This is a genomic window from Streptomyces sp. NPDC089919 (assembly GCF_040684615.1).
GTDB lineage: Bacteria > Actinomycetota > Actinomycetes > Streptomycetales > Streptomycetaceae > Streptomyces.
Genome location: NZ_JBFBGK010000083.1, coordinates 1 through 41124, shown reverse-complemented (window position 1 = coordinate 41124; position 41124 = coordinate 1). Strand labels below are relative to the sequence as shown.

At 74.2% G+C, this 41124-nt stretch carries 41 protein-coding genes; 24 read left to right on the top strand and 17 right to left on the bottom strand.

Going from position 1 to position 41124, the window contains the following annotated elements:
* The first annotated feature begins 525 nt into the window (after positions 1 to 525).
* On the top strand, positions 526 to 1173 hold the full coding sequence (locus AB0O40_RS27705) for a TetR family transcriptional regulator (RefSeq protein ID WP_365047269.1): 648 nt from the start codon (positions 526 to 528) through the stop codon (positions 1171 to 1173).
* Positions 1174 to 1332: 159 nt separating this feature from the next.
* Here the strand turns inward: AB0O40_RS27705 and AB0O40_RS27700 are convergent, their stop codons facing one another.
* Together AB0O40_RS27700 and AB0O40_RS27695 are read right to left on the bottom strand one after the other, a co-directional pair.
* Positions 1333 to 1806 (bottom strand): nitroreductase family deazaflavin-dependent oxidoreductase, encoded by a 474-nt coding sequence (locus tag AB0O40_RS27700; RefSeq protein WP_365047266.1) that lies wholly within the window; start codon positions 1804 to 1806, stop codon positions 1333 to 1335.
* The gene (locus tag AB0O40_RS27695) at positions 1806 to 3089 is read right to left on the bottom strand and encodes an acyl-CoA dehydrogenase family protein (RefSeq protein ID WP_365047263.1); all 1284 of its coding nucleotides are present in this window, start codon (positions 3087 to 3089) and stop codon (positions 1806 to 1808) included. The genes AB0O40_RS27700 and AB0O40_RS27695 overlap by 1 nt, the downstream gene beginning before the upstream one ends.
* Before the next feature lie 144 nt (positions 3090 to 3233).
* Between AB0O40_RS27695 and AB0O40_RS27690 the strand changes: the two genes are divergently transcribed.
* Entirely contained in the window at positions 3234 to 4403 is a 1170-nt protein-coding gene (locus tag AB0O40_RS27690) for an acetyl-CoA acetyltransferase (protein ID WP_365047260.1), read from the top strand.
* 59 nt (positions 4404 to 4462) lie between these two features.
* Positions 4463 to 4942, top strand: a complete 480-nt coding sequence (locus AB0O40_RS27685) for a GNAT family N-acetyltransferase (RefSeq protein WP_365047258.1) — start codon at positions 4463 to 4465, stop codon at positions 4940 to 4942.
* Here the strand turns inward: AB0O40_RS27685 and AB0O40_RS27680 are convergent.
* Positions 4905 to 5405: an anthrone oxygenase family protein gene (locus AB0O40_RS27680; protein ID WP_365047255.1), complete on the bottom strand. Its 501-nt coding sequence runs from the start codon at positions 5403 to 5405 to the stop codon at positions 4905 to 4907. The two genes, AB0O40_RS27685 and AB0O40_RS27680, sit on opposite strands and share 38 nt — an antisense overlap.
* Positions 5406 to 5532: 127 nt before the next feature.
* Between AB0O40_RS27680 and AB0O40_RS27675 the strand changes: the two genes are divergently transcribed.
* Positions 5533 to 6237 (top strand): pyridoxal 5'-phosphate synthase, encoded by a 705-nt coding sequence (locus AB0O40_RS27675; protein ID WP_365047253.1) that lies wholly within the window; start codon positions 5533 to 5535, stop codon positions 6235 to 6237.
* Positions 6238 to 6256: 19 nt separating this feature from the next.
* On the opposite strand, the gene AB0O40_RS27670 is transcribed toward AB0O40_RS27675, so the two are convergent.
* Both AB0O40_RS27670 and AB0O40_RS27665 read right to left on the bottom strand, forming a co-directional pair.
* Positions 6257 to 6649, bottom strand: coding sequence for a Zn-ribbon domain-containing OB-fold protein (locus AB0O40_RS27670; protein ID WP_365047281.1), 393 nt, complete (start codon positions 6647 to 6649; stop codon positions 6257 to 6259).
* 92 nt (positions 6650 to 6741) lie between these two features.
* Positions 6742 to 7194 carry a DoxX family protein gene (locus AB0O40_RS27665; protein ID WP_365047251.1) on the bottom strand — a complete coding sequence of 151 codons (453 nt, stop codon included), beginning with the start codon at positions 7192 to 7194 and terminating at the stop codon, positions 6742 to 6744.
* A gap of 180 nt (positions 7195 to 7374) precedes the next feature.
* Between AB0O40_RS27665 and AB0O40_RS27660 the strand changes: the two genes are divergently transcribed.
* The 4 genes from AB0O40_RS27660 to AB0O40_RS27645 all read left to right on the top strand — a co-directional run bounded on the left by AB0O40_RS27660 (position 7375) and on the right by AB0O40_RS27645 (position 12617).
* Complete coding sequence (locus AB0O40_RS27660) at positions 7375 to 8568, top strand: NAD(P)/FAD-dependent oxidoreductase (protein ID WP_365047248.1); 1194 nt, start codon at positions 7375 to 7377, stop codon at positions 8566 to 8568.
* 281 nt (positions 8569 to 8849) lie between these two features.
* Complete coding sequence (locus AB0O40_RS27655) at positions 8850 to 11084, top strand: acetate--CoA ligase family protein (RefSeq protein WP_365047245.1); 2235 nt, start codon at positions 8850 to 8852, stop codon at positions 11082 to 11084.
* 44 nt (positions 11085 to 11128) lie between these two features.
* Positions 11129 to 11953: an enoyl-CoA hydratase-related protein gene (locus AB0O40_RS27650; RefSeq protein WP_365047243.1), complete on the top strand. Its 825-nt coding sequence runs from the start codon at positions 11129 to 11131 to the stop codon at positions 11951 to 11953.
* Positions 11954 to 12053: 100 nt separating this feature from the next.
* Positions 12054 to 12617, top strand: a complete 564-nt coding sequence (locus AB0O40_RS27645) for a MarR family winged helix-turn-helix transcriptional regulator (RefSeq protein ID WP_365047240.1) — start codon at positions 12054 to 12056, stop codon at positions 12615 to 12617.
* 15 nt (positions 12618 to 12632) lie between these two features.
* Here the strand turns inward: AB0O40_RS27645 and AB0O40_RS27640 are convergent, their stop codons facing one another.
* Positions 12633 to 13169 carry a DUF4232 domain-containing protein gene (locus AB0O40_RS27640; RefSeq protein ID WP_365047238.1) on the bottom strand — a complete coding sequence of 179 codons (537 nt, stop codon included), beginning with the start codon at positions 13167 to 13169 and terminating at the stop codon, positions 12633 to 12635.
* 152 nt (positions 13170 to 13321) lie between these two features.
* Here AB0O40_RS27640 and AB0O40_RS27635 point away from each other — a divergent pair, with 152 nt between their 5' ends.
* Both AB0O40_RS27635 and AB0O40_RS27630 read left to right on the top strand, forming a co-directional pair.
* Entirely contained in the window at positions 13322 to 14659 is a 1338-nt protein-coding gene (locus AB0O40_RS27635) for a helix-turn-helix transcriptional regulator (protein ID WP_365047235.1), read from the top strand.
* Between the two features lie 132 nt (positions 14660 to 14791).
* Positions 14792 to 15391 (top strand): flavin reductase family protein, encoded by a 600-nt coding sequence (locus tag AB0O40_RS27630; protein ID WP_365047278.1) that lies wholly within the window; start codon positions 14792 to 14794, stop codon positions 15389 to 15391.
* Here the strand turns inward: AB0O40_RS27630 and AB0O40_RS27625 are convergent.
* The 4 genes from AB0O40_RS27625 to AB0O40_RS27610 all read right to left on the bottom strand — a co-directional run bounded on the left by AB0O40_RS27625 (position 15381) and on the right by AB0O40_RS27610 (position 21795).
* Positions 15381 to 18551: a hypothetical protein gene (locus AB0O40_RS27625; RefSeq protein WP_365047233.1), complete on the bottom strand. Its 3171-nt coding sequence runs from the start codon at positions 18549 to 18551 to the stop codon at positions 15381 to 15383. The two genes, AB0O40_RS27630 and AB0O40_RS27625, sit on opposite strands and share 11 nt — an antisense overlap.
* Before the next feature lie 64 nt (positions 18552 to 18615).
* On the bottom strand, positions 18616 to 19683 hold the full coding sequence (locus AB0O40_RS27620) for a Zn-dependent alcohol dehydrogenase (protein ID WP_365047230.1): 1068 nt from the start codon (positions 19681 to 19683) through the stop codon (positions 18616 to 18618).
* Positions 19680 to 20873 (bottom strand): acyl-CoA dehydrogenase family protein, encoded by a 1194-nt coding sequence (locus tag AB0O40_RS27615; RefSeq protein ID WP_365047227.1) that lies wholly within the window; start codon positions 20871 to 20873, stop codon positions 19680 to 19682. Before AB0O40_RS27615 ends, AB0O40_RS27620 begins: the two co-directional genes overlap by 4 nt.
* Positions 20874 to 20883: 10 nt before the next feature.
* Complete coding sequence (locus AB0O40_RS27610) at positions 20884 to 21795, bottom strand: SDR family oxidoreductase (RefSeq protein ID WP_365047225.1); 912 nt, start codon at positions 21793 to 21795, stop codon at positions 20884 to 20886.
* Between the two features lie 155 nt (positions 21796 to 21950).
* Here AB0O40_RS27610 and AB0O40_RS27605 point away from each other — a divergent pair, with 155 nt between their 5' ends.
* The 3 genes from AB0O40_RS27605 (at position 21951) to AB0O40_RS27595 (ending at position 23580) form a co-directional block, all read left to right on the top strand.
* Complete coding sequence (locus tag AB0O40_RS27605; protein ID WP_365047275.1) at positions 21951 to 22877, top strand: cyclase family protein; 927 nt, start codon at positions 21951 to 21953, stop codon at positions 22875 to 22877.
* A gap of 153 nt (positions 22878 to 23030) precedes the next feature.
* Positions 23031 to 23291 carry a hypothetical protein gene (locus tag AB0O40_RS27600; RefSeq protein ID WP_365047222.1) on the top strand — a complete coding sequence of 87 codons (261 nt, stop codon included), beginning with the start codon at positions 23031 to 23033 and terminating at the stop codon, positions 23289 to 23291.
* Positions 23292 to 23385: 94 nt separating this feature from the next.
* Positions 23386 to 23580 carry a DUF397 domain-containing protein gene (locus tag AB0O40_RS27595; RefSeq protein WP_365047220.1) on the top strand — a complete coding sequence of 65 codons (195 nt, stop codon included), beginning with the start codon at positions 23386 to 23388 and terminating at the stop codon, positions 23578 to 23580.
* 28 nt (positions 23581 to 23608) lie between these two features.
* Here the strand turns inward: AB0O40_RS27595 and AB0O40_RS27590 are convergent, their stop codons facing one another.
* The gene (locus AB0O40_RS27590; RefSeq protein ID WP_365047217.1) at positions 23609 to 24001 is read right to left on the bottom strand and encodes an ATP-binding protein; all 393 of its coding nucleotides are present in this window, start codon (positions 23999 to 24001) and stop codon (positions 23609 to 23611) included.
* Positions 24002 to 24258: 257 nt separating this feature from the next.
* On the opposite strand from AB0O40_RS27590, the gene AB0O40_RS27585 reads away from it, so the two are divergent.
* The 5 genes from AB0O40_RS27585 to AB0O40_RS27565 all read left to right on the top strand — a co-directional run bounded on the left by AB0O40_RS27585 (position 24259) and on the right by AB0O40_RS27565 (position 27117).
* Positions 24259 to 25119, top strand: a complete 861-nt coding sequence (locus tag AB0O40_RS27585) for a helix-turn-helix transcriptional regulator (protein ID WP_365047215.1) — start codon at positions 24259 to 24261, stop codon at positions 25117 to 25119.
* Positions 25120 to 25124: 5 nt separating this feature from the next.
* The gene (locus AB0O40_RS27580; protein WP_365047212.1) at positions 25125 to 25316 is read left to right on the top strand and encodes a DUF397 domain-containing protein; all 192 of its coding nucleotides are present in this window, start codon (positions 25125 to 25127) and stop codon (positions 25314 to 25316) included.
* A 232-nt stretch (positions 25317 to 25548) separates the two neighbouring features.
* Positions 25549 to 26004: a hypothetical protein gene (locus AB0O40_RS27575; RefSeq protein ID WP_365047209.1), complete on the top strand. Its 456-nt coding sequence runs from the start codon at positions 25549 to 25551 to the stop codon at positions 26002 to 26004.
* On the top strand, positions 25989 to 26465 hold the full coding sequence (locus AB0O40_RS27570) for a carboxymuconolactone decarboxylase family protein (RefSeq protein WP_365047206.1): 477 nt from the start codon (positions 25989 to 25991) through the stop codon (positions 26463 to 26465). Before AB0O40_RS27575 ends, AB0O40_RS27570 begins: the two co-directional genes overlap by 16 nt.
* 136 nt (positions 26466 to 26601) lie before the next feature.
* Positions 26602 to 27117, top strand: a complete 516-nt coding sequence (locus AB0O40_RS27565; RefSeq protein ID WP_365047203.1) for a lamin tail domain-containing protein — start codon at positions 26602 to 26604, stop codon at positions 27115 to 27117.
* Between the two features lie 100 nt (positions 27118 to 27217).
* Here AB0O40_RS27565 and AB0O40_RS27560 read toward each other — a convergent pair whose 3' ends face one another.
* The gene (locus AB0O40_RS27560; RefSeq protein ID WP_365047202.1) at positions 27218 to 28036 is read right to left on the bottom strand and encodes a hypothetical protein; all 819 of its coding nucleotides are present in this window, start codon (positions 28034 to 28036) and stop codon (positions 27218 to 27220) included.
* A gap of 185 nt (positions 28037 to 28221) precedes the next feature.
* Between AB0O40_RS27560 and AB0O40_RS27555 the strand changes: the two genes are divergently transcribed.
* From AB0O40_RS27555 to AB0O40_RS27545, 3 genes are read left to right on the top strand one after another with little or no spacing between them, the layout of a single operon-like run.
* Positions 28222 to 29538: a prenyltransferase/squalene oxidase repeat-containing protein gene (locus AB0O40_RS27555; protein WP_365047199.1), complete on the top strand. Its 1317-nt coding sequence runs from the start codon at positions 28222 to 28224 to the stop codon at positions 29536 to 29538.
* On the top strand, positions 29535 to 31031 hold the full coding sequence (locus AB0O40_RS27550) for a class I SAM-dependent methyltransferase (RefSeq protein WP_365047197.1): 1497 nt from the start codon (positions 29535 to 29537) through the stop codon (positions 31029 to 31031). Before AB0O40_RS27555 ends, AB0O40_RS27550 begins: the two co-directional genes overlap by 4 nt.
* The gene (locus AB0O40_RS27545; protein ID WP_365047194.1) at positions 31028 to 31990 is read left to right on the top strand and encodes a hypothetical protein; all 963 of its coding nucleotides are present in this window, start codon (positions 31028 to 31030) and stop codon (positions 31988 to 31990) included. The genes AB0O40_RS27550 and AB0O40_RS27545 overlap by 4 nt, the downstream gene beginning before the upstream one ends.
* 260 nt (positions 31991 to 32250) lie before the next feature.
* Here AB0O40_RS27545 and AB0O40_RS27540 read toward each other — a convergent pair whose 3' ends face one another.
* The 4 genes from AB0O40_RS27540 to AB0O40_RS27525 all read right to left on the bottom strand — a co-directional run bounded on the left by AB0O40_RS27540 (position 32251) and on the right by AB0O40_RS27525 (position 36372).
* On the bottom strand, positions 32251 to 32700 hold the full coding sequence (locus AB0O40_RS27540; RefSeq protein WP_365047191.1) for an ATP-binding protein: 450 nt from the start codon (positions 32698 to 32700) through the stop codon (positions 32251 to 32253).
* Positions 32701 to 33102: 402 nt separating this feature from the next.
* A complete protein-coding gene (locus AB0O40_RS27535) occupies positions 33103 to 34011 on the bottom strand; it encodes an acyl-CoA dehydrogenase family protein (protein WP_365047188.1) in 909 nt (302 codons plus the stop codon).
* Between the two features lie 4 nt (positions 34012 to 34015).
* Complete coding sequence (locus AB0O40_RS27530) at positions 34016 to 35170, bottom strand: acyl-CoA dehydrogenase family protein (RefSeq protein WP_365047185.1); 1155 nt, start codon at positions 35168 to 35170, stop codon at positions 34016 to 34018.
* A complete protein-coding gene (locus AB0O40_RS27525) occupies positions 35170 to 36372 on the bottom strand; it encodes an amidohydrolase family protein (protein ID WP_365047182.1) in 1203 nt (400 codons plus the stop codon). Before AB0O40_RS27525 ends, AB0O40_RS27530 begins: the two co-directional genes overlap by 1 nt.
* Positions 36373 to 36535: 163 nt before the next feature.
* On the opposite strand from AB0O40_RS27525, the gene AB0O40_RS27520 reads away from it, so the two are divergent.
* Positions 36536 to 38071, top strand: coding sequence for an AMP-binding protein (locus tag AB0O40_RS27520; RefSeq protein ID WP_365047179.1), 1536 nt, complete (start codon positions 36536 to 36538; stop codon positions 38069 to 38071).
* A gap of 25 nt (positions 38072 to 38096) precedes the next feature.
* On the opposite strand, the gene AB0O40_RS27515 is transcribed toward AB0O40_RS27520, so the two are convergent.
* Positions 38097 to 38621 carry an EF-hand domain-containing protein gene (locus tag AB0O40_RS27515; RefSeq protein WP_365047176.1) on the bottom strand — a complete coding sequence of 175 codons (525 nt, stop codon included), beginning with the start codon at positions 38619 to 38621 and terminating at the stop codon, positions 38097 to 38099.
* 289 nt (positions 38622 to 38910) lie between these two features.
* Here AB0O40_RS27515 and AB0O40_RS27510 point away from each other — a divergent pair, with 289 nt between their 5' ends.
* Together AB0O40_RS27510 and AB0O40_RS27505 are read left to right on the top strand one after the other, a co-directional pair.
* The gene (locus AB0O40_RS27510) at positions 38911 to 39495 is read left to right on the top strand and encodes a sigma-70 family RNA polymerase sigma factor (RefSeq protein WP_365047175.1); all 585 of its coding nucleotides are present in this window, start codon (positions 38911 to 38913) and stop codon (positions 39493 to 39495) included.
* Positions 39496 to 39738: 243 nt separating this feature from the next.
* Positions 39739 to 40899: a zf-HC2 domain-containing protein gene (locus AB0O40_RS27505; RefSeq protein ID WP_365047272.1), complete on the top strand. Its 1161-nt coding sequence runs from the start codon at positions 39739 to 39741 to the stop codon at positions 40897 to 40899.
* Positions 40900 to 41124 lie beyond the last annotated feature (225 nt).

The following is a 41124-nucleotide window of genomic DNA, read 5'->3' as shown; positions in this document are numbered from 1 at the left end:
GGCCGGGGCCCGCCCCCCCAACCCGCCCCCCCCCCCCCCCCTTTGCGCTCCGGCCGCGCCGGGGACATCCCAGCCCCGCCGGCGTTTGAGGCGCGGCTCCCGGGCCCGCGCCCGGCCGCTGCGCGGAGCCAGACCCCACCCCGCCCCTTCCCGAAACCGGTGGGCAGCCGCCCCCGGAGCCCCCGCACCGCCGCTCCGCGACGATCGCCTCAAACTCCCCCAGCTACCGCTGGGAGGTGCCCCCAGCGCGGCTGGTAGGGGGACAGCGGGGCTCCGCCCCGGACCCCGCGCCTCAAACGCCGGCGAGGCTGGCAAGGGGGACAGCGGGGCTGCGCACAAGCCGCACCGCCGCTCCGCGACGGTCGCCTCAAGCGCCGGCGGGGCTGGTAGGCGGGGCTGCGCACAAGCCGCAGCGGCGGGCGGCCGCGGTCGGGTGCAGCCCGGGGTGGGCCACAGAAGGGGGAGGGGGTCCCCATTTGCAGGCGGCCGAATCGCGCGCCGATCACCCGTCGGTAAGCTGACGGCATGACAGGACAAGTACGTACCGTCGACGGCCGCGTGGCCGGTCGGCGCGGACAGGCGACGCGGCAGAAGCTGCTCGACTGCCTCAGCGAGATGCTCAGCTCCTCGCCGTACCGCGACGTCAAGGTCATCGACGTCGCCCGCAAGGCCGGGACCTCGCCCGCGACCTTCTACCAGTACTTCCCCGACGTCGAGGGCGCGGTACTGGAGATCGCGGAGCAAATGGCCACCGAAGGCGCGCAGTTGACCGCCCTGGTCGAGGGCCGCAACTGGGTCGGCAAGGCGGGCTGGCAGACCTCGGAGGAACTGGTCGAGGGCTTCCTCGACTTCTGGCGCCGCAACGACGCCATCCTCCGCGTGGTCGACCTCGGCGCCGCCGAGGGCGACAAGCGCTTCTACAAGATCCGCATGAAGATCCTGAACTCCGTCACCAACTCCCTGACGGAGTCGATGAAGGAGCTCCAGGCCAAGGGCAAGGTCGACAAGGACCTCAGCCCGGCCGCGATGGCCGGCTCCCTGGTCGCGATGCTCGCCGCGGTGGCCTCGCACCAGAAGGGCTTCCAGACCTGGGGCGTCAAGCAGGCCGAGCTCAAGCCGAACCTCGCCCTGCTGGTCCACCTCGGCATCACGGGCAAGAAGCCGACGAAGTAGCCGACGAAGAGCCGGCCGGGGCCCGGGGAGAGCCCGCGGCGCCGGCCCACCGGCACATCCTGTCTGCACGGCGGCGGACCACACGGGGGTCCGCCGCCGCGGTGCATCCCGGCCCGGTTCCCCCGTACGGCCGACCGCCCCCGCAGGTACCGCCCCCGCTCAGCGCCGTTCCAGCCGGAAGAGCCGGATCTCGCGCTCGATCCGCGCCTGGTACGTGGCGTACGGGGGCCAGAACTTCAGTACCGCCGCCCACGCCTCGGCCCGCTCCTCCCCCGCCAGCAGGCGGGCCCGGACCGCGATGTCCTGGCCCTTCCAACTCACGTCGGCGTCGGGGTGCTTGAGCAGGTTGGCGGTCCAGGCCGGATGGCCCGGACGGCCGAAGTTGGAGCCGATCAGCAGCCAGGTGCCGGCCTTCTCCTCCGGCATGCAGGCCAGCGGGGTGGTGCGCGGCTGCCCGCTCTTGGCGCCCTTGGCGGTGAGGATCACCCCCGGCAGCATCTGGGCGCTCAGCATGACCTTGCCGCGGGTGAGCCGGTGCACCGCGCGGTCCATGGCGGGGATGAAGTGCGGGGCGATCCTGGCGAACGTACGCGTGGAGGAGACCTTCTGCATCAAGCGGACACCGGGGGGCATCAGACCGCCACTTCCTGGTCGAGTCGGGGGGTGTTCGGGGGGACGTCCGGGGCGGACCCGGCGGGGGTCCGGGCGGCCCGGGCGGCGGGACCGGCGGGGACGGCCGCCGCACCGGCCGGGGCGAAGAGCCCGGCCCGCTCCGCCGCGTGGCCGCGGAGCCGGTGGACGGGGCCGAAGAGCAGTTCGTCGGCGGCGGCCCGCTTGAAGTAGAGGTGTGCCTCGTGTTCCCAGGTGAAGCCGATGCCGCCGTGCAGCTGGACCGCCTCGCCCGCCGCGGTGCGCAGCGCCTCGAGCCCCTGGGCCAGGGCGAGGGTGCCCTGGTGCGGGTCCCAGGCCGCGTAGTAGGCGGCCGACCGGGCCGCCTGCACCTGTACGTAGACGTCGGCCAGCCGGTGCTTGACCGCCTGGAAGGAGCCGATGGGGCGCCCGAACTGCTCGCGGGTGCCGACGTGTTCGAGGGTCCGGGCGAGGGCCTGGGCGGCCGCGCCGACCGCCTCGGCGGCGAGTACCGCGGCGGCGAGCCGGCCGGTGGCGGCGAGGGCGGCGCAGACCGCGGCCTCGTCGTCGGCGCCGAGGAGTTCGGCGGGGACCTCGCGCAGTTGGACGCGGCCCTGGGGGCGGGTCTCGTCGAGGGCGGTCTGCCGGGTGCGGACCAGGCCGGGGGCGTCCGCGCGGACCAGGAAGAGGAGGGTGCGGCTGCGGGCGAAGCCGCCGGTGTGGGCGGCGACCAGGAGGAGTCCGGCGCTGTGCCCGTCGAGGACCTGTTCGGCCTCGCCGTAGAGCCGCCAGCCGCCCTCCGCCATGTCCACCCGGGCCTGCACCCCGCCGGCCCGGCCGCCGCCGGCCCATTCGCCGGGGACGTTCTCCCCGGTCAGGGCGAGGGCGGTGGCCAGCGCGGTGCCGGGTACCGCGAGGGTCGCGGTGAGCTCCCCCGCGGCGATCCGGGGCAGCAGCCCGGCCCGCTGGGCGGGGCCGGCGAGGGCGGCGAGCAGCGGCGCGGCGAGCACGGCGGTGGCCAGCAGCGGCGAGGGGGCCAGGGCCCGGCCGGTCTCCTCGCAGGCCAGCGCGAGGTCGGCCGGGCCGCCGCCGACCCCGCCGTCCGCCTCGGGCAGCGCGAGCCCGGCCAGGCCCAGGTCCCGGGCGAGCCGCCGCCAGAGCCCCGGGTCGTACCCGGCGCCGGTCAGGGCCGCGGCCCGGACCTCCTCCGGTCCGCTGCGTTTGGCCAGCAGCTCCCTCAGTGTGCGGCGGATCTCGTCCTGTTCCGCGGTGAAGGCGGCGTCCATCGGCGGGGCTCCTCCCGTATCTGACGGCGCGTCATATTAGGTCCCCCTCCCCGAAATACCCATACCCCCGCCGGGCCTTCTCCCGGAGCCGGAGCGGGTCCCGAGGCTGCCGCGGCCGACCATATCTGATGTACCGTCAGATTCATGTCTGTGCCCTCACGCAAGGTCGCCGTCGCCGGCGTCGCCCTGTCCGACTGCGGACGGGTGGACGAGGCCACCCCCTACGCCCTGCACGCCCAGGCCGCCCGCCGGGCCCTCGCCGACTCCGGGCTGGACCGCTCGGTCATCGACGGCTTCGCCTCGGCCGGCCTCGGCACCCTGGCCCCCGTCGAGGTGGCCGAATACCTCGGGCTGCGTCCCACCTGGGTCGACTCCACCTCCGTCGGCGGCGCCACCTGGGAGGTCATGGCCGCCCACGCCGCCGACGCCATCGCCGCCGGCCACGCCAGGGCCGTGCTGCTGGTCTACGGCTCCACCGCGCGCGCCGACATCAAGGCCCGCCGCCGCACCTCGAACCTCTCCTTCGGTTCCCGGGGCCCGCTCCAGTTCGAAGTCCCGTACGGCCACACGCTGGTGGCCAAGTACGCGATGGCCGCCCGGCGCCACATGCACGAGTACGGCACCACCCTGGAACAGCTGGCGTCGGTGGCCGTCCAGGCGCGCGCCAACGCCGCGACCAACCCCGACGCGATGTTCCGCACCCCCGTCACCGTCGACGAGGTGCTGTCCGGCGACATGATCGCGGACCCCTTCACCAAGCTGCACTGCTGCATCCGCTCCGACGGCGGCTGCGCGGTCCTGCTGGTGGCCGAGGACCTGGTCCCGGACACCGCCAAGGCACCGGTCTGGGTGCTGGGTTCGGGTACCGCCGTCTCGCACACCACGATGTCGGAGTGGCCCGACTTCACCGTCTCGCCCGCGGCGGTCTCGGGCCGCCTCGCCTTCGAGCGGGCCGGGGTGCGGCCGGCCGAGGTGGACGTGGCGCAGATCTACGACGCCTTCACGTACATGACGCTGGTGACCCTGGAAGACCTCGGCTTCTGCGCCAAGGGCGAGGGCGGGGCCTTCGTCGAGAAGGGCCGGCTGCTGCGGGACGGCGAACTGCCGGTCAACACCGACGGCGGCGGCCTGTCGGCCTGCCACCCCGGGATGCGGGGACTGTTCCTGCTGGTGGAGGCGGTACGGCAGCTCCGCGGCGAGGCCGGCGAGGGCCAGGTCCGCAAACCCGGCGGGCGCCTGCCCCGGCTGGCCGTGGCCTCCGGCACCGGCGGCTGGTTCTGCTCCTCCGGCACCCTCGTCCTGGGCCGGGACTGACCCCGGGCCGCGCCCCTATTCGGTTGACGGCGCGCGCCGGCGGGCGCTTGGGTGCGGCCATGAGTGACGACGAGGTACTGCGGTTCGCCCGCCCGGACGGGGACCCCGGCCTGGAGGACTGGCGGCGGGTGCACAACGAGATCGTGCCGCCCGACGCCCTCACCCTCGACGAGGTGCGGGAGCGCAACGGGCGCTACCACCTGGAGGTGGCCTACCTGGGCGAGGTGGCGGTCGGCTGCACGACCGTGCGGCCGCCCGCCGCGGGAACGGGCACGGCCACGGTGATCGCCCGGGTGCTGCCGCCGTACCGGGGGCGCGGCTTCGGCGAGCGGCTGTACCGGCGCGGGCTGGCACGGGCCCGGGAGCTGGGCGCCGGGACGGTCGAGACCGTGGTCCTGCTCTCCAACCCGGCCGGGCTGTCCTTCGCGCTGAGCCGCGGCTTCACCGAGTTCGACCGGTACCTGCTGCCCGGGGACACGGTCCCGTACGCCGAGCTGCGGCTCAGCCCGCGCTGGGACGACGCGCCACCAGCGCCATGATGAAGCAGGCCGAGGAGGCCAGCGAGGCGACGGTGCGGACGTGGTTGCCGGCCGTCCAGACGCGTACGTAGTCCAGCCAGGGCTGCACGCTGCCGGGGGAGGCCGGGTCGAGCGCGGCGAGGGCGTCGTTGCGGGGGATGTGGAAGGCCATGGTCCAGATGAACGAGCCGATCAGGTACGCCAGCGCGCCCGCCAGCAGCCACCAGGAGCCGGCGTCGGTCCGGTGGGTGAGGGCGTAGATCCCGGCGGCCAGGGCCAGGGCCGCGCCACCCATGAAGGCGCCCAGGAAGAGCGGGTTGATGACGGCGACGTTGACCGACTGCATCGCCGCGATGCCGTCCTTGGGGGGCAGCGCGGAGAAGGCCTTCATGACGCCGGTGGAGAAGGCGTAGAAGATGCCGCCGACGGTGCCGGCGGTGAGGGCGGAGGTGAGTGCCAGCGAGAACGCGACCTTGTTTTCCATGTCCCCCATCCCACCGCCCGGACCCCCTTCGGGCCCATACGCGAAGCTCTCGGTCCGCTACGCGTTCGTCCCCGGGCGCCGTGGCCGGAGCCCGCCGCTGCCGCCGCTCTCGGCTTAGATGGCCGGTATGAGCCCCGATCCCACCGCCACCACCGCCCGTCCCGCCGGGACCGACGACTTCCACTCGCTCCTGCACTCGCTGCGGGTGTGGGACGTGGAGCTGCCCGGCTTCGACCCGGCGGCCGCGCCGGCGGCGCCGCTGCCGTTGTTCCGTGACTGGTTCACGCACGCCGCGCGGGCCGGGCAGACCGAGCCGCACACCATGTCGCTGGCGACCGTGGACGCCGACGGCCGCCCCGACGTGCGGACGGTGATGCTGCACGACGCCGACGAGCACGGCTGGCACTTCGCCTCGCACTCCGTCAGCGCCAAGGGCCGGCAGCTGGCCGCCGCCCCCGAGGCCGCCCTCGGCTTCTACTGGCCGGCGGTGGGGCGCCAGGTACGGGTCCGCGGCTCCGTCACGGCCGCCGGGCCGGTGGCGAGCCGGGCCGATCTGGCCGTGCGCTCCCGCGGGGCGCTGGCCGCCGCGCTGACCGGGCGGCAGAGCGCCGTCCTCGGCTCGCTGGACGAGCTGGCCCGGGCCTCGGCCGCGGCCTGGGAGCGGGCCGGGGCCGAGCCGGCGGCGCCCGCCCCGACCTGGACCGCGTACCTCCTGGCACCGCGGGAGGTCGAGTTCTTCCAGGGCGACGCCCAGCGCCGGCACGTCCGCCTCCGCTACCGCCGCCCGGCCCCGGACGCCACCGCCTGGACCCGCGAACTCCTCTGGCCCTGAGTCCGGTCCCGCCCCCTGCCTACTCCCCCGCCGGCCGGAAGACCGGGACGGTGACCTCCTCGGTCTCCCGGCGGAAGGCGACCTCCAGGGGCATGCCGACGCGCAGCGCCTCCGCCGGGCAGTCGACCAGCTCGGTCATCATGCGGGGGCCCTCCGCGAGGTCGACCACGGCCGCGACGTACGGCACCCGGCCGCCGAAGGGCGGCAGGTCGTTGCGGTGCACCACGGACCAGGTGTAGAGCACCGCCCGGCCGGTGGCCGGCTCCCAGGCGACGTCCTCGCTCCAGCAGTGCGGGCAGAACTCCCGCGGGTAGTGGTGCGCCCGCCCGCAGGCCCCGCAGCGGCGCAGCAGCAGCCGGCCCTCGGCCGCCGCCGTCCACCAGGGCCGGGTGAAGGCGTCCACGTCCGGCAGGTCGAAGCGCGGCCCGGCCGCCTGCGCAGCACCGGCACCGGCAGCCGCACCGGCTCCACCGGCCCCGGCGGCGGCCCCCGCCCCCGCCCCGCTCACAGGAACAGCCCGATCGCCTCGTCCAGCGACCAGACCTGCCAGCTCATCGCGAAGAGCGCGACCAGCGAGATCAGGACCATCATGGCGTTCTGCCCCTGCTCGGCCCAGTCGTGGATCATCAGCACCAGGTAGAGCAGGTTCAGCAGCAGGCCGCCGACCAGCGCCACCGGCGTCAGGAAGCCGAGCACCAGGCCCAGCCCCAGGGCGAGTTCGGCGTACACCACCACGTACGCCATCAGCCGGGGCCGCGGCTGCACCACCGTCGCGAAGCCCGACCGCACGAACCCCCAGCGGTGCTTGCCGGCCACGTCCGCCGCCCAGGCGATGCCCGTGCCGCGTTCGAACCAGCCCTTCTTGTCCTTGTGCCGCCAGCTCTCCAGCCACCACAGGCCGAGCCCCATGCGGAGTACGGCCACCCACTCGGCGCCGCTGAGCGCGATGCTGCGCACCGGCTCACCACCTCCCTCCACCACTTATCTGACGGTACGTCAGTTCAGCGGATGCGGAGCCACCGCACAACCCCCCGTCACGGCCCTTCCGGGACCCCGCCCCGCCCCGTGATCGATTCGCAACCGATTCCCTTCTTGACCGAGACCCATCAACGCTGCGTGCCGATACGCTCACACCCCATGCTGGAAACCGCCCCCTCCGACGACCGCACCGAGCCCCGCCCCGTCTACGTGATCGGCGCCGGGCCCGGCGGGCTGGCCGTGGCGGCCGCCCTGGGGGCCCGGGGCGTGCGGGCCGTGGTGGTCGAGAAGACGGCGGAGGTGGGCTCCTCCTGGCGGCGCCACTACGACCGGCTGCGGCTGCACACCACCCGCCGGCTCTCCGCCCTGCCGGGCCTGCGGATACCGCGCCGGTTCGGCCGCTGGGTGGCCCGCAACGACGTGGTGCGGTACCTGGAGAAGTACGCCGAGTACCACGAGCTCGAGCTGATCACCGGTGTCGAGGTGACCCGGATCGACCCGGCGCCCGGCCCGGACGGCGGCTGGCTGCTGCACGCGACCGGCGGCCGGGAGCTGACCGCCTCGGCCGTGGTGGTGGCCACCGGCTACAACCACACCCCGCACCTGCCCGAGTGGCCCGGGGCGACGGAGTACCCGGGCACGCTGGTGCACGCGAGCGAGTACCGCGACGCCGCCCCGTACGCCGGGCAGGACGTGCTGGTGGTCGGCGTCGGCAACACCGGCGCCGAGATAGCCGTCGACCTCACCGAGGGCGGTCCCGGGCGGGCCGCGGGCCGGGTCCGGCTGGCCGTGCGCACCGCGCCGCACATCGTGCGCCGCTCCACCGCCGGCTGGCCGGCCCAGCGGACCGGCATCCTGGTGCGCCGGCTGCCGGTGCGGCTGGTGGACCGGCTCGGCGCCCTCACCGCGAAGCTGTCGGTGCCGGACCTGGCGCCGTACGGGCTGCCCCGGCCCGACACCGGCCTCTACAGCCGGGTCAAGCAGGGCGCGGTACCGGTGCAGGACGTCGGGCTGATCGCCGCCGTGAAGGCCCGGGCCGTGCTGCCGGTGGCGACCCTGGAGTCCTTCGACGGGGCCGAGGCGGTCCTCGCCGACGGCACCCGGATCACCCCGGACGCGGTGATCGCGGCCACCGGCTACCGGCGCGGGCTGGAGGGGCTGGTGGGACACCTGGGCGTCCTGGACGAGCGCGGGCTGCCCCGCCGCAAGGGGGCCCGCCCCGCCGCAGAAGGGCTCTTTTTCACCGGTTACACCAACCCCATCAGTGGAATGCTGCGGGAGCTGGCCCGGGACGCCGAGCGCATCGCCCGGGTCCTGGCCCGCACCCGGAGCACCGGCGGGCCCCGCACCTGACGGCCGCCGTCCCGCCCGTACAGCGCCACCGCACCGGCTCCGCACCGCGCCGCCGTACCACCCGTACAGCGGCTTCGCACCACCCGGGTCCGGCCGCTCCGGCGACCGCCGCCGAAATCCGGACCCGCCCACCCTGTTCCTGACAGGCCGTCAGTTCAGTAATCTGACTACACGTCAGCTTCCTTGTCCGGTACGGGTCTTCCCATGGCCCGCAGCGACAGGAGCGGCGTACGCGTACGGCCTCAGTCTTGGCGAGTCATCGAGCAGGAGCGGGCGGAACGATGCTTGGATCTACTCACGGCACCTTCACCACCGACTTCCGCGCCCGTGTCGAGGCCTGCGGGGAGCAGCCCCGCAAGGCCGTCCACTCCACGGCCCCGGCCCCGGCCGGCGCGGCCGCGGACCTGGACGTCAGCGGGCGCCCGCTGCACTCCGACGTGCCCGACCTGGACCGGTTCTTCCGGCCCGAGTCGGTGGCCGTCATCGGTGCCTCGGACGCCGAGGGCAGACCCAACACCGGCATCACCCGCCAGCTGATCGCCTGGTCCGAGCGGGTCGGCGCGCGCCTGCACCCGGTGCACCCGGCGCGGCAGACCGTTTTCGGACGGCCCTGCGTCCCCAACGTCGCGGCGCTGCCCGAGCAGGTCGACCTGGCCGTCCTGCTGGTCGCCGACCCGCTGCCGGTGATCGAGGAACTGGCCGAGGCCAAGGTGAAGTTCGCGGTGGCCTTCGCCTCCGGCTTCGCCGAGACCGGCGAGGAGGGCGCGGCGGCCCAGCAGCGGCTCGCCGCCGCCGTGCAGCGCTCGGGCCTGCGGCTGCTGGGGCCCAACACCAACCTCAACGCCTTCGAGGAGTTCCGCACCGACCTCGACGGCCCGGCCATCGCGCTGATCACCCAGTCCGGCCACCAGGGCCGGCCCGTCTACACCCTCCAGGAGCTGGGCATCCGGCTCTCCCACTGGGCGCCCACCGGCAACGAGGCCGACCTGGAGACGGCCGACTTCATCTCGTACTTCGCCGAGCGCCCGGAGGTCGGCGCGATCGCCTGCTACGCCGAAGGCCTCAAGGACGGCCGGTCCTTCCTGCTGGCCGCGGACCGGGCGGCCCGCAACGGCGTCCCGGTGGTGGCCGTCAAGGTCGGCCGCACCGAGACCGGCGCCCGGATGGCCGCCTCCCACACGGGCAAGCTGACCGGCGCGGACACCGTGGTGGACGCGGCGATGCGGCAGTTCGGGGTGATCCGGGTCGACGGCCTGGACGAACTCCAGGACACCGCGGCCCTGTTGGCCCGGGCCCGGAAGCCGAAGGCGGACGGGGTGGTGGTGTACTCGATCTCCGGCGGCACCGGCGCGCACTTCTCCGACCTGGCCACCGAGGCGGGGCTCTCGCTGCCCACCCTCTCCCCGGCCAAGCAGGACGAACTCCACCAGTGGATCCCGGAGTTCCTGAACGTCGCCAACCCGGTCGACAACGGCGGGCACCCGGTCGGCGACTGGCGCGGCCGGAAGATCATCGACGCGATCCTCGCGGACCCCTCGGTGGGCGTGCTGATCTGTCCGATCACCGGCCCCTTCCCGCCGATGAGCGACAAGCTCGCGCAGGACCTGGTGGACGCCGCCGAGGAGACCGACAAACTGATCTGCGTGGTGTGGGGCTCCCCGGTCGGCACCGAGGAGGCCTACCGCAGCACCCTGCTGGGCTCCTCGCGGGTGGCGACCTTCCGCACCTTCGGCAACTGCATCACCGCGGTCCGCGCCTACCTGGGCCACCACCGCTTCACCGCCGGCTACCGCTCCCCCTTCGAGGACGCCCCGCGCACCCCCTCGCCCTCGTACCGCAAGGCGCAGGCCCTGATGCGGCCGGGCCAGCAGCTCAGCGAGCACGCCGCCAAGCAGCTCCTGCGCGCGTACGGGATCCGGGTACCGCGCGAGCAGCTGGTGACCAGCGCGGCGGCCGCGGTCCGGGCGGCCGGGCTGGTGGGCTACCCGGTGGTGATGAAGGCCTCCGGCCCGCAGCTGGCCCACAAGACCGAACTGGGCCTGGTGAAGGTCGGATTGACCTCGGCCAGCCAGATCCGGGACGCCTACCGGGAGTTGACGGACATCGCACGGTACGAGGACGTCCCGCTGGACGGGATCCTGGTCTGCCAGATGGTCGAGCGGGGCGTGGAGATGGTCGTCGGGGTCACCCAGGACCCGCTCTTCGGCCCCACCGTCACGGTCGGGCTCGGCGGGGTGCTGGTCGAGGTGCTGCACGACGCGGCGGTCCGGGTACCGCCCTTCGGCGAGGACCAGGCCCGCTCGATGCTCCGCGAACTGCGCGGCCACGCCCTGCTCGAAGGGGTCCGCGGGGCGCCGCCGGCGGACGTGGACGCGCTGGTGGAGGTGGTCCTGCGGGTGCAGCGGATGGCGCTGGAGCTGGGCGACGAGCTCTCCGAGCTGGACATCAACCCGCTGATGGTGCTGCCGCGCGGCCAGGGCGCGGTCGCGCTGGACGCCCTGGCGATCTGCCGATGATCACCGGAGCGGGAGACGCGAGAGACGCGGGAGAGGGGACCGGGATGACCGCCGGTACGAGCACGAGTACGGATACGAGTACCGATGAGGTGCTGCACCGGCTGGAGAACGGCGTCTCCTGGATCACGCTCAACCGGCCGGCGGCCATGAACGCCGTCACCTGGGACCAGCGCGAGCAGATCATGGCGCTGCTGGCCGCGGCCTCGGCGGACCCGGCGGTCCGGGCGGTGGTGGTCACCGCCACCGGCAAGGGCTTCTGCGCCGGCGCCGACCTGCGCGGCTCGCCCGCCCAGAGCGGCGAGCGGGTGGTCGGGGACGTGGCGCGGATGATCCGGCAGGGCGCACAGCGCTTCATCACCGCGGTCATCGACTGCGAGAAGCCGGTGATCGCGGCGGTGAACGGCACCGCCGCGGGCATCGGGGCCCATCTGGCCTTCGCCTGCGACCTGGTGCTGGCCGCGGACTCGGCGAAGTTCATCGAGGTGTTCGTCCGGCGCGGGCTGGTGCCGGACGGCGCCGGCGCGTACCTGCTGCCCCGGCTGGTCGGACCCCAGCGCGCCAAGGAGCTGATGTTCTTCGGGGACGCGGTACCGGCGGCGGAGGCGCTGCGGCTGGGCCTGGTCAACCGGGTCGTACCGGACGGGGAGCTGGCCGGGCTCGCGCGGGAGTGGGCCGAGCGGCTGGCCCAGGGGCCGACCCGGGCCCTGGCGCTGACCAAGGCGCTGGTCAACGCCTCCCTGGACGGCGACCGCGGGACGGCCCTGGCCGCCGAGGCCACCGCCCAGGAGCTCAACATGTCCACCGCCGACGCGAACGAGGGCGTCGCCAGCTTCGTCGAGCGGCGCACCCCCAAATACCGGGGGCTGTGAGGACCGGGGGCACGACCGGGGGCAGGCCCCTCCGCGAAGGCCTTGAGGCGCCCTCGAGGACCCTGCCCCCGGCCCCGGCCGCAGCCGTACGGTCGGTCACATGACCACGACACCGAACGCCCCTGCCCAGGCCTCGACAACCGGGCCCGTGACATCGGGGCCCGCGGGCCCGGACGCCGCACGCCCCGGCGGCACCCCCGCGGCCGCCGCGGACCCGGCCGCCACCGACGAGATGCTGCCCAGCCAGCCCGTCGGCTACTGGAGCGGGCACGCGCACCGGGCCGTGATCGGGCACATCCGGGACGCGATGGCCCGCATCGACGTCAGCCAGCCGCTGTGGTGGACGCTGAACCGCGTCCAGCGGGCCGGCGACCGGGCGACCCGGCCGGTGGTGATCGGCGACCTGACCGGCTTCACGGACGGGCCGGACGACGTGCCGCGGGCCATCGACCAGCTGCTGCACCGCGGCTGGCTGGCCGAGGACCCGGCGGGCCGGCTGACGGTCACCGGGACCGGCCGGACGGCCATGGCGGAGATCAAGCAGCTGGTCGACGACCTCCGTACGGAGATCCACCAGGGCGTGAGCGACGAGGACTACGTCACCACGCTGCGGGTGCTGCGCCGGATGGCCGACAACATCGCCGCGGCCCGCGCGGGCCGCTAGGGGGTAGCTCCCCCTTCACCACTGGAGGGCGTCGGCGGCGGTCGGCTGCCAGTAGGTGACCGCCGCGTCGTCGCTCAGGTAGGTGTTGGCGGGCAGCTTCGGCGCGGCGGCGGCGCCGACCGAGCCGTGGCCGCTGCGCCCGCCGAAGAGCACCTTGAGCTTCTTGACCTTGCGCAGGGTGCTGGTGTCCTCGCCCTGGAGGACGACCGCGGAGTACGCGCTCTGGCCCGGCTTCAGCAGGAGGACCGCCTGCGGGTGGCTCTCCTCGATGAAGGGGGTGGCGGCCTGGGCCTGGTCGAAGCGCAGGTACGGGCCGAGGTAGACGGCGCAGGTGCTGCGGGAGGTGTTGGTGGCCTTCAGCAGCAGGTGGTTGATGGGCCGCTGCACCTTCGCCGCGGTGACGGTCGTGTTGGAGCCGGTGCAGGTGGCGTACGAGGTGCGGGCGGCGGCGGCCGGCGCGGTGGCCGCGCTGGCGGTCTGGCTCGCGGCGAGGCCGGCGAGCAGGGCGGCCGAGACGGCGATGGCGGTGCGGGCGGTGCGGAGGGTACGCATGTGAATCCCCGTGTTTCTGTGTTGCAGGTCGTGGTGGTGCAGGTTCCGGTTCTCGGCCCGGGTGTTCCGGCCGTTGTTCCGGTCGATCTGCAACGAGAGTGCGTGGCCCCCTCCGGCTGGGACAACCGATCGGTGACAATAGGGACGCCGGGATGGCGAAACGCCTCCTGACCTGCAAGAACACCGAGCCGCTGGGATGCGTTCCGGAACGGCGGGACGAGGGGGAGAGCCAGTTGGCAACGGGGACGGGCGGTTTCGCGGGCCTGCTGACGGCGATGAAGGACCGGTCCGGGCTGAGTTACGGCGCGCTCGCCCGCCAGCTGCACATGAGCGCCTCGACCCTGCACCGCTACTGCACCGGCGAGGCGGTCCCGGCCGACTACGCCCCGGTGGAGCGGCTGGCCCGGCTCTGCGGAGCCGACGCCGACGAACTGGTCGAGCTGCACCGCCAGTGGATCCTCGCGGACGAGTCCCGCCGCCGCGCGAAGGCGGGCGGACCGGACGCGGTACGGGCCCCCGCGCCGGTCGCGGTGCCGGCCCCGGCGGCCCCCACGGCTCCCGTAGCTCCCGTACCTCCCGCGACGACCGCGGCTCCCGACGGCGGGCAGGCTCCCGCCCCGGACCGGGCCGAGGATCCCGACCCGGCCCCGGACCCTCACACCGACCCGGCCCCGGCCCCGGCCCCGGCCGCCGAGGAGCGTCACCGGCGCCGGACCCGCCGGGTGCGGGCCGGGCTCGCGCTGGCGGCCCTGGTCGCCGTGGCCGTACCGGGGGCGCTGGCCGTGAACCGGCTGGGCGGCGACGGCGCCGGCCCCGACGCGAAGGGCGGCGGCCAGGAGCTGACCGGCGGGACGGCCCCCGAGGACGACGGCGCGGGCGTCGCGCCGCGCGTGGGCCTCAGCTCGTACAACTGGGAGCACCCCTGCTTCGAGGAGTACCTGCTCGACAAGGGACCGGCCCAGGTCCCGCCGCCGCCCCCGCCGCAGGACGACCGCAGCTGGTCCCTGGCGCTGGGCGGGGTGCCGGCCCTGGGCCAGTACCTCCAGCTGACGGCGACGGGGGTGACGGACTCCTCGGTCGTCCTGACCGGCCTGGACGTCCGCGTGGTCCGCCGCGGCGCCCCGCAGCTGAAGCACTCGTACTCGATGGGCGAGGGGTGCGGCGGCGGGCTCACCCCGCAGGTCTTCGACATCGACCTGGACGCCCCGCAGCCGCGGTCCCGGCCGGTCGCCGGCCACCAGGGCGACGTGGTGGTGCCCGCGAAGGACTTCCCGTACAAGGTCTCCACCCACGACCCGCAGGTGCTGAACCTGTTCGTGCACACCGAGGACAACGACGTCGAGTTCTACCTGGAGGCCGCCTGGAGCAGCGGCGACCGCCACGGCCGGATCCGCATCGGCGACGGCCAAAAGCCCTTCCGCATCAGCGCCACCAAGAACGCCACCCGCTACGTCTACTGGCCCGAGAAGCAGGCCTGGTACACGCGCTGAGCCGGCGCGGGCCGGCCGGCGGTGCGGGCCGTGCCCCGGCGGGCCCGGGGGCGGCAGGCGCGGCCCCCGCACCCCTTCCCATCTGACGCCCCGTCAGCTCTAATTCCGGTCATGATGGGACCACACGCAGGGATGGCGGCGACCGTCATCCGGTATCTCAGGACCACCGGCGCCCCCGCACCGCGGGGGCCGATCGACCCGCACCCGCGGCCCGAGCTGCGGGCCGTCGGGGAGGACGAGCGGGCGCCGATCTCCATGGCCGACTTCCGGGCCGTGCTCGGCAACTTCGCCAGCGGCGTCACCGTGATCACCGCCCCGGCGGCCGAGGACGAGGACGGGCCGGCCGGCTTCGCCTGCCAGTCCTTCGCCTCGCTCTCCCTCGAACCCCCGCTGGTGACCTTCATGGTGGCCCGCACCTCCACCACCTGGCCGCGGATCGCCCGCGCCGGGGTGTTCTGCGTGAACATCCTCGGTGCCGACCAGGGCACCCTCTGCCGGGCCTTCGCGGTCAGCGGCGCCGACAAGTTCGCGGGCGTCTCCCACACCCCCGCCCCCGTCACCGGCGCGCCCCAGCTGGCCGACGTACCGGCCTGGATCGACTGCCGGATCCACGCCGTCCACACCGGCGGCGACCACCTCATCGTCGTCGGCCGCGTCGAGGCCATGGGCGCCGCCGGCGAGGGCTCCCCCCTCCTCTTCCACAAGGGCAGGTTCGGCCGCTTCACGGAGTGAGCAGCGGCCCCCAGTCCTCCGACCCCTCCGGGCCGAAGCCCGCCAGCTGCCGGATCAGCACGGCCAGCCCGGCCTTGTGCTGCTCCACCGAATCCACCGCGCGCCGCACCCACTCCTCGGGCACCTCGTGGCCCGCCAGCCGCCACAGCCGCACCACCGCCATCAGGAAGTCCTGGATCGGCTGGGGCTCGCCCGGATCGAAGGCGTACAGGGCCCAGAGCAGCCGCCCCAGAGTCCGCGGGGGACGGTTCTGCGCCCCCTCGACCAGCAGCTCCGCCACGGCCTTCAGCAGCAGGTGCGCCGACGAGGCGGCCCCGTCCCCGCCCGTGCTCGCGAAGCCGGTCAGGAGCCGGGTCAGCCCGGCCCCGGACAGCGCCTGCACCGCGTGGACCAGCGTGTCGCCGTCCTCGTCGCACAGTAGGAAGGCGTCCCGCAGGAGCTCGTCCGCGTCCCGGTGCTGCCAGCCGAAGAAGCCGGACGCGTCCGACGGCCGCATCGCATGGCCGGGCCCCCAGCCCAAGGTCCAGAAGACGTCGACCTCGCAGTCGTCCGGCCCGCTCCCCCGGGCCCCCGGCCCCGCGACACCGGGCTGCGGACCGCCCGGCCGGCCGAGCCGGAGCTCCACCTCGGGTTCCCCGTCGCGCCACCGCCGCACCAGCACCAGCCAGCCGGCGAAGTCCCGCCACGCCGTGACCGACATCTGCGACTTGACCAGCTGGACCAGCCGCCGCCAGGCCTCCACCGGCTCCGCCCGATCGGGGAAGAGCTCGCTCCCGGTGACCGGACCGGTGGCCAGCAGCAGCACGAGCAGGTTCGAGGCGTACGACGCGTGCCGCGCCGGCACGGTCAGATCGCCCGGCCGGTACTCCGCGTGGGCGGCGGAGCGGCGCTCCCGCAGCGCCTCCCCCAGCAGGGCCCGCACCAGCTCCCGGGCCTGGTGGCGCCTCCCGTCGTCCAGGCCCCCCAGGACCTCGACGACGAAGGAGACGACCGCGGCCCGCGAGGTCAGCGGCGCGAAGGACAGCACCGCGTGCAGGAACGAGTCGTCCGGGGCGGGCCGGCGCGGCCGCCGCAGGTGTTCCGCCCGCTCCGCGGCCAGGTCCAGGACCTCCCGCACCGCCAGCCGGGCCACCAGGAACTCGCCGAAGGTCGCGTGCAGGAACTCGTACGAGCGCAGCACCGCCGCGTCGCGGAAGGCCTCCGCGTGGTGGACGAAGAAGAAGCGGCCCAAGGTCGCCTCCCCCTTGCCCAGCGGGGCGCGCAGCCCGGCCGGCGGGACCGGGGCGAAGTGGTCGGGCACCAGCACGCCCAGGTCGGCGTCCAGCTCGGCCTCGGTCACCCACTGGCGGCCCCGGTTGAACATGCCGGCCGCCGCCACCGAGAGCCGCAACAGCTCCGCCTCCACGGCCCGTTCCAGGTCCTCGTCCGTCCGGGCCGCACCCAGCTTCAGCACCTCCCGACGCGCGAACCCGCTCAGCAGCCGCTCGTAGAGGCCGAATCCGGCGAGGGCGTCCGCGTCCCGCTGGAAGGCGTTCTCCTGCGCGTCGTACAGCGCGATCATCATCAGCAGCAGCGGCTGCGCGGCGAGCGCGGGCTGGGCGAGCACCGCCCGCTCGGCCAGCGGGGCGAGTCCGCGGTCCCGGAAGTAGGGCGCGTTGCGGGTGTTCCAGCGGTCCAGCCAGTCCTTCGTCTGCGCCTCGCTGAAGGCCTCGATCCGGATCGCCAGCCCGCCCGGGGTCAGCCGCGCCCGGTCGGCCACCACCGTGCGGCTGGTCACCAGGACCGCGAGCGGCCGGCCGAGCGCGACCTCCCGGCGCTGGAAGGCGGCCACCCGCTCCAGGTAGTCGGACTGGTTGAGCCCGGTCGCCTGGAGCAGTTCGTCGAAGCCGTCGAGGAGCACCACCGGCAGCGCCCCGTCGGCCGCCCGCACGAGGTCCGGCCAGTCCAGCCGCTCGCCGGTCGCCTGGAGCAGGGCGGCCTCGATCTGCTCCTGGACGCCCGCGTCCGCGGGTACGTCGCGCAGCGGCACCCGCACCGCCAGGAAGTCCGCGGCGGGCAGCCGGGCCGCGAGCACCTTGGTCAGCAGGGACTTGCCGGCCCCGGGCTGGCCGAGGAGGAGCAGCGGGGCCTCCGTGGCCCGGGGCGACAGGAGCAGCCGGCCCAGGAACTCGTCCAGGCCCGGCCGGGCGGGCAGCCCCTCCCACCAGCGGTCCTCCGCCAGCCGGTCGGCCACCGCGAACTCCCGGAGCCGGAAGTCCGGGCTGACGTACGCATCGTGCAGGGACGGGATGGACAGGCCCTCCAGGGCGTCCGCGGCCCCGATCACCGGACCGGTCAGGGCTTCCGCGGACAGCGACCGCAGGGCGAGCACCGCCTCGGCGACGGCCGTTCTGGGCCCGGCGGCCAGGGCCCGCAGGGCTTCCGTGACGCCCGCCAGCTCCACGAGCCCGGCCCGCAGCACGTTCCGGGTCGACGCGTGCTCGAGCCGGTCGGCCCAGACCCCGACCTCGGGTACGTCCACGATCAGCCGGCGCAGGTGCTCCTCGTAGCGCTCGACCGCCCGGTCCGGGACCTCCTCGTCCAGGAGCCGCCGCACCGCGTCCCGGTCCTCCTCGGGCAGCCCGTCCCACACCGCGCAGCCCTCGACGTACCGGGTCATGAGGGCCGAGGCCGTCCGGTAGAACGCACGCAGGTCCCGCAGGGTCTCCTCGTACGGGCGCACCGGCGAGGGCACCGGCAGCGCCGACCGCAGGAGGTGTCCGGCGAGCCCGGCCGGCCGGTCCGAGGCGGCCGCCGCACCCGTGACCACGTGCACCGACTCCCCCCGGCTCATGCGGAGTTCGCGGACGTCGAAGGGCAGGGCCGTCTCGGCGACGACGTCCCCGTAGGCGGCGACCACGATCACCGCGTGGGCGGCGGCGAGCCGCTGGGTGCGGTCGAACCGCCCCAGGCCGTCGAGCCGTTCGGCGAGTCCGGTGACCAGGCCCCGGCTCAGCTCCCCCAACCGGGCCTCGCCGCCCAGCAGTCCGAGGACCAGGTCGGGGACCGGCCCGGCGGCGGCGAGCAGCGCGCCGCCGACCGCCCGGTCGAGGGCGTCCACCAGCGGGCCGCCCCCGCCCAGCAGCCTCACCGCGTCGGCGTACTGCAATGGTCCCGGCATCCCCGCCCCCTGGTACCCGTACGAGCTCCGGAGCCCAGGATGCCGGACCGGCGGTCCGCCGGACTCAGAAAGTGAGCACCCCCCGTGCCACCCGCCCGTGGTGGGCGTCGTCGGCGGCCTTGGCGAAGTCCTCGATCGGGTAGGTCTCGGTGACCAGTTCGTCGAGGAGGAGGCGGCCCTCCTGGTACAGCTCCGCGTACAGGGCGATGTCCCGCTGCGGGCGCGAGGAGCCGTAGCGGCAGCCGAGGATGGACTTGTCCAGGTAGAGCGAGGAGACGAGGAAGGACGCCTCGTCCGTGAAGCCGGGCACGCCCAGGAGGACCGCCTGGCCGTGCCGGTCGAGCAGGTCCACCGCCTGCCGGATCAGCTTGACGTTGCCCACGCACTCGAAGGTGTGGTCGGCGCCGGTCGGCAGGACCTCCTTGACCGCCGCGACCGTGTCCGGCACCGCCGAGGCGTCGATGAAGTGGGTGGCGCCGAACTGCCGGGCCACCGCCTCCTTGGCCGGGTTGGCGTCCACCGCCACGATCTTCGTGGCGCCCGCGATCCGCGCGCCCTGGAGGACGTTGAGCCCGATCCCACCGCTGCCGATCACCACCACCGACTCTCCCCGGTCCACCCGGGCCCGGTTGAGCACCGCCCCGACCCCGGTCAGCACCCCGCAGCCGATCAGCGCGGCCGAGGTGAAGGGGATCGACTCGGGGATCTTCACGGCCTGGACCGCCTTGACCACGGTCCGTTCCGCGAAGGCCGAGTTGGAGGCGAACTGGTAGAGCGGGCTGCCGCCGCGCGAGAAGGGCTGCCCCGGCATCCCGATCGCCTTGCGGCACATGGTCGGCCGGCCCCGGTCGCACTCCGCGCAGGCCCCGCAGTTGGCCAGGGTGGAGAGCGAGACGTGGTCGCCGGGCGCCACGTGCGTCACCCCGGCCCCGACCGCCTCCACGACCCCCGCGCCTTCGTGGCCCAGGACCACCGGCGGCGGGAAGGGGATGGTCCCGTCGATCACCGACAGGTCGCTGTGGCAGAGCCCGGCCGCCCGGATGCCGACCAGCACCTCCCCCGGCCCCGGGTCCCGGACCTCCAGGTCGTCGACCACCTGCGTCTGCTTGCCGTCGAAGACGACACCTCTCATCGCGACTCCCTTGGCAGGCCGAGCACCCGCTCGGCGATGATGTTGCGCTGGATCTCGTCCGAGCCGCCGTAGATCGTGTCGGCGCGGGTGAAGAGGAACAGCCGCTGCTCCTCGTCGAGTTCGTACGGCAGGAGCGGCGACCAGTCGGCCGGGCCCCGGCTCGCGGCCGCCCCGCGGACCTGTACGGCGAGCTCGCCGAGCCGGCGGTGCCAGCCGCCCCACAGCAGCTTGGCCACGCTGGGGGCGCCCGGATCGGCTTCCGAACTGCCCAGCGTGCGCAGGGCGTTCCACCGCATGGTGCGCAGCTCGGCCCACTGCCGTACCAGCCGGTCGCGCAGCACGGGATCCCCGGCGGCCGGCCCGGCGAGGAAACCGGCCACCACCCGCTCCAGTTCGGCCGCGAAGCCGATCTGCTGGACGAGCGTGGAGACCCCGCGCTCCAGCGCGAGCAGGCCCATCGCGACCCGCCAGCCGTGGCCCTCGCCGCCGACCACCTCGGCCGCCCGCGCCCCGTCGAAGAAGACCTCGTTGAACTCGCTGGTCCCGGACATCTGCCGGATCGGCCGCACGTCGATCCGGCCGGGTTGGTCCATCGGCACCAGCAGGAACGACAGGCCGTGGTGCCGGACCGAGCCGGCCTCGGTACGGGCCAGCACGAAGCACCAGTCGGCGTCCTGCGCCAGCGAGGTCCAGATCTTCTGCCCGGTGACCAGCCAGCCGCCGTCGGAACGGACCGCCGCGGTGCGCAGCCCGGCCAGGTCCGAGCCCGCCCCCGGCTCGCTGTACCCCTGGCACCACAGCTCCTCGCCCCGGGCGATGCCGGGCAGGAAGCGGGCGCACTGCTCGGGGCTGCCGTGCGCGAGCAGGGTGGGGGCGAGCAGGTTCTCGCCGATGTGGCCGACCCGGCCCGGGGCCCGGACCCGGGCGTACTCCTCGGCCCAGACGACCTGCTGGGTGAGCGTGGCGCACCGCTGGCCGTAGGCCCCGGCCGGCGCGTCCCAGCCCAGGCCGATCCAGCCGCCGCGCCCCAACTCGCGCTCCCAGTCGCGCCGTTCGGCGACGCCCTGGTGTTCACTGCCGGGGCCTCCGAGGCCGGCGGCCGCCGCGTACGGGCCGGTCAGATGGCCGGCCAGCCAGTCCCGGGCCCGCTCCCGGAACTCCTCGTCCTGCGGTCCGAAGCCGAAGTCCACGACGGGCCCCCTACGCGTTCGGGCGGTCCTTGGCGGCCGCCGCCTTGGCCATCGCCTCGAGCTGGGCGAGCATCGGCATCGGGTCGGTGCCGACCGTGCCGGGCAGGAAGTCGGCGATCTTCTCCGGCGTCCAGGAGCCCTCGGCGTACCCGGCGCGCAGCTCGCGCGGCTGCGCCCAGACGGCGATCTTGGGTCCGGCGATCGTGTAGACCTGCCCGGTGATCTGCTCGCTGCGGGCCCGGTCGCTGAGCAGGTAGACGACCAGGGCGGCGACGTCCTCGGGCTCGCCGATCTCCTTGAGCTCCATGGGGACGTTGGCCGACATGCGGGTGCGGGCCACCGGGGCGACCGCGTTCGCCGTGACGCCGTACTTGTGCAGGCCGAGGGCGGCGGAGCGGACCAGGGAGATGATCCCGCCCTTGGCCGCGCTGTAGTTGGCCTGGGCGACCGAGCCCTGGTGGTTGCCGCTGGTGAAGCCGATGAGGGTGCCGCCGCCCTGCTTGCGCATCACGGCGGAGGCGGCCTTGAAGACGGTGAAGGTGCCCTTGAGGTGGGTGGCGACCACCGGGTCCCACTCCTCCTCGGACATGTTGAAGAGCATCCGCTCGCGCAGGATGCCGGCCACGCAGACCACGCCGTCGATCCGGCCGTACTCGGCGAGCGCGAGGTCGACGATGCGCTGGCCGCCGGCCATGGTGGAGATGTCGTCGGCCACCGCGATGGCCTGCCCGCCGGCCGCGGTGATCTCCTTGACCACCTCCTCGGCGATCGCGCTGCTGGGCTCCCCGCCCTCGATGGACACGCCGTAGTCGTTGACCACGACCCTGGCGCCCTCGGCGGCGGCGGCGAGCGCCACGGCCCGGCCGATGCCGCGGCCCGCACCGGTGACGGCGACCACCTTGCCTGCCAAGAAGTTCCCCACGTCCGGCCCCTTCCCGAGATTTCTGACGGACCGTTAGATTCTTGGGTACGCGGATACGCCCGCACAAGACCCAGACCGCCACCGGCCGTCGGGGCCCCGCCACCGGGCCGCCGGCCGGGTGGACCGCCACCGCACCGAGCGAGGAGCCGAAGCCCATGGCCATGCCCGCCGAGTTCCACGAGATCGCCAAGCGCGTGAACAACTGGGGCCGTTGGGGCGCCGACGACGAGATCGGCACCCTCAACCTCATCACCGACGCGGTGGTGCGGGAGGCCGCGGCGGCGATCACCAGCGGCCGGCGGGTCCCCCTCGCGCTGCCCCTGAAGGAGGACGGCGTCCAGGCGGGCATGATCCCGGGCCGGATCAACCCGCTGCACACCATGGTCCAGATCAACCAGGAGATCTTCGGGCCCGGCACGGTCGCGTGCAGCGACGACGCGGTGACCATGGGCCTGCAGTCCGCCACCCACTGGGACGCCCTGACCCACGTCTCGCACTCCGGCCGCATCTACAACGGCCGCCCCGCCTCCTCGATCACCGCGCACACCCGCGCCCAGTACAGCGGCATCGAGAAGGCCGCCCCGATCGTCTCGCGCGGCGTGCTGCTGGACGTGGCCCGGGCCAAGGGCCTCGACCGGCTGCCGGGGGGCCACGCCGTCACCCCCGAGGACCTGGAGGAGGCCGAGGAGTTCGGCGGGGTGAGCGTCCGGGCCGGGGACATCGTGCTGGTCCGCACCGGACAGGTCCAGGTCTACCTGGCCGGCGACAAGCACGGCTACGGCTTCCCCTCACCGGGCCTGTCCGTGCACACCCCCGAGTGGTTCCACGCCCGGGACGTGGCGGCCGTCGCCAACGACACCCTGACCTTCGAGATCTTCCCCCCGGAGATCGAGGACCTGTGGCTGCCGGTGCACGCCCTGGACCTGGTCGAGATGGGCATGCACCAGGGCCAGAACTGGAACCTGGAAACCCTGTCCACAGCCTGTGCAGAAGCCCGCCGCCACGCCTTCTTCCTCTCCGCGATGCCGGAACCATTCGTGGGGGGTACGGGGACTCCGGTGGCCCCGGTGGCGATCCTCTGACGCGCGCGGGCATCCCCGGCTGCTCCGGCTGGTCCGGCTGGTCCGGGTGCTCCGGGTGCTCCGGGTGCTCCGGGTGCTCCGGGTGCTCCGGGTGCTCCGGGTGCTCCGGGTGAAGCCTGTCCTCCGGCGGGTCGGCGGTGCGACGATCATGGAATGACGAAGACCCCCCTCACCCGCGCGATCGCCACGCTCGCCCTCGCCGCCGCCCCCGCGCTGGGCCTCCTCGCCGCCACCCCCGCCGTCCAGAACGGCTGGGGCGCGGACTGGCCCGTCGCCATGGGCAGCGGCTGGGGCCAGACCGCCCCCACGGACACCGGCGACCGGGCAACCACGGCGAGCTGCCCCGGCTGCGGCCCGGCCGACGTCATCGAGGCGAGCGGGGCGGGCCGGACCGTCCGGGGCGCGGCGGCCTGATTCCCGCGGCCTGCCGGCCGAGACCTGATGGACGGCGGCTCGGCGGGGGGGCAGGCTTGGCCCGTCGGGGTAGCGACTGCGGAGGTGTGTGACGGTGGACATCGAGTGGCGGAAGTCGTCGAAGTCGACGGACGCAGAGGGCACGAACTGCCTGGAGCTTGCCGAGCAGGGCGGCGAGATCCTGATCAGGGAGAGCGACCGGCCGGACGTGGTCGTGCGGACCAGCCGGGCCAAGTTGCGGGCCTTCCTCGACGGGGCCGCGGCGGGCGAGTTCGACGACTTCGCCTGACGCCGCGCCGCCGGGCCCCGTCGAGGGGCTACCGGGCGGCGCCCGTCAGGCTGAACCAGACGGCCTTGGCCTTCCCTTCGGCCGCTATGACGGCCCACTCGTCGGCGTACGCGGCCACCAGGCCGAGGCCGCGGCCGCCCTCTTTCGTACTGAGCCCCAGCAGGCCGCGCCCTGTGCCGGGCCAGTGCTCGGGCGCGCTGTCATAGACGTAGACGGTGATGCCGCCGTCCAGCAGGACCGCCTCCACCGCGATCTCGGCGGTGTCCGTGTGCCGGTAGGCGTTGGTCACCACCTCGGAGGTACAAAGCCGGGCCCGTTCGGCGAGGTGCCCGAGCCCGGTGGTCCGCAGGACCAGCACCACCCATTCGCGGGCGATCCGAGGAGTGTCAGCCCTACTGGGGGCGACCAGGCGGTAGTTCATGGGCTCGGGTGCGGGGACCAGAGTTAAAGCGCTCGTCTTCGTCATGGCTGTCTCCCAACGCGGTACGAGTTCACGCCACCGCGTGCGTGGCTCTGGCCGCGGCGGGCCGCGACTGCCTTCACACGCCATGTGACGATGCCGACACCGACTGTAGCGCCATCGGTACAACTCTTTATACGGTTTCGCGTAACCCTCGGTGTTTGTGGACCGCGTCCCAGCCCAGGGGCCACACTGATGCCCGACAGGAGGGGAGGCCGATGCCGCCAAGGAAGGTCCCAACCGCCCGACAGGTCCGGCTGGGTGCTGAGCTGCGGAAGATCCGCGAGAGGGCTGGAGTCTCGCTCACCGAGGCAGCGGCTCAACTCGGCGCGGACCGGACGACCATGAGCAACGTCGAGAGCGGCAGATTCGGCGTCAGCACCGACCGCGTGCGGAGCTGGACCGGTCACTACGGCTGCGCCGACGAGTTGTACGTCGACGCACTCGCGGCCATGGCCGAAGACCGGGGCCGAGGGTGGTGGGACAGCCACCGCGACGAACTGCCGGCCGGACTGCTCGACCTGGCCGAGATGGAGCACCACGCCGTGGCGCTCAGATCCGTGCAGATCATGCACATCCCGGGCCTCCTCCAGACGGAGGACTACGCCCGCGCCGTGTTCGAGGAGGCAGTTCCGGCCCACCGCCCGGTGGAACTACGTCGCCGCCTCTCCTTCCGGATGCGCCGCCGAGACGTCCTCGACCGGAAGGAAGACCCGCCCCAGTGCACTTTCCTCATCCACGAGGCTGCACTCCGCATGAGGTTCGGCGGGCCCGACGTCACCGTCAGCCAGCTGGACTACCTGCTGGAGCATTCCGAGCGGGACAACCTGACCGTGCGAGTGATCCCGTTCGAGGTCGGCGGATTCCCCGAAGCCGGAAGCTCCACGCTCTACGCGTACGGACCGGTCCCCCAGTTGGACACCGTCCAGATCGACACCCCCAACGGGTCCGCCTTCCTGGACGCCGAAACGCGTCTGGCCAACTACCGGGCGGCGCTGGACCGGACCGAGGAGCGGTCGTACGACCCAGAACGGTCTCGCGAGTTCATTCGCGAGATGGCGCAACAAGTGAAGGCGTGAGAACAGTGGCAATTCAATGGCGCAAGTCGTCCAAGTCCACGGACTCGGATGGCAACTGCCTGGAAGTCGCGGAGCAGGACGGCGAGATCCTGATCCGCGAGAGCGACGACCCGGGCGCGATCATCAGGACGACCCGGGCCAAGCTCCGGGCGTTCATCGACGGGGCGGCCGCCGGCGAGTTTGACGACCTCGCCTGAGCCGGCCCCGGCGCATTCGAACCCCCTGTCCGGTCCGGGCGGGGGGTTCGTCATATGCCATCTCACTCGTTAGGCGTCAAACGGTTGAGACCGATCTGTAGCTCACGCTACGGTCTCCCCGTTCCGCCATTGTGACGGGACATCTCCCCTCAGCCCTGCGCCAGTTGGGGGGAGCCCCACGCCCCCTCCGCCGCTCGTCACGGTCGAGGGGGCACCCTCATCCGGAGGGCACATGAAGCCCACGCCCACCACCCGTCCCAGCTACTGGCTGGAGACCGTCTGCTTCCGGGACGCGTACACCGTCCTGCCGGAGTTGCTGGACAGAGGGGTGTACGCCGCGCCCGAGGAGGCCGTGCGGGCCATGCGGATGCAGATCAGGAGCGGGCATCCGTTCGGGCTCTCCGGCGCCGAGGCGGAGCGGGCGTTGGCCTGGCTCGGGGGCGCCGGGCGGGTGCAGGCGCTGGCCGCGCTGCACCGGGGGGAGTCGGCCGGGTTCGGGGTCGTACGGGGCGACGGGCTGCGGGCCGAGTGGCGGGTGCTGCCGGTGCACTGCCTGGAGTTGGCGGCCGCGCGCCCGTGCGACCCAGGTCACACCCGGGGCGTGTCACAGGGCGGCGGGCCGCCTTGTCCTGGGGGTGTAGACCCGAGGACGAGCACGGAGGAGTGCACACCATGGACGCACGACTGAACTACCTGGCCAGCCCCACCGCCGGCAAGGCCCTCAAGTACGTGATGGCGGCCGGCAAGGAGATCAAGGCCGCGGGCGTGCCGGCCGCGACGCAGGAGCTGGTCGCGCTGCGCGTCAGCCAGATCAACGGCTGCGCCTTCTGCATCGACATGCACACCAAGGAGGCGACCGCGGCCGGCGAGAGCGCCACCCGGCTGCACCTGGTCGCCGCCTGGCGGGAGGCCACCGTCTTCACCGCGGCCGAACGGGCCGCGCTCGAACTGGCCGAGGCGGCGACCCGGATCGCCGACACGGCCGAGGGGGTCGCCGACGACGTGTGGGACCGGGCCGCCGAGCACTACGACGACGAGCAGCTCACCGCCCTCGCCATGCTGATCTCGTTCATGAACCTCGCCAACCGGCTGAACGTCATCGCCCGGCAGCCGGCCGGGGACTACGTGGCCGGCCAGTTCCAGCACTGACGGCGGCCGGACGGGGACGGACCGTCCCGACCGGGACGCGTTTGCCCCCGGACCGGGGCGTGGATGATCATGCTCACCGGTCATCCGGCCCGTATGCCCGCCGGGTGCGGGCCAGTTGAAGGGGAGCACACCACTCATGCGCATCATCAGGTCATCCGCCGTCGCCGTGGCCACGGCCGCGGCCCTGCTCGGCGGGCTCGGCGCCACGCCCGCGTCGGCCACCGGCGGTCAGCACGTGCACAGCGTGCACTTCGGCGCCTTCAGCTTCAACAGCCCCGGCAAGGACAGCCGTTCGGTCAAGTCCCGCAACGGCGAGTGGATCGACATCCACAACTACACGAAGCACGCCGTCAATCTGAAGGGGTGGCGGGTCTCCACCTGGACGAGCGGCCAGTACGTCTTCGGGCGCTACATCCTGCGCGCCGGGAAGACGGTGCGGTTGCACACCGGGCCGGGGCGCAACACGGGGTCCAACGGCACGAAGCTGGGCCACGTCTACTGGGGGTCCTCGCACCACCGGTGGAACAACCACAACGCCCTGGCGTTCCTCTACCGGCCCGATGACCGCTTCTTCGAGAAGACCTGCCGCACGGGGCCGTACTGGGGTCAGCCCAAGAGCCCCGGCGACTGCCACGAGCGCACGGTCGCGTAAGCCGCGGCGGGACTCCCGGCCGTCACGTCACGGCCGGGACCCCTGCGGTGCGGCGGTCCGGTCCCCGGTGGTCGTCTCGGACCGTTGCCCGGTTCGCCGGTCAGGGAGCGGTCGTCGCCGTGGCCTCGAGCCAGTGCCAGGCCCGGTCGGCCTCCGGTCGGGGGTCCGTGCCCAGCAGCCAGCCGAGCAGCGGCTGCGGGCCGGCGCCCTGGGGCGGGGCCGGGTGGCCGCCGGCCCGTGCCAGGGCCGTCAGGCAGGCGCCGCCGGCCGTGGGGTCGGCCAGGTCCCCGAGCAGGGCGAGCAGGCCCTCGGCGAAGGGTTCGCCGCCCAGGGTCCGCCGGAAGGAGTCCGGGGCCGGCAGCCGGCCGCCGGCCGCCGCCGTACGCGTCCGCGCCACCAGGCCGGCCAGCCGCGGGGAGGTCAGCTCGGCGAGGTCCCCGGGCCAGCCGTCGGGCAGCTCCGGCGCCTGGACCAGCGGCCAGAGGGCGAAGACCGTGAGCTCCGCAAGGGCCGACTCGTCCGCCGGACGGCCCGTCGTGAGCAGGTACTGGGCCGTGCCCGCGGCCAGCAGCCGACGCACCTGCTGCCGGGCCTCCGCACGGCCGGCGGCTCCGGTCAGGTCGTGCTGGAGGGCTTCCAGGGCGCGGCGGTGAGCGGCGCGGGCGGGGCCGGCGGCTGCGGTGACGCTGCGGTCCGTGGCGTCGACGGTGGCGGTGGTGCCGGCGGTGGCGGCGAGCTGGTCGATCCAGATGCGGAGGTGGGGGAGGGCGAGGGGGGCGCGGATGCCTTCTCGGGCGCCGGGCTCCTCCGCGTAGGCGTGGTGGTGCGGGACGACTCCCGGGCCGCGCCGGGCCTCGTCCCGCGGGGGCGGCGACGGTCGGGGGGTGGGGGGCTCGGTACCGGTGCGGCGTGCAGTCATGCCGCCCAGTCTCGCCGCCGGCCCCCTCCGCGCGGCACCCAAGGCGCCCCCCGATTGGGGCGAAAGGGGTGTCGGAGGCGATAAGAAGGGGCACACTGGGGCTGCCGGTCCGGCGCGCAACGGCAGCGGAAGTGGGCCGTGCCGCAGGGACCGGGAAACCGCACCTGACCCGGGGGGAGACAGGCGTGCGTTCCGCTGCCGAGCTGTCCGGTACCGCCGTGACCGAGTCCATCGACCGAGCCGTCGGGTGCCTGCGCCAGACGTTCCGTACGGCCCCGGACGCGGCCGGCTGGTACCACTACCTCGACGATCCGCACCCCGGCATCACCGCCTCCGCCGTCGGCCTGTTCACCTTCGGCCTGGCCGGGCTCCGCTTCGAGCGCACCGCCGAGGTGGTCTCGTACCTCACCGGCCACCAGCGCCGCTCGCCGGACGGCGCGCACGGCGGCTGGCCGGTCCGCACCACCAACGGCTTCCCGATAGGCGAGGCCACCGCCTGGGTGCTGCGGGCGCTCAGCCGTCCCGGCACCGCCCTGGGCGCCGGCGAGTCCCTGCGCCTGGGCACCGAATGGCTCGTGGCCCAGCAGAACGTCGACTTCGGCTGGGGCTCCTACCGCGGCCAGCCCTCCCGGGTCTTCCTCACCGCCCTCAACATGCTCGCCCTGCACGAGGCCGGGGCCGAGGGCGAAGCCCTCACCAACGCCCAGCGCTGGCTGATCGACGTACAGAACCCGCAGACCCCCGGCTGGGGGCCGCTGCCCGGCGCCCAGCCGACCGTGGTGCACACCAGCATGGCCCTGATGGCCCTGTCCAGGATCCCCGGCGCGCTCAGCGCCAACACCATGCGCCAGACCGCCGAGTGGCTGCTGGAACGGGTCGAGCCGCGGGTCCACGTCGAGCGCAGCACCACCGTCGAGGAGTACGACGTCCCCTTCGACGACGCCGGCACGCCCGCGGTCTTCCAGAACTCCCTGCCGCACTTCGCCGGGCCGCTGGCGCTCTCCGCGATCTGCGCCACCGGCGTGGTCGACCCCCTCCAGCCCAAGGTCTTCAACCTGGTCACCGGCATCATCGAGACGCAACTGGACGCCGGGCACTGGGAATTGCCGCGCAGCCCGATGCGGCCCTCGGTGTGGGCGGTGTGGCCCTTCGTGTCCGCGCTGTCCGCGGTCCGGGGCGCGGTGCTCTCCACGCCCCGCAGCAAGGCGGCGCTGCTCTACCCGGGCTGCGCGATCATCCAGAGCGAGGACCAGACCCAGGACCTGACCCGCCGGCTGCTGATCCGCAACGCCTTCTTCGACTGGCTGCGCAGCAAGTGGGTCACGCTGCTGCTGTGGGCGGTCGCGCTGGTGACCACCGGCGTCCCGGTCGCCCTGCTGGCCACCGGCCGCTTCTCCGTCAACGACTTCCTGACCGCGCTGATCCTGCCGGTCCTGCTGATGGTCCTCCAGTACGCGTGGGAGCACCGCAGGCCGCCGGCCCGGCAGCGGGGGAACCCGTGACCGCGCCGCCCGAGCGGACGCCCCCGCCGGCCCGCCGCCGGCCGCACCGGCGGTCGGCCGCCCACGCACCGCCGCCCACGGTCTTCGCGGCCCCGCCGGAGCAGTGCGAGATGTGCGAGGAGGTCCGGCTGGCCGGGGCCTTCGCCACCGGCGAGCCGTACCCGCCCGGCGCCGCCGGCCCCGGCTTCTCCCGGCTGATCACCCGCACCCCCGCGATCGACGTGCTCTCCGGACTGGGGTCGCTGCGCCCCGGCTACCTGCTGGTGGTGCCCCGGCGGCACACCGCCAGCCTGGGCGAGCTGCCGCCCGCCGAGCTGGCCGAGGCCTTCGCCCTGGCCTGGCGGTACGCCGACCGGCTGGGCCGGGAGCTGGGCAGCCCGGCGGTCCTGGTGGAACACGGCTCCTCCGGCGCGTCCGCACCCGGCCCGGGCCCCCTCGCGGCAGCACACCCGACCGACCAGCCCGCTGCGCACCCCGCCGCCCACCCGTCGGCCCGGTCCGTCGGCCACCCCCCGGCTCACTCCTCCGGGGGCTCCTGCATCATCCACTCCCACCTCCACCTCTTCCCGCTTTCGGATGAGTCCCAGGCCGCGCTGTTCGCCGCCCCCGGAAGTCGCCGGATCACCGGCCTCTCGGGGCTGGTAGACACGGCCCACCGCAAGCGGAACTACTACTTCTGCACCTGGAAACGCGACGAGGGGTACCTGTTGTCCGATCCGAACCTCCCTTCCCAGTACGCACGCCGCGTCTGGGCGGAGACCCTCGACGAGCCCGACCTCTGGGACTGGGCGGCCTTCCCGTTCCTGGCCCACTGCCAGGAGACCGCCGACCGCCTCCGGGACACCGTGGACGACCCGGAGGAGACCGAGCGCCGGCTGCGCGAGACGCTGCTGGCCTACGGGGCGGCGGCCCGCAGCTACGCGGCCGGCACCCGCCAGTACGGCGCGGACTCCGCGCTGCCCGGCGAGATCGCCGACCTGGCCGCCACCACCGGCGGTACGGTCCTGGACGCCGGGGCCGGCGCCGGCCGGGACGCGCTCTGCTTCGCCCGCACCGGCCGCCGGGTGATCGCCCTGGACGCCTGCCTGCCGCTGCTGTCGATGATCCCGGACGACCCGCGGGTCCGCCGGGTCGCCGGGGACGTGCGCGCGGTGCCGCTGGCTTCCGGGGCGGTGGGCGCGGTGTGGTGCTCGGCCGTGCTGCTGCACCTGCCGCCGGCGGAACTGTTGCGCGCGCTGGTCGAGTTCCACCGGGTACTGGACACCCGGGGCGCCCTGCACGTCTCGGTGAAGGAGGGCGACGGGCACGCCTCCCTGCCGATGGGCGGCGAGAACCCCTTCTGCCGGCACTTCTTCTACTACCGGCACGAGGACCTGGTCCCGCTCGCCCGCAAGGCCGGCTTCGAGGTGGAGCGCAGCTGGACCTCGCAGGAGCGGGACTCCTCCGCCGACCTCCAGCAGTGGATCAAACTCCGGCTCCGCCGCACCACGTGAGCCGCCCCGGCCCGACCGGCCCGCACCCGGCCGCCCCGGACCTGACCGCCCCGGACCCGACCGCCCCGAGCCCGACCGTCCCCCATCTGCACCTCCACCTCGAGCCCGAGGAGCGCAAGCGTCGCGAACTGGGGCTGGCGCTGCGCGACTTCAGCTCCCGGGACCGCTTCTTCGAAGCGCACCGCACCGACCGCGCCGACCGGTCCCGGACCGGCCCGGGGGACCTGGGGCGGTTCCTCGCCCAGGTGCACGCCGAGCAGCGTGCCCAGGGCGCGGACCACGTCGAGCTGCGGCTGTCGCCGCGCCGGCTGCTGCTGGACGGGATGACCTGGGAGGAGTTCACCGGCACGGCGCAGCGGGTGCTGGGGCCGCTGCGGGACCCGGTGGTGTCGGCGGTGCTGCTGGTGAACCGGAACAGCCCGGCGGCCTTCGTCGGGGAGCTGACCGAGCGGATCGGGGAGCTGCCGCCGGTCTTCGTGGGGCTGGACCTCGCCGGGGACGAGCTGGCGCACCCGGACGTCCGGCCGTTCGTGCCGCTGGCCCGGGCGGCGGCCGGGGCGGGGCTGGGCAGGACGGTGCACGCGGGTGAGTTCGGGCCCGCGGAGCACGTCTGGCGAGCCCTGGACCTGCTGGGCGCGGACCGGATCGGGCACGGCCTGTCCTGCGCGGACAGCCCGGCGCTGCTGCGCAGGATGGCGGCGGACGGGATCCTGGCGGAGGTGTCCCTGACCTCGAACCTGGCGCTGGGGGCCGTCCCGGAGCCGGCGGCCCATCCGCTGCCGGTGGTCCTGGCGGCCGGCGTCCCGGTCTCCTTCAACGCGGACGTACCGCTGCACACCGGCCGCACCCTGGCCGACGAACTCGACCTGGCCGCCGCGCTCTTGGCCGTCCCGGTCCGGGAGGTCCGGGCCCTCCAGGCCCGCGCCGCGGCCTTCCGCTTCCGCCGCCGCCCGGCCTGAGGCGGCCCGCCCGGCGCGCCGCCGGTCCCGCCCGCGGCCCGGCCCGCCCGTCGAGCCGTCCGGCACGGCGGGCCCGGTCGACGATCCTCCGGGCCCGGCGCACGGACTGCGGGTGGCGGCGTACGGTCGTGCACGCCCCGAGCGCGGCACGGCAGCCGCCACCCCACGACCCGCACTCGTCAAGGCATCCCTTGGCGTCCCCTCGCGACGAATCGCTCGTTTCAAGGGTGATCAATGCATGACGGTCCGTCAACACCTCGTTAGAGGTACACGTGCGGTTCCCGGCTCGGGGAGATTTCCCGTTCCGGTTCGCCGCCCTCCTTGCACCGGCGGTCGATCTCGCACCAGATCCGCTTCCCGGCGCCCTCGGGCTGCCAGCCCCAGCGGTCGGCCAGGCCGTCGACCAGCTCCAGCCCCCGGCCGTTGGTGTCCTCGCCGTCCGCGTGCCGGCGGGCCGGCGGGTGGGCGCTGGTGTCGGCGACCTCGAGCCGCACGCCCGGGCCGCCGAGGAGCATCCGCAGGACCGCCGGGCAGCCGGTGTGCACGACCGCGTTGGTGACCAGCTCGGAGATGAGCAGCACCAGGGTCTCGGCGAGCGGTTCGTCCACTCCTATGCCGCAGCCCGCCAGCCGGGACCGCGCCCACCTGCGGGCCCGCCCCACCTCCGCGGGATCCGCGCCGACCTCCAACTGCACCTGAAGTACCTGCACCGCTCACACCATCCGAACCGGCGGACACTTCGCCTCGCGACCGACCGGGGCCGCGCACCGCGACCCCCTTGCGCAGCAGCATGGTTGACATACAGTCACCACAACAAGCGCTTCGGGCATATTCCAGCGCGAAGGAGTAAGCGTGGTGCATACTGTGCGACGCCTCCGCCGCCCAACCGCTCGCATTCGTGGGAGCGTACCGGAGGGCATCCCCGACTCCGGCGCGTAACGAGAAGGGCGAAGGACACAAACCGATATCAACTCTCTGTAATCGGACATGCGTCCCGCGCCGTCCCACCCGTCACCGCCCGTCACCTGCTGTGACCGTGCCGGCCGACAAGCAGACGATCTCCGCGCGGCCCCGGCCGCTCACACAGGGCGATCGACCGTGCCCGGCAGCCCTCACAGCCCCGCCGCCAGCTCCTCCGCCAGCACCTCCTCCGCCGCCGCGGCCGTCAGCCACTGCTCGGCCCGCACCCAGGCCCGTTTCAGGTGCAGGTGCACATCGGCCTCCCAGGTGAAGCCCATCCCGCCGAACACCTGGAGGCAGTCCCGGGCGTTGCCCACCGCCGCCGCATCGGCCAGCAGCTTGGCCCCCGCCACCTCGGCGCCCTCGCCGGTCACCGCCGCCGCGTAGACCGCGGTGCGGGCGGTCTCGGCCCGGACCAGCATCTCCGCGCACAGGTGCTTGACCGCCTGGAAGCCCCCGATCGGCTGCCCGAACTGCTCCCGCTCCTTGGCGTACGCCACCGCCAGCTCCACCGTGCGCAGCGCGGAGCCCAGTTGCAGCGCGGCCGTCAGCAGCGCCCCCTCGGTGCGGTACGCGTCCCCCGCGACGGCCCCCGGCACCCGGTGCAGCGGGGTCAGCGGATCGACCGGCCGGACCGGCTCCCCCCGCAGCGACGGCCCGCCGCCCAGCACCGCGTCCGCCTCCCCCAGGTACGCGGCGAAGCCCGGCAGGTCCACCGCCGTCACCACCACCTCCCCGGTCGCCGCGGCCGGCACCGTCCCGCCGGCCGCCGCCAGCTCGGTGGCCACCAGGGGCCCCGGCAGCAGCGCCCGGCCGGCCTCCTCGAAGACCAGCACCGCCTCCGGCAGCCCCAGCCCCACCCCGCCGGCCTCCTCCGGCAGCCGCAGCGCGAAGAACCCGGCCCCGCCCAGCTCCCGCCACAGCCCCCGGTCCACCACCGGCCCGCCGGCCTCGGCCCGGTCCACCGCGGCCCGCAGCGGCTCCCGCCCGTACCGCCCGGCCAGCAGCTCCCGCATGCCCGCGCGCAGTGCGCGCTGGTCCTCCGTCGGCTGGAAGTCCACGCCCTCACCGGCCCTTCGGGAGGCCGAGGATCCGCTCGGCGACGATGTTGCGCTGGATCTGCGAGGTGCCCGCGGCGATCGTGTACGAGAGCGAGGAGAGCCGGTCGGCGGTCCACTCCTCGTCGGCCGCCAGCGAGCCGGCGCCCAGCACCTCGGCCGCCGTGTCGTACAGCTCCTGGCGGGCGTGCGAGTAGCGCAGCTTGAAGACCGAGCCGCCGATGCCCGGGACGCCGCCGGACCTCTGGGCCTCGCTGACGTTCCACTGGGTGAGCCGCCACAGCGCACCGAACTCCCCGTACAGCCGGCCCAGCCGGCGGCGCAGCACCGGGTCGTCCCAGCGGCCGTTCGCCCGCGCCGCCCGGGCCAGCTCGCGCAGGGTGCGCCGGCAGGCCACCACCTCGCCGACGAAGGCGGTGCCCCGCTCGAAGGAGAGCGTGACCATGGTGACCCGCCAGCCGTCGTGCTCCGCGCCGACCCGGTTGCCCACCGGGACCCGCACCTCGTCGAGGAACATCTCCGCGAACTCGGCGGAGCCGGCCAGGGTGCGCAGCGGCCGGACACTCACCCCGGGGGCGTCCATGGGCATCGCCAGCCAGGAGATCCCCCGGTGCTTGGGGGCGTCCGGGTCCGTGCGCACCAGGAGTTCGCACCAGTCGGCGACCTCGGCGTGCGAGGTCCAGATCTTCGAGCCGGACACGACGTACTCGTCCCCGTCGCGCACCGCGCGGGTGCGCAGCGAGGCCAGGTCGGAGCCGGCGCCGGGCTCGCTGAAGCCCTGGCACCAGACCTCCTCGCCGCGCAGCACGGGCGGCAGCCAGCGGGCCCGCTGCTCGGCGGTGCCTTCGGCGGCGATGGTGGGGCCGGCGTGCAGCAGGCCGACGAAGTTGGCGCCGACGTAGGGGGCGCCGGCCCGCTCGGTCTCCTCCAGGAAGATCAGGTGCTGGGTGGGGGTGGCGCCCCGCCCGCCGGCGTCGGCGGGCCAGTGCAGGCCCGCGTACCCGGCCTCGTACAGCCGGTGCTGCCAGCCGAGGTCGTAGGCGCGGCGGGCCGGCCAGTCCCGCGGGTCGGGGCGCGGCGGCAGCTCCGGGAGCGCCTTGCCGAGCCAGCTGCGCAGCCTGGCCCGGAACTCCTCTTCCTCCTCCGTGTAGGTCAGGTCCACTACTTGGCCCGCCCCCGGTCCAGGTCGAGGCCGAGCATCCGGATGGCGTTGCCGCGCATCAGCTTGTAGACGGTCTCGTCGTCGAGGCCCTTGACGTGGTCGAGGGCGACCTCCTTGGTGTGCGGGAAGGTCGAGTCCACGTGCGGGTAGTCGGTCTCGAAGGTGGCGTTGTCCCGGCCGACCACGTCGATCGAGGCGACGCCGTGCTTGTCGCGGAAGAAGCAGCAGAAGATCTGCCGGTAGTAGTACGTCGAGGGCGGCTCGGGGATCAGGTCCCGCACCCCGCCCCAGGCCCGGTGCTCCTCCCAGACGTCGTCCGCGCGCTCGAGGGCGTACGGGATCCAGCCCATCTGGCCCTCGCTGTAGGCGAGTTTGAGCTGCGGGAACTTCACCAACACGCCGGAGAAGAGGAAGTCCATCATCGAGGCCATCGCGTTGTTGAAGCTGAGCGAGGCCTGCACGGCGGGCGGGGCGTCGGGGGAGGCGGCCGGCATCTGGGAGCTGGAGCCGATGTGCATGTTGACCACCGTCCCGGTCTCCTGGCAGACCGCGAAGAAGGGGTCCCAGTAGCCGGAGTGGATGGACGGCAGCCCGAGGTGGGTGGGGATCTCCGAGAAGGTGACGGCCCGCACCCCGCGGGCGGCGTTGCGGCGGATCTCGGCGACCGCGAGGCCGATGTCCCAGAGCGGGATGATGCACAGCGGGATCAGCCGGCCGCCGCTGTCCCCGCACCACTCCTCGACCATCCAGTCGTTGTAGGCGCGGACGCAGGCGAGGGCGACCTCCTTGTCGTGCGCCTCGGCGAAGGTCTGGCCGCAGAAGCGGGGGAAGGTCGGGAAGCAGAGCGAGGCCTCGACGTGGTTGAGGTCCATGTCCTTCAGCCGGGCGGCCGGGTCCCAGCAGCCGCGCCGCATCTCCTCGCGGGTGATGCCCTCCAGGGTCATCTCGTCCCGGTCGAAGCCGACGGCGGCGATGTTGCGCTTGTACGGGAACTTGAGGTCCTCGTAGATCCACCAGTCGGTGGGCGGGCCGTCGGGGTCCATGGAGATGACGTACTTGCCGCCCGTGTAGACCAGCTCGCCGATGCCGGCAGTGAGGGCCTTGGGACCCCGGTCGCGGTACTTGGCGGGCAGCCAGCGGTCGAAGAGGTGCGCGGGCTCGATCACGTGGTCGTCGACGCTGATGATCCGAGGCAGTTCCATGGAGTCCCCTCACCGTGTGGACGACCCGATCTGATGGATCGTCAGAAACAAGCTAGCGGCGGCACCCCTGGACCGACAAGCGAGTGCGCTCTACGCTTCCCAGTCGATCTGACGATACGTCAGGAAGCCCGCAGCGCCGGTTGCCACCCACGGAGGTCAGGCCATGACGGACACCGACACCGCACACCGGCTGGCCCAGGCGCCCACCCTGTGGGAGCTGGTCGCCCGCCGCGCCGCACTCACCCCCGACCGCACCGTCCTCATCGAGGCGGACACCGGCCGCACCCTCACCTTCGGCGCCCTGCACGAACGCGCCGAGAAGGTCGCCGCCGGACTGCACGACCGGGGCGTGCGGCCCGGCACGGTCGTCGCCTGGCAGCTGCCCACCCGCATCGAGACCGTGCTGCTCTCCCTGGCCCTGGCCCGGCTCGGCGCCGTCCAGTCCCCCGTGATCCCCTTCTACCGCGACCGCGAGGTCGGCTTCGCGCTGCGCGCCTGCGAGGCCGAGTTCTTCGCCGTACCCGGCACCTGGCGCGGGTACGACCACGCCGCGATGGCCCACCGGCTCGGCGCCCGCGGGGTCTTCGAGGCGTACGAGGAGCTGCCCGAGGGCGACCCGGCCGTGCTGCCGCCGCCCCCCGCGGACGGCACCACCGTGCGCTGGATCTACTGGACCTCCGGCACCACCTCGGACCCCAAGGGCGTCCTGCACACCGACCGCTCCCTGCTCGCCGGCGGCTCCTGCCTCGCCCACGCCCTGCACCTCACCGAGCGGGACGTCGGCTCCATGGCCTTCCCGTACGCGCACATCGCCGGGCCCGACTACACCGTGATGCTGCTGCTCTACGGCTTCCCCGCGGTGCTCTTCGAGAAGTTCGCGATGCCGGACGCCCTGGACGGCTACCGGCGGCACGGCGTCACCGTCGCCGGCGGCTCCACCGCCTTCTACACGATGTTCCTCACCGAGCAGCGCAAGGACCCGGACCGGCCGCTGATCCCCTCCCTGCGGCTGCTCGCCGGCGGCGGCGCGCCCAAGCCGCCGGAGATCTACCACGCGGTGGTGCGCGAGCTGGGCTGCCAGCTCACCCACGGCTACGGCATGACCGAGGTCCCGATGATCACCATGGGCTCGCCCGACGACACCCCCGACCACCTCGCCACCACCGAGGGCCGCCCGCCCGAGGGCATGGCGATACGCATCACCGACCCGGACGGCAAACCGCTGCCGGCCGGCACCGACGGCGAGGTGCGGCTGCGCGGCGAGGCGGTCTGCCAGGGCTACCTCGGCGGCCGGGAGCAGCCCTTCGACGCCGACGGCTTCCTGATCACCGGCGACCTCGGGCACCTCACCGGGACCGGGCACCTGGTCCTCACCGGCCGCAGCAAGGACGTCATCATCCGCAAGGGCGAGAACATCTCCGCCAAGGAGATCGAGGACCTGCTGCACCTGCTGCCGCAGGTCGGCGACGCGGCGGTGATCGGCCTGCCCGACCCCGAGCGCGGCGAACGCGTCTGCGCCGTGGTCGAACAGCCCCCCGGCGCCGAGCCGCTGACCCTCGACGCCGTCACCGCGCACCTGCGCGCCGCGGGGCTGGCCACCCACAAGCTCCCCGAACAGCTCGAGCTGGTCGGGGCCCTGCCCCGCAACGACGCCCTCCGCAAGGTCCTCAAGTACAAGCTCCGCGAGCAGTACGCCTGACCCTGCGGGGGCGTCCGGCGGGCGGCTACGAGTCCGGCAGCTCCACGCCGCAGTAGCCGGCGAAGGCGGCGAGGATCTCGGCCTCGGAGATGCGGTCGTCGGCGTCGGCGTCCAGCGCGGCGGCGACCGCCTCGGCCGCCTCCGGGGCGGTCCCCAGGACGCGCAGCACGCGCGCGGTGGCCGCCCGGCTCGCGCTCGCGCCCGCGCCCGCCGGGTCCGCCACCGCGATGACGGCGTGCAGGAAGGGACGGGCGATCTCCGCGAAGCTGTCGGAGTGGTCCCGCAGCCGCTTGGCGGCGCCGGTGACGAACTCCTCGCGGGTGACCCGCTGGTCGCCGTCGACGTCGGCGATGCCGGCCATGCCCTGCCAGAAGGCCTCGGCCCCGATCAGTACCGCCTGGCCCCGGTCGGAGCGCGCGGTGGTACCGAATTCGGCCAGGACGGCCAGCGCGGCCGCGCTGAAGTCCTCCCGGTCGATGTAGCCGTTGCCGTCCTGGTCGAAACTGGCGAACCGGGCGGCGATCTTGCGCTCGTATTCTGCGCTGTCCATATTCGGCGTTCCGCCTCACTTGAGCGGTGGGTGCGTTTCAGTCAGGACGGAGCGTACGGCCTGTGTGGCCTGCGCGTTAAGCGAAGCGGTCAAGCAAGTGGCCGCACCCTGCCCGCGCACGAGGAGCGCACCAGGGCGCGCACCCGTCCCACCACGCGCGATGCCAAGTCCGGTGCCGGGACAGGCACTAGCACGGCGGCTACCCATACGGGGGAGCTTCGGCCAAAGCGGGCACGGAAGGGCCCCCTGCCATTACATTCGAATGGTCGACACAGGCATGGGGGCCGTCATGGCGAAGGACTCACCACCGCGCTGGGACCGGAGGATGCAGCAGCGGCTGGCCCGCGGCGAGGCCGCCGCGCTCGGTGAGCTGTACGACCGTTTCGCGTCACTGGTGCACAGCCTCGCGCACCGGGTGCTGGGGGACGAGAAGGCCGCGGACCGGATCACCCGCGAGGTCTTCGGGTACATCTGGGAGAACCCCGACGCCTACGACCCCAAGCAGGGCTCGATGCGCTCCTGGGTCGCCCGGATCACCCAGGGCCAGGCGGTGGCCCGGCTGCGGCAGGCCGAAACCGCCTCCCTCGCGGAGGGCGGCGGGGGCTCCCGCGAAGAGCTCGAGCAGAAGCTCCGTACCGCCTCCGCGGCCGCCCGGGCCGACTACATCGTCACCTCCATGCCCGCGCCCCTGCGCAAGGCCCTGGAACTCGCCTACTTCCAGCGGCGCGACTACCGCCAGGCCGCGGCCGATCTCGGCGTCACCGAGGACGAGGCCCGCCGCCGGCTGCGGCTCGGCCTGCAACTCCTCTCCACCGCCAACTCCCTCCCCCGCGACGGCTCCGCCCCGCCCGCCGGCCACGGACGCGCCCGGTGACCGCCCAGAGCCGCCCCGGCGGCGGCTTCGACGACTTCGACGACGAAGAGCACGAGGCGTACGACGTGACCGACGGCAGCGTGCACGACCAGGGCGGGACGGGTGGGACGGGTGCGCCCGGCGGTACCGGGTGCGCCCGGCGGGACCGGGGCGCACGGCGGGGCCGGTGGAGTGGACGCTCCCGGTGGGACCGGCGGTGTCGGGCGCGTCGACCGCGTCCCCGGGCCCGGCCGGCCCCCGCGGATACCGGCACCGCGCGGTGCCGCCGACGACCTCGACCCGTCCGCCGCTCCCCCGCCGCCGCCCACGCACGCCGTGCTGAAGTCCCTGCTCGGCGCCTGGGCGCTGGCCGCCTGCTCCACCGAGGAGACCCAGGCCGTCGAGTCCCACCTCACCGAGTGCGCGCCCTGCGCGGAGGAGGCGCTGCGGCTGCGGGACGCGGTCGCCCTGCTGCACCCCGAGGAAAGCCTCGACCTGGACCCGCTGCTGCGCTCGCGGGTCCTGGAGGGCTGCCTGGGCCGGCGGCCGGCCCGGATCCCGGTGCCCACCTGGGCGGCCCCGTACGACGCCGAGACCGCCCGGCTCGACGCGCTGCTGCGGGACTTCGGCGACTCCGAATGGCACGCCCCGGTACGGCTGAAGTGGTTCGAGGAGGAGCGCCGGCAGTCCCGCAAGACCACCGTCGCCGGGGTGATCGGCCACCTGCTGACCGTCGACGGCCTGGTCGCCACCGCCTTGGGCCTCGACGACCCGCTCGGCGCCGGGCCGTCCGGGCCCAAGGACCCCACGGACCGCACCGAGCAGTACTGGGAGTCGGCCGCGCACCCGGTGACCCGGCAGGTCCGCGAGCCCTGGCGGGAACAGGGCCACACGCTGGTCCGGACGGTCTCCTTCGCCGGCCGCGGGGTTGCCGAACTGACCGTCGGGTATGGGCGGTTCGACCTGCCGCTGGCGGACGCCTTCCTGGAGCGGGCCTTCGAGTGCTGGGTGCACGCGGGGGACATCGCGGAGGCCGTGGACTACCCGTACGAACCGCCCTCCGGCGCCCACCTGCACACGATGATCGACCTGGCGGCCCGGCTGCTGCCGGGCGCCCTGGCCGAGCGCCGGCGCGCGGGGCTGGCCGCCCCGGCCCGGCACCTGGTCGCGGCCGGTGCGCCGGGACGCACCCTGCGGCTGGAGGTCGAGGGGCTGGGCGGCGGGATCTGGGACATCGCCCTGGACTCCCCGGCGGCGGCCACCTCCCCCGACACGACGGTCGCCCGGGTCGCCCTGGACGGCAACGAGTTCTGCCAACTGGCCGCCGGTCACATCGCCCCCGAAGAAGCCGCCTTCGGCCAACACGGCGACCGCGAAGCCATCCGAGACGTCCTCTTCGCCGCCGCCTCCCTAAGCCGCCTCTAGCCCCGCCGGGCAGTGGCAAACCCAGCCCCGCCGGCGCTTGAGGCGCGGGGCCCGGGGCAGCGCCCCGACACCTGGGCCCCGCCCACCCTTTGCGCTCCGGTCGGGCAAATCCAGCCCCGCCGGCGTTTGAGGCGCGGGGTCCTGGCCCGCGCCCGGCCGCTGCGCGGAGCCAGACCCCACCCCGCCCCTTCCCGAAACCGGTGGGCACCGCCCCCAGATCGGAAG

Bases quoted from the DNA above. Each gene is read 5' to 3' on its own strand.
- AB0O40_RS27515 (WP_365047176.1), bottom strand. From the start codon at position 38,621: ATGGACAGCGCAGAATACGAGCGCAAGATCGCCGCCCGGTTCGCCAGT.
- AB0O40_RS27700 (WP_365047266.1), bottom strand. From the start codon at position 1,806: ATGCCCCCCGGTGTCCGCTTGATGCAGAAGGTCTCCTCCACGCGTACG.
- AB0O40_RS27655 (WP_365047245.1), top strand. From the start codon at position 8,850: ATGCTTGGATCTACTCACGGCACCTTCACCACCGACTTCCGCGCCCGT.
- AB0O40_RS27575 (WP_365047209.1), top strand. From the start codon at position 25,549: ATGAAGCCCACGCCCACCACCCGTCCCAGCTACTGGCTGGAGACCGTC.
- AB0O40_RS27675 (WP_365047253.1), top strand. From the start codon at position 5,533: ATGAGCCCCGATCCCACCGCCACCACCGCCCGTCCCGCCGGGACCGAC.
- AB0O40_RS27630 (WP_365047278.1), top strand. From the start codon at position 14,792: ATGGCGGCGACCGTCATCCGGTATCTCAGGACCACCGGCGCCCCCGCA.
- AB0O40_RS27695 (WP_365047263.1), bottom strand. From the start codon at position 3,089: ATGGACGCCGCCTTCACCGCGGAACAGGACGAGATCCGCCGCACACTG.
- AB0O40_RS27620 (WP_365047230.1), bottom strand. From the start codon at position 19,683: ATGAGAGGTGTCGTCTTCGACGGCAAGCAGACGCAGGTGGTCGACGAC.
- AB0O40_RS27640 (WP_365047238.1), bottom strand. From the start codon at position 13,169: ATGCGTACCCTCCGCACCGCCCGCACCGCCATCGCCGTCTCGGCCGCC.
- AB0O40_RS27605 (WP_365047275.1), top strand. From the start codon at position 21,951: ATGGCCATGCCCGCCGAGTTCCACGAGATCGCCAAGCGCGTGAACAAC.
- AB0O40_RS27520 (WP_365047179.1), top strand. From the start codon at position 36,536: ATGACGGACACCGACACCGCACACCGGCTGGCCCAGGCGCCCACCCTG.
- AB0O40_RS27635 (WP_365047235.1), top strand. From the start codon at position 13,322: ATGGCGAAACGCCTCCTGACCTGCAAGAACACCGAGCCGCTGGGATGC.
- AB0O40_RS27690 (WP_365047260.1), top strand. From the start codon at position 3,234: ATGTCTGTGCCCTCACGCAAGGTCGCCGTCGCCGGCGTCGCCCTGTCC.
- AB0O40_RS27660 (WP_365047248.1), top strand. From the start codon at position 7,375: ATGCTGGAAACCGCCCCCTCCGACGACCGCACCGAGCCCCGCCCCGTC.
- AB0O40_RS27565 (WP_365047203.1), top strand. From the start codon at position 26,602: ATGCGCATCATCAGGTCATCCGCCGTCGCCGTGGCCACGGCCGCGGCC.
- AB0O40_RS27510 (WP_365047175.1), top strand. From the start codon at position 38,911: ATGGCGAAGGACTCACCACCGCGCTGGGACCGGAGGATGCAGCAGCGG.
- AB0O40_RS27645 (WP_365047240.1), top strand. From the start codon at position 12,054: ATGACCACGACACCGAACGCCCCTGCCCAGGCCTCGACAACCGGGCCC.
- AB0O40_RS27590 (WP_365047217.1), bottom strand. From the start codon at position 24,001: ATGAACTACCGCCTGGTCGCCCCCAGTAGGGCTGACACTCCTCGGATC.
- AB0O40_RS27705 (WP_365047269.1), top strand. From the start codon at position 526: ATGACAGGACAAGTACGTACCGTCGACGGCCGCGTGGCCGGTCGGCGC.
- AB0O40_RS27560 (WP_365047202.1), bottom strand. From the start codon at position 28,036: ATGACTGCACGCCGCACCGGTACCGAGCCCCCCACCCCCCGACCGTCG.
- AB0O40_RS27685 (WP_365047258.1), top strand. From the start codon at position 4,463: ATGAGTGACGACGAGGTACTGCGGTTCGCCCGCCCGGACGGGGACCCC.
- AB0O40_RS27525 (WP_365047182.1), bottom strand. From the start codon at position 36,372: ATGGAACTGCCTCGGATCATCAGCGTCGACGACCACGTGATCGAGCCC.
- AB0O40_RS27570 (WP_365047206.1), top strand. From the start codon at position 25,989: ATGGACGCACGACTGAACTACCTGGCCAGCCCCACCGCCGGCAAGGCC.
- AB0O40_RS27650 (WP_365047243.1), top strand. From the start codon at position 11,129: ATGACCGCCGGTACGAGCACGAGTACGGATACGAGTACCGATGAGGTG.
- AB0O40_RS27585 (WP_365047215.1), top strand. From the start codon at position 24,259: ATGCCGCCAAGGAAGGTCCCAACCGCCCGACAGGTCCGGCTGGGTGCT.
- AB0O40_RS27625 (WP_365047233.1), bottom strand. From the start codon at position 18,551: ATGCCGGGACCATTGCAGTACGCCGACGCGGTGAGGCTGCTGGGCGGG.
- AB0O40_RS27600 (WP_365047222.1), top strand. From the start codon at position 23,031: ATGACGAAGACCCCCCTCACCCGCGCGATCGCCACGCTCGCCCTCGCC.
- AB0O40_RS27680 (WP_365047255.1), bottom strand. From the start codon at position 5,405: ATGGAAAACAAGGTCGCGTTCTCGCTGGCACTCACCTCCGCCCTCACC.